At 38.5% G+C, this 57,671-nt stretch carries 57 protein-coding genes, 1 other RNA gene, 1 pseudogene and 1 riboswitch (2 of these 60 cut by a window edge); of the genes and pseudogenes, 25 read left to right on the forward strand and 34 right to left on the reverse strand.

Features of this window, described 5'->3' with window-relative positions:
* Nucleotides 1-461, forward strand: the 3' portion of a protein-coding gene (ycfP, locus tag L5B83_RS07765) for an alpha/beta hydrolase YcfP (protein ID WP_265778064.1). The gene continues 79 nt to the left of window position 1, outside the view; the window shows 461 of its 540 coding nt (coding positions 80-540); its start codon lies off the left edge, out of view; the stop codon is at nt 459-461.
* A 94-nt stretch (nt 462-555) separates the two neighbouring features.
* On the opposite strand, the gene L5B83_RS07770 is transcribed toward ycfP, so the two are convergent.
* Both L5B83_RS07770 and L5B83_RS07775 read right to left on the reverse strand, forming a co-directional pair.
* Complete coding sequence (locus tag L5B83_RS07770) at nt 556-831, reverse strand: YcgL domain-containing protein (protein WP_265778065.1); 276 nt, start codon at nt 829-831, stop codon at nt 556-558.
* Between the two features lie 9 nt (nt 832-840).
* On the reverse strand, nt 841-1,452 hold the full coding sequence (locus L5B83_RS07775; protein ID WP_265778066.1) for a DedA family protein: 612 nt from the start codon (nt 1,450-1,452) through the stop codon (nt 841-843).
* Nucleotides 1,453-1,684: 232 nt separating this feature from the next.
* On the opposite strand from L5B83_RS07775, the gene rplY reads away from it, so the two are divergent.
* A complete protein-coding gene (rplY, locus tag L5B83_RS07780; RefSeq protein WP_265778067.1) occupies nt 1,685-1,972 on the forward strand; it encodes a 50S ribosomal protein L25 in 288 nt (95 codons plus the stop codon).
* A gap of 90 nt (nt 1,973-2,062) precedes the next feature.
* On the opposite strand, the gene L5B83_RS07785 is transcribed toward rplY, so the two are convergent.
* Nucleotides 2,063-3,109, reverse strand: coding sequence for a Gfo/Idh/MocA family oxidoreductase (locus tag L5B83_RS07785; RefSeq protein WP_265778068.1), 1,047 nt, complete (start codon nt 3,107-3,109; stop codon nt 2,063-2,065).
* A 9-nt stretch (nt 3,110-3,118) separates the two neighbouring features.
* On the reverse strand, nt 3,119-4,513 hold the full coding sequence (locus tag L5B83_RS07790) for an MATE family efflux transporter (RefSeq protein ID WP_265778069.1): 1,395 nt from the start codon (nt 4,511-4,513) through the stop codon (nt 3,119-3,121).
* Between the two features lie 80 nt (nt 4,514-4,593).
* On the opposite strand from L5B83_RS07790, the gene L5B83_RS07795 reads away from it, so the two are divergent.
* Both L5B83_RS07795 and L5B83_RS07800 read left to right on the forward strand, forming a co-directional pair.
* Nucleotides 4,594-5,208, forward strand: a complete 615-nt coding sequence (locus L5B83_RS07795) for a riboflavin synthase subunit alpha (RefSeq protein ID WP_265778070.1) — start codon at nt 4,594-4,596, stop codon at nt 5,206-5,208.
* A 114-nt stretch (nt 5,209-5,322) separates the two neighbouring features.
* Entirely contained in the window at nt 5,323-6,282 is a 960-nt protein-coding gene (locus tag L5B83_RS07800; RefSeq protein ID WP_265778403.1) for an AEC family transporter, read from the forward strand.
* Between the two features lie 82 nt (nt 6,283-6,364).
* On the opposite strand, the gene L5B83_RS07805 is transcribed toward L5B83_RS07800, so the two are convergent.
* The 7 genes from L5B83_RS07805 to L5B83_RS07835 form a co-directional block, all read right to left on the reverse strand.
* Nucleotides 6,365-7,183 carry a D-hexose-6-phosphate mutarotase gene (locus L5B83_RS07805; RefSeq protein ID WP_265778071.1) on the reverse strand — a complete coding sequence of 273 codons (819 nt, stop codon included), beginning with the start codon at nt 7,181-7,183 and terminating at the stop codon, nt 6,365-6,367.
* A gap of 23 nt (nt 7,184-7,206) precedes the next feature.
* Nucleotides 7,207-7,875, reverse strand: coding sequence for an ABC transporter ATP-binding protein (locus L5B83_RS07810; RefSeq protein WP_250363175.1), 669 nt, complete (start codon nt 7,873-7,875; stop codon nt 7,207-7,209).
* A 1-nt stretch (nt 7,876) separates the two neighbouring features.
* Nucleotides 7,877-9,028: an ABC transporter permease gene (locus tag L5B83_RS07815; protein ID WP_395897424.1), complete on the reverse strand. Its 1,152-nt coding sequence runs from the start codon at nt 9,026-9,028 to the stop codon at nt 7,877-7,879.
* Entirely contained in the window at nt 9,015-10,337 is a 1,323-nt protein-coding gene (locus L5B83_RS07820) for an ABC transporter permease (RefSeq protein ID WP_265778072.1), read from the reverse strand. The genes L5B83_RS07815 and L5B83_RS07820 overlap by 14 nt, the downstream gene beginning before the upstream one ends.
* Nucleotides 10,337-11,734 (reverse strand): Fe-S-containing protein, encoded by a 1,398-nt coding sequence (locus L5B83_RS07825; RefSeq protein ID WP_265778073.1) that lies wholly within the window; start codon nt 11,732-11,734, stop codon nt 10,337-10,339. Before L5B83_RS07825 ends, L5B83_RS07820 begins: the two co-directional genes overlap by 1 nt.
* Nucleotides 11,735-11,889: 155 nt before the next feature.
* The gene (locus L5B83_RS07830; RefSeq protein WP_017805905.1) at nt 11,890-12,411 is read right to left on the reverse strand and encodes an iron transporter; all 522 of its coding nucleotides are present in this window, start codon (nt 12,409-12,411) and stop codon (nt 11,890-11,892) included.
* Between the two features lie 35 nt (nt 12,412-12,446).
* The gene (locus L5B83_RS07835; RefSeq protein WP_265778075.1) at nt 12,447-14,357 is read right to left on the reverse strand and encodes an FTR1 family iron permease; all 1,911 of its coding nucleotides are present in this window, start codon (nt 14,355-14,357) and stop codon (nt 12,447-12,449) included.
* A gap of 167 nt (nt 14,358-14,524) precedes the next feature.
* Nucleotides 14,525-14,615, forward strand: a riboswitch (TPP riboswitch).
* A gap of 72 nt (nt 14,616-14,687) precedes the next feature.
* Between L5B83_RS07835 and L5B83_RS07840 the strand changes: the two genes are divergently transcribed.
* The 3 genes from L5B83_RS07840 to L5B83_RS07850 are packed head-to-tail and all read left to right on the forward strand — an operon-like array spanning nt 14,688 to nt 17,109.
* A complete protein-coding gene (locus L5B83_RS07840) occupies nt 14,688-15,401 on the forward strand; it encodes an ABC transporter ATP-binding protein (RefSeq protein ID WP_250363170.1) in 714 nt (237 codons plus the stop codon).
* Entirely contained in the window at nt 15,401-16,156 is a 756-nt protein-coding gene (locus L5B83_RS07845) for an ABC transporter permease (RefSeq protein WP_442778751.1), read from the forward strand. Before L5B83_RS07840 ends, L5B83_RS07845 begins: the two co-directional genes overlap by 1 nt.
* Nucleotides 16,157-16,164: 8 nt before the next feature.
* Nucleotides 16,165-17,109 carry an ABC transporter substrate-binding protein gene (locus L5B83_RS07850; RefSeq protein WP_250363169.1) on the forward strand — a complete coding sequence of 315 codons (945 nt, stop codon included), beginning with the start codon at nt 16,165-16,167 and terminating at the stop codon, nt 17,107-17,109.
* Nucleotides 17,110-17,146: 37 nt separating this feature from the next.
* Here the strand turns inward: L5B83_RS07850 and hxpB are convergent, their stop codons facing one another.
* Nucleotides 17,147-17,794 (reverse strand): hexitol phosphatase HxpB, encoded by a 648-nt coding sequence (gene hxpB / locus L5B83_RS07855; protein ID WP_265778076.1) that lies wholly within the window; start codon nt 17,792-17,794, stop codon nt 17,147-17,149.
* On the reverse strand, nt 17,791-18,660 hold the full coding sequence (locus tag L5B83_RS07860) for a fructosamine kinase family protein (protein ID WP_265778077.1): 870 nt from the start codon (nt 18,658-18,660) through the stop codon (nt 17,791-17,793). Before L5B83_RS07860 ends, hxpB begins: the two co-directional genes overlap by 4 nt.
* Nucleotides 18,661-18,811: 151 nt before the next feature.
* Here L5B83_RS07860 and grxB point away from each other — a divergent pair, with 151 nt between their 5' ends.
* Together grxB and thrS are read left to right on the forward strand one after the other, a co-directional pair.
* Nucleotides 18,812-19,462 carry a glutaredoxin 2 gene (gene grxB / locus L5B83_RS07865; protein WP_265778078.1) on the forward strand — a complete coding sequence of 217 codons (651 nt, stop codon included), beginning with the start codon at nt 18,812-18,814 and terminating at the stop codon, nt 19,460-19,462.
* A 228-nt stretch (nt 19,463-19,690) separates the two neighbouring features.
* Entirely contained in the window at nt 19,691-21,631 is a 1,941-nt protein-coding gene (gene thrS, locus L5B83_RS07870; protein WP_265778079.1) for a threonine--tRNA ligase, read from the forward strand.
* A 111-nt stretch (nt 21,632-21,742) separates the two neighbouring features.
* Here the strand turns inward: thrS and L5B83_RS07875 are convergent, their stop codons facing one another.
* The 3 genes from L5B83_RS07875 to L5B83_RS07885 form a co-directional block, all read right to left on the reverse strand.
* Entirely contained in the window at nt 21,743-22,249 is a 507-nt protein-coding gene (locus L5B83_RS07875) for a hypothetical protein (protein WP_265778080.1), read from the reverse strand.
* 1 nt (nt 22,250) lies between these two features.
* Nucleotides 22,251-23,318, reverse strand: a complete 1,068-nt coding sequence (locus tag L5B83_RS07880; RefSeq protein ID WP_265778081.1) for an AAA family ATPase — start codon at nt 23,316-23,318, stop codon at nt 22,251-22,253.
* 70 nt (nt 23,319-23,388) lie between these two features.
* On the reverse strand, nt 23,389-23,739 hold the full coding sequence (locus L5B83_RS07885) for a winged helix-turn-helix transcriptional regulator (RefSeq protein WP_265778082.1): 351 nt from the start codon (nt 23,737-23,739) through the stop codon (nt 23,389-23,391).
* A 150-nt stretch (nt 23,740-23,889) separates the two neighbouring features.
* On the opposite strand from L5B83_RS07885, the gene L5B83_RS07890 reads away from it, so the two are divergent.
* Nucleotides 23,890-24,516, forward strand: a complete 627-nt coding sequence (locus L5B83_RS07890; RefSeq protein ID WP_250350489.1) for an NAD(P)-dependent oxidoreductase — start codon at nt 23,890-23,892, stop codon at nt 24,514-24,516.
* A gap of 208 nt (nt 24,517-24,724) precedes the next feature.
* Here the strand turns inward: L5B83_RS07890 and L5B83_RS07895 are convergent, their stop codons facing one another.
* Nucleotides 24,725-26,959, reverse strand: a complete 2,235-nt coding sequence (locus L5B83_RS07895; RefSeq protein ID WP_265778083.1) for a nitric-oxide reductase large subunit — start codon at nt 26,957-26,959, stop codon at nt 24,725-24,727.
* Nucleotides 26,960-27,322: 363 nt separating this feature from the next.
* On the opposite strand from L5B83_RS07895, the gene L5B83_RS07900 reads away from it, so the two are divergent.
* Nucleotides 27,323-27,544, forward strand: coding sequence for a hypothetical protein (locus L5B83_RS07900; RefSeq protein WP_250350488.1), 222 nt, complete (start codon nt 27,323-27,325; stop codon nt 27,542-27,544).
* Between the two features lie 382 nt (nt 27,545-27,926).
* Here L5B83_RS07900 and L5B83_RS12475 read toward each other — a convergent pair whose 3' ends face one another.
* From L5B83_RS12475 to L5B83_RS07920, 4 genes are all read right to left on the reverse strand, one after another.
* Nucleotides 27,927-28,178 (reverse strand): IS630 transposase-related protein, encoded by a 252-nt coding sequence (locus L5B83_RS12475; RefSeq protein WP_442780629.1) that lies wholly within the window; start codon nt 28,176-28,178, stop codon nt 27,927-27,929.
* Between the two features lie 43 nt (nt 28,179-28,221).
* The gene (gene tdeA / locus L5B83_RS07910; protein WP_265778405.1) at nt 28,222-29,610 is read right to left on the reverse strand and encodes a toxin/drug exporter TdeA; all 1,389 of its coding nucleotides are present in this window, start codon (nt 29,608-29,610) and stop codon (nt 28,222-28,224) included.
* Between the two features lie 107 nt (nt 29,611-29,717).
* The gene (locus L5B83_RS07915; RefSeq protein ID WP_265778084.1) at nt 29,718-31,652 is read right to left on the reverse strand and encodes a MacB family efflux pump subunit; all 1,935 of its coding nucleotides are present in this window, start codon (nt 31,650-31,652) and stop codon (nt 29,718-29,720) included.
* A gap of 17 nt (nt 31,653-31,669) precedes the next feature.
* Nucleotides 31,670-32,836 (reverse strand): efflux RND transporter periplasmic adaptor subunit, encoded by a 1,167-nt coding sequence (locus L5B83_RS07920; protein ID WP_265778085.1) that lies wholly within the window; start codon nt 32,834-32,836, stop codon nt 31,670-31,672.
* Nucleotides 32,837-33,068: 232 nt separating this feature from the next.
* Between L5B83_RS07920 and glnS the strand changes: the two genes are divergently transcribed.
* Nucleotides 33,069-34,727 carry a glutamine--tRNA ligase gene (glnS, locus tag L5B83_RS07925; protein WP_265778086.1) on the forward strand — a complete coding sequence of 553 codons (1,659 nt, stop codon included), beginning with the start codon at nt 33,069-33,071 and terminating at the stop codon, nt 34,725-34,727.
* A gap of 67 nt (nt 34,728-34,794) precedes the next feature.
* Here glnS and ppnN read toward each other — a convergent pair whose 3' ends face one another.
* Genes ppnN through L5B83_RS07945 form a run of 4 tightly spaced genes read right to left on the reverse strand, consistent with a single transcriptional unit; the run spans nt 34,795 to nt 38,285 of the window.
* Nucleotides 34,795-36,159: a nucleotide 5'-monophosphate nucleosidase PpnN gene (ppnN, locus tag L5B83_RS07930; RefSeq protein WP_265778087.1), complete on the reverse strand. Its 1,365-nt coding sequence runs from the start codon at nt 36,157-36,159 to the stop codon at nt 34,795-34,797.
* A 9-nt stretch (nt 36,160-36,168) separates the two neighbouring features.
* A complete protein-coding gene (gene queF / locus L5B83_RS07935; RefSeq protein WP_265753887.1) occupies nt 36,169-37,011 on the reverse strand; it encodes an NADPH-dependent 7-cyano-7-deazaguanine reductase QueF in 843 nt (280 codons plus the stop codon).
* Nucleotides 37,012-37,028: 17 nt separating this feature from the next.
* Nucleotides 37,029-37,454, reverse strand: a complete 426-nt coding sequence (locus tag L5B83_RS07940) for a VapD (RefSeq protein ID WP_250350243.1) — start codon at nt 37,452-37,454, stop codon at nt 37,029-37,031.
* A 54-nt stretch (nt 37,455-37,508) separates the two neighbouring features.
* Complete coding sequence (locus L5B83_RS07945) at nt 37,509-38,285, reverse strand: Zn-ribbon-containing protein (RefSeq protein WP_265753886.1); 777 nt, start codon at nt 38,283-38,285, stop codon at nt 37,509-37,511.
* 140 nt (nt 38,286-38,425) lie between these two features.
* Here L5B83_RS07945 and L5B83_RS07950 point away from each other — a divergent pair, with 140 nt between their 5' ends.
* The 10 genes and pseudogenes from L5B83_RS07950 to L5B83_RS07995 all read left to right on the forward strand — a co-directional run bounded on the left by L5B83_RS07950 (nt 38,426) and on the right by L5B83_RS07995 (nt 44,000).
* Nucleotides 38,426-38,758, forward strand: coding sequence for a YqcC family protein (locus L5B83_RS07950; protein WP_265753885.1), 333 nt, complete (start codon nt 38,426-38,428; stop codon nt 38,756-38,758).
* On the forward strand, nt 38,745-39,473 hold the full coding sequence (gene truC / locus L5B83_RS07955; protein WP_265778088.1) for a tRNA pseudouridine(65) synthase TruC: 729 nt from the start codon (nt 38,745-38,747) through the stop codon (nt 39,471-39,473). Before L5B83_RS07950 ends, truC begins: the two co-directional genes overlap by 14 nt.
* A 257-nt stretch (nt 39,474-39,730) precedes the next feature.
* The gene (gene rplM, locus L5B83_RS07960; protein WP_017806616.1) at nt 39,731-40,159 is read left to right on the forward strand and encodes a 50S ribosomal protein L13; all 429 of its coding nucleotides are present in this window, start codon (nt 39,731-39,733) and stop codon (nt 40,157-40,159) included.
* Nucleotides 40,160-40,175: 16 nt separating this feature from the next.
* Entirely contained in the window at nt 40,176-40,568 is a 393-nt protein-coding gene (gene rpsI / locus L5B83_RS07965; protein WP_017806615.1) for a 30S ribosomal protein S9, read from the forward strand.
* 217 nt (nt 40,569-40,785) lie between these two features.
* Nucleotides 40,786-41,424 (forward strand): stringent starvation protein SspA, encoded by a 639-nt coding sequence (gene sspA, locus L5B83_RS07970; protein WP_250350247.1) that lies wholly within the window; start codon nt 40,786-40,788, stop codon nt 41,422-41,424.
* A gap of 12 nt (nt 41,425-41,436) precedes the next feature.
* Nucleotides 41,437-41,895 (forward strand): ClpXP protease specificity-enhancing factor, encoded by a 459-nt coding sequence (locus L5B83_RS07975; RefSeq protein ID WP_265778089.1) that lies wholly within the window; start codon nt 41,437-41,439, stop codon nt 41,893-41,895.
* Between the two features lie 840 nt (nt 41,896-42,735).
* Nucleotides 42,736-42,906, forward strand: coding sequence for a YodC family protein (locus L5B83_RS07980; RefSeq protein ID WP_265778090.1), 171 nt, complete (start codon nt 42,736-42,738; stop codon nt 42,904-42,906).
* Between the two features lie 48 nt (nt 42,907-42,954).
* Nucleotides 42,955-43,194: a DUF1496 domain-containing protein gene (locus L5B83_RS07985; RefSeq protein WP_265778091.1), complete on the forward strand. Its 240-nt coding sequence runs from the start codon at nt 42,955-42,957 to the stop codon at nt 43,192-43,194.
* Between the two features lie 104 nt (nt 43,195-43,298).
* Nucleotides 43,299-43,405, forward strand: a pseudogene (locus L5B83_RS07990) (IS1595 family transposase); the annotation flags it as partial.
* 112 nt (nt 43,406-43,517) lie between these two features.
* A complete protein-coding gene (locus L5B83_RS07995; protein ID WP_265778092.1) occupies nt 43,518-44,000 on the forward strand; it encodes a DUF2726 domain-containing protein in 483 nt (160 codons plus the stop codon).
* 151 nt (nt 44,001-44,151) lie between these two features.
* Here L5B83_RS07995 and ssrA read toward each other — a convergent pair.
* The 9 genes from ssrA to mukF all read right to left on the reverse strand — a co-directional run bounded on the left by ssrA (nt 44,152) and on the right by mukF (nt 55,909).
* Nucleotides 44,152-44,517, reverse strand: a transfer-messenger RNA (tmRNA) gene (gene ssrA, locus L5B83_RS08000).
* A 110-nt stretch (nt 44,518-44,627) separates the two neighbouring features.
* Complete coding sequence (locus tag L5B83_RS08005; RefSeq protein ID WP_265778094.1) at nt 44,628-45,056, reverse strand: hypothetical protein; 429 nt, start codon at nt 45,054-45,056, stop codon at nt 44,628-44,630.
* 50 nt (nt 45,057-45,106) lie between these two features.
* The gene (locus tag L5B83_RS08010) at nt 45,107-45,748 is read right to left on the reverse strand and encodes an MFS transporter (protein ID WP_265778095.1); all 642 of its coding nucleotides are present in this window, start codon (nt 45,746-45,748) and stop codon (nt 45,107-45,109) included.
* The gene (locus L5B83_RS08015) at nt 45,730-46,656 is read right to left on the reverse strand and encodes an aKG-HExxH-type peptide beta-hydroxylase (RefSeq protein ID WP_265778096.1); all 927 of its coding nucleotides are present in this window, start codon (nt 46,654-46,656) and stop codon (nt 45,730-45,732) included. The genes L5B83_RS08010 and L5B83_RS08015 overlap by 19 nt, the downstream gene beginning before the upstream one ends.
* 266 nt (nt 46,657-46,922) lie before the next feature.
* On the reverse strand, nt 46,923-48,341 hold the full coding sequence (sbcB, locus tag L5B83_RS08020; protein WP_265778097.1) for an exodeoxyribonuclease I: 1,419 nt from the start codon (nt 48,339-48,341) through the stop codon (nt 46,923-46,925).
* Nucleotides 48,342-48,345: 4 nt separating this feature from the next.
* Nucleotides 48,346-49,218 carry a DMT family transporter gene (locus L5B83_RS08025; RefSeq protein ID WP_265778098.1) on the reverse strand — a complete coding sequence of 291 codons (873 nt, stop codon included), beginning with the start codon at nt 49,216-49,218 and terminating at the stop codon, nt 48,346-48,348.
* A gap of 78 nt (nt 49,219-49,296) precedes the next feature.
* Complete coding sequence (gene mukB, locus L5B83_RS08030; protein WP_265778099.1) at nt 49,297-53,844, reverse strand: chromosome partition protein MukB; 4,548 nt, start codon at nt 53,842-53,844, stop codon at nt 49,297-49,299.
* Complete coding sequence (gene mukE / locus L5B83_RS08035) at nt 53,844-54,572, reverse strand: chromosome partition protein MukE (protein ID WP_265778406.1); 729 nt, start codon at nt 54,570-54,572, stop codon at nt 53,844-53,846. The genes mukB and mukE overlap by 1 nt, the downstream gene beginning before the upstream one ends.
* 11 nt (nt 54,573-54,583) lie before the next feature.
* Nucleotides 54,584-55,909 (reverse strand): chromosome partition protein MukF, encoded by a 1,326-nt coding sequence (mukF, locus tag L5B83_RS08040; RefSeq protein ID WP_250350252.1) that lies wholly within the window; start codon nt 55,907-55,909, stop codon nt 54,584-54,586.
* A gap of 167 nt (nt 55,910-56,076) precedes the next feature.
* On the opposite strand from mukF, the gene L5B83_RS08045 reads away from it, so the two are divergent.
* The 3 genes from L5B83_RS08045 to ttcA all read left to right on the forward strand — a co-directional run.
* Nucleotides 56,077-56,367: a BrnT family toxin gene (locus L5B83_RS08045; protein ID WP_265778100.1), complete on the forward strand. Its 291-nt coding sequence runs from the start codon at nt 56,077-56,079 to the stop codon at nt 56,365-56,367.
* Nucleotides 56,336-56,653 (forward strand): BrnA antitoxin family protein, encoded by a 318-nt coding sequence (locus L5B83_RS08050; protein WP_250350254.1) that lies wholly within the window; start codon nt 56,336-56,338, stop codon nt 56,651-56,653. The genes L5B83_RS08045 and L5B83_RS08050 overlap by 32 nt, the downstream gene beginning before the upstream one ends.
* A 162-nt stretch (nt 56,654-56,815) precedes the next feature.
* On the forward strand, nt 56,816-57,671 hold the 5' portion of the coding sequence (gene ttcA, locus L5B83_RS08055; protein WP_265778101.1) for a tRNA 2-thiocytidine(32) synthetase TtcA. Its footprint extends 95 nt past the window's final position; the window shows 856 of its 951 coding nt (coding positions 1-856); the start codon lies at nt 56,816-56,818; its stop codon lies beyond the right edge, outside the window.

Here is a 57,671-nt window from a genome sequence, read left to right on the forward strand (position 1 = left end):
ACGATGTTCGATTCATCAATTACAGCACCTTACATCCGCGTTATGATATGCAATTTTTGCTCAATGAAGTGCATAAATTCGTGTCAGAAAGCAATGATAAAACCCCGCTCATTTGCGGTGTTGGGCTTGGTGGCTATTGGGCGGAACGCATAGGCTTTTTATGTGGTATTAAGCAGGTAATCTTTAATCCGAATTTGTTTCCCTATGAAAATATGCAAGGCAGAATTGATCGCCCCGAAGAATATCAAGATATTGCAACAAAATACGTTGAAAATTTCCGTTTAAAAAATAAAGGAAAATGCTTAGTATTTCTTGCTACGCAAGATGATGTGCTAGATGCGCAGCGTAGCGCGGAAACCCTTTCCCCTTTTTATGAAATAGTTTGGGATAAAAACGAAGGGCATAAATTCAAAAAAATTTCGCAACATTTACAACAAATTAAAGCCTTTAAAGCAGGATAAAAAATCGGGCGGGTTGGAATTATCCGTCTGATTTTATGATAGTTAGGTTGTCTCGCTACCATAAAACTCAGCGATAGGCTGAGTTTTATGGCGATTAATGAAGTGCGGTACTTTTTTTATGAAGTTCCAACAAATTTTCTTCTTGCTTAGGCATTTGTAGATAAAAACCTTGTTGTTGGATTTTTTCGAGAACTTCTAGATTATCGGCATTGATCAAAGATTTATCGCCTTTAAGATTAAATAACATCACAAAAATAGGTGTGCCGAAATTATTGCGTAGCGTTTCAGGAATGGCGGAAAACTCATCACGTTTCGCGATGTATAAATACATTCCTGCTTTTTTCTTACTTTTGTAAATCGCACAAATCATAAGCGTTTCCTAGTCTTCTGCTTGTTGTTTGTTTTGGCGAGATTGTTTCCATTTCCAAAAGACAATCAGCGCAACGACTGCAATAATCACATAAATAACAAATTGTCCTTTCTTGATTTGCTCATTGAGCCAATCTAAATTACTTGCCCCAAAATGACCTAAATAGACCCAAATTGGCACAGAAATAATCGCAGCAAAAAAATCAATCAGGACAAAGCGGATAAAACTAACGCGGCGGGTAATACCTGAAACCATATAAATTGGCGCTCTTAGTCCGGGCAGAAAACGGGCGGTAAAGAGGACGCGGTTGCCGTATTTATCAAATTGGGTGCGTACCATTTGTAAGCGTTTTAAGGTAAGCATTTTGCGAATTGGGCGAAAACGTAGGATTTTTACGCCATAAAGGCGTCCTAGCCAATACATTGTGCTGTCGCCAAGCAGCACACCCAATATACTGACTACCAGCATAATATGTGGATTGGTATAGCCTAAGCCAGAAATCACCCCACCTGACACAAGGGTGATGTCTTCAGGAATTGGCACACCAAAACCACAGATAATTAAAACAAACAGTACCGCGAAATAGCCATAGTCAGTAAAGAAGTTGATTAAAAATTCCATATCAAACCCGCATTTAATTTGCCACAATGGTGAAATTCAAGATGCTGATTATTGTAACTTTTTTTGTGAAAATAGCCATTAAAAATGTGGAAATAAGTGGATTTCTATTTGCCTTAAGGGCGGGCATTGATTATAATTTGTGACCTCAAAGATTCCTTTGAGCTTGATTTTATGAAATCGCTGGGTCGCCTGCGATTTTTTCGATTAACTTTTTATTAAAGAGAATACAATTATGTCATTCAAATTTAACGCTGAAGTGCGTACAGCGCAAGGTAAGGGTGCGAGCCGCCGCCTGCGTCATAATGGTCAAATTCCTGCAATCGTTTATGGTGGGAATGCAGAACCTGTTTCAATCATTTTAAGCCACGATGAATTAAACAATGCTCAGGTACACGATGCTTTCTATTCAGACGTGATTACCTTAGTGATTGATGGTAAAGACGTGGCAGTAAAAGTGCAAGCAATGCAACGCCACCCATTCAAACCAAAATTAGTTCATATCGACTTTAAACGCGTTTAATTCCGTATTGAATGAAAAAGCACCTTTTTTAAGGTGCTTTTTTGTTGTTCAAAGATTGAAGTTTTGAATTAAGAATATTCAGTATTTGTTTTATAACTTAACTGCGCGTTTCATTCCTTTATCCGCACTTTCATAGACCAATGCAATCAATTTCAGTACGTCAATGGCTTGTTGCGCCGTAACCTGTAATGGGGCTTGTTCGGTGAGAACGGCGTAAATGTTGTCATAATAGGCTTGGTAGTTGCCACGTTCGCTCTCTATTAGGCTACGAATAACAATGCCGTTGATTTCGGTATGGAGTAAACCCCAGTTTGTTTCTGGTTCAGCATTCCAATCGCCTTGCGGTTTTATGCCTTTGAGTAATAGGGCTTCTTGGTTATCCATTGTGGCTTTGATGTAACTGCCTTTGGTGCCTTGCAACATAATATAAGGTGCGGGTTCGCGTGCGCATTTGGTGGAAGAAAGTACCACTTTTTTATCAGCATAGTAGAAAATAATTTCAAAATTATCTTCAGATTTTGCCCCTGCGCGTTGTGCTTTCATATCCGCATAAAGTGCGGTGGGAATTCCGAATAAATCCACACAATGATCGATTAAATGAACGCCCAAATCATAAACTAATCCAGCGCCAAATTCGCCCGTTTCTTTCCACGCTTTACTATTTGGTTTTTGGCTAAAACGTTCGTAACGCATTTCATAATGCACAATGTCACCCAATATTTTCTGGTCGAGTAGTTTTTTCACCATTAAAGCACCGTTATCCCAACGGCGATTTTGGTAAACGGAAAGCATTACATTATGCTGTTTGGCAAGTTTATCTAGTTCTTCTGCTTGCGCAGGGTAAACCGCAAGAGGTTTTTCTACGATGACATTTTTTCCCGCTAAAATAGCTTGTTTGGCCATTTCATAATGCGTGAGATTAGGCGTGGTGATAATCACCAAGTCAATTTCAGGGCTGAGTAATTGTTTAAATTGATGTACCACTTGAATATAAGGATACGCGTATTTTGCATTTTCACTGTTACGTTCAAACACTTTACGCACTTGAAAACGTGGATCGAGATCTAAAAAAGGCATATGAAAGGTTTTGGCAGACATTCCAAAGCCTGCAATGGCTACATTAATAATTTTTTCCATTTGATTTTCCTATTGAATTGCTTTTAATTTTTGCAAAATCGCCTGTTCGGGTAAGGCTTGAATTTTACGAATACGTTGAATAAGTAAGAATGCTGCCACGGTTAGGCTTACCACAAAACCTACCCAAAATCCTGCAGCACCGATGCTTGGCATTAGCCAATCGGTTCGCGATAACAGATAGCCCAGCGGCATTCCGATGCCCCAATAACAAAACATTGTGATGTATAAAATAGATTTGGTGTCTTTGTAGCCACGCAATGCCCCTGCGGTGATTACCTGAATGCTGTCGGAAAACTGGTATAACGCAGAAATCAACAATAAATGGCTAGCGATTAAAATCACGTCTTGATCTGAAACGTAAATTTTAGGAATTTGTTGATTAAATAAAACCATAATGAGTGCAGTAAAACAGGCGAGGCTCAGCCCCACAGCAAGCGCTGAATAGAATACTGCTTTTGCTTGTTGCAATAATCCTTCGCCCAAACGTTGCCCCACTAAAATGGTGGTTGCCATACCTAAGGACATTGGCAACATAAAAATAAAGGAACTGGTCGTCAGGGCAATTTGATGGCTAGCCACCACATCTGTTCCAAGGGGGGAGAGCAAAAGGGAAGAAAGGGCAAATAATGCCACTTCACAGAATAAAGCAATACCAATAGGGAAGCCTAAGCCTAGCACTTTTTTTAATGTCGTCAGATTGGGTTTTTCGATCAATCCGTTAAACACGTTCAAATCACGCTGGCTTCTTGCGTAGCGAGAATAAGCAATCATCATTATACACATTGCCCAATTGACTATTGTTGTCGCGATCCCACAACCTACCGCACCGAAAGCAGGCACGCCAAATTTACCATAAATAAATAGGTAATTGAGCGGAATATTGAGTAACAAACCGGCAAAAGTAATCACCATTGCTGGTTTTGTTTTTGCAATGCCATCATTCAGGCAGCGGAAATTTATCATCAGTAAATAGCCGGGTAAGCCCCATAGCATAATATGCAAGTAATCAATCGTGATATGGGCAAGTTTAGGATCCATTCCCATATGGCTGACAACATAATCGCTAAAATAAATGATAAGACCAATAGGAATGCAACTTAATGCCACCACCCATAAGCCTTGATGCACATAATGCGCAATGCGATGACGTTGCCCTGAACCATTAAGATAAGAAATAATTGGCGGTAAAGCGAGCAGTAAACCGTGTCCGAGCAAGACAAGTGGAAACCAAATTGAACCAGCGACAGAAATTGCTGCCATATCTGTGGCACTTACTCGCCCAGCCATAATGGTATCGACAATGCCCATTGAGTTTTGGGCAAATTGTGCCAGTAAAATAGGAAAAGCGATGGCGATTAACTTTTCCATTTCTTGGCGATGACGTTGAATGAAGTTAAATAACATAAAAATATCCGAATTTGTTATATACTATTGCAAGTTTTACCGAATTAGCGGTGATGATTATTAAGATAAGAGAGTTAATTATGTTTACAGGAATCGTGCAGGGTGTTGCCCAAATTCATTCTATTGATGAAAAACCACATTTTAGAACACAGGTGGTGAAAATGCCACAGGAATTAACGGAAAATTTGGAAATTGGTGCGTCTGTGGCAAATAATGGCGTATGCTTAACGGTCACCAAAATCGAAGGCGATTTAGTCAGCTTTGATTTGATGACCGAAACCCTACGCATTACCAATTTAGGCGAATTGCAACAAGGCGATTGGGTGAATATTGAGCGTGCGATGAAAATGGGGGACGAAATTGGCGGTCATATTTTATCTGGCCACGTTTACACCACTGCAAAGGTATCGCAACGCATTGTGTCAGAAAATAATTTACAAATTTGGTTTATGTTGCCTGATCCTAGCTTGATGAAATATATTCTCACCAAAGGATTTATCGCCATAGACGGGATAAGCCTGACGATTGGTGAAGTAAAAGGCGATGAATTTTGTGTGAATCTTATCCCTGAAACACTTCATCGCACCTTGATTGGCAAACGTGAAGTGGGGGATTTCGTGAATATTGAAATTGATCCGCAAACCCAAGCCATTGTAGATACCGTAGAACGCTATTTAGCCAGCCGAGGTGAATAAAACATAACAAACCTAAAGTGCGGTGGAAAATCGTGAAATTTTTCACCGCACTTTGATCGGCGGCATTATATGCTAGGATATGAGCGGCTTGCAGCGGCAATAGATGGGGGCAATATGCAAAACGATTTTTGGCATTCCGCGCTTTTTTCCATAAGCGTGACTTTACCGACACTATTATTGTTAATACTTGGTATCGGATTACGAAAACGCAAAGTCATTGACGATAAATTTAGCCAGCAAGCCACTAGCGTGGTATTCAAAATCACCTTGCCCGCCTTACTTTTTCTTAATGTATTTAAAAATCCCATTGCGCAGTTGAATGAACAGCTCGTTATGATTTTGGCGTGTGTGTTCGGAACCTTATTGCTATTCCTTTGTGCGGAGATTTTTGCGGCCAAATATGTGCCAGAAAAACGCGAACGTGGCACCTTTGTGCAAGGGGTCTATCGTGGAAATTGTAGCATTTTAGGGCTGGCGTTTTGCCTAAATGCTTATGGTGATGCAGCACTAGTGCCAGCCACCATTTATGCAGCGACTACCGCGATTATTTACAATGTGTTAGGTGTGATTACTTTAAGCCGCTCCCTTTCAGATGGGAAAGTGCATATTCCACGAATGATCTTAAACGTGGTAAAAAATCCCTTAATTATCAGCATATTATTAGGCTTTTTAGCCAGTTATTTAAAACTGGCTATTCCTAAATTTATGCTCACCACAATTCAATACCTCGCCACGATGACGTTACCGCTCGCGTTAATTTGTGCGGGGAGCAATATTGAATTAAAAGCCTTGTATAAAATTTCTGGGATTTCTTTATGGGCAAGCGTTGGGCGTGTGATTATTGCACCGATCTTTATGGTGTTACTGGGCAAATTATTTGGTTTTAGCGGGGTAAATTTAGGGGTGATTTTTTTGATGAATGCGACACCAATGGCGGCTGCGGCTTATGCAATGGTGCGTGGAATGGGCGGCAATGCTAACACAGCAGCCAATATTATTGGCATTACGACCTTTGCATCAATGTTTATTTCCGCCTTGGGTTTAACCATTTTGCATCAAATGGGCTGGGTGTAAGAATAAAGCGAGATGAAAAGCAAAATGAAAGTAAAAAGGACGAAAATCTTCGCCCTAAAATTTATTAAAAAATCACCGCACTTTATGGATTAAGCGAAATCTTCACCGAACAACATTCCCCTTGCTGGAGCGGTTGGATAATTCTTGCGGTTTCCAAGCAAACCATTGTTTTATAACCTGTTTCACTAATGCCACTGGTGGATTTATGCCAAGGATTCCATAGCACGACATTACTTGCATTATGATGTGCAACATTAATGGTGCGTGCGTCCCCTTTATCTATAATTTGATGAGAAACAGGGGATTGCACTTTATAAATGCAATCAATGTGCTGATTAATTAAACGTGGAGAAGGCACGTTTTCTTGTTGTTGGGTTAAGGTATTGAAACATTCGGTAGGCAAGTTTTTCACTTCCACATTAGCCACATCGCTCAAATTAAAATAACTGTGTAAGGCTAATTGAGCAGGCTGTTGAGCATAATGTTGAAAGATAATTTCACAATCTTGGCTGAAGATCATTGTGGTTTTTGCTTCGATCAAATGATCAGATGAAAATAAGCAAAATTCTAACCGCACTTTATTTTCCTCAATTTTATAATCGCTGAGTTGCCACAAACTGATACGGGCGTAACCGTGTGCAGGCGATTTTGCTCCGCCGAACCAAGGGTAGCAAATTGGCACGCCACCGCGAATAGCGTTGCCTAAGGTAAAGGGTTCAATTTCACTGAGCCAAAGCACTTCTTTTGACGTTCCTTTCGGCTGCCAGCTAAATAAATGTGCGCCTTGCAAGGCAATTAACGCTTTTCCTACGCGGTGTTCTAAAGCGATCACAGGGATTTCATTATATTGTTGTAAACGTAATTCTGGGGTCAGTTGTTTAATAGTGGTTATTGTTGTCATTCAATGCTTCTCCTTTAATCAGTTTAATGGTTTACTTCTTCCCGCAAAAATTTCCCGTGTTGTAGGAAAAGGGTGCGGTGGGTGAGTTTACCCAGCTCAGGATTATGCGTAACCATAACGATAGTTCTACCTTGCTGATTGAGTTCTGTGAGCAAATTCAGCACCAGTTTTTCATTTTTCTCATCAAGGTTTCCTGTGGGTTCATCGGCAAAAATAACGGGGGGCTGATTCACCAATGCTCTAGCAATACACACCCGTTGTTGTTCACCGCCAGAAAGTTGGCTTGGGCGGTGATTCATACGGTGTGCTAAGCCCACTTGTGTTAAAACCGCTTTTGCTGCCTCTTCATCAATCACACTATGATAATGCTGTGCGAGCATCACATTTTCTAAGGCGGTGAGATAGGGAATAAGGTGAAATTGTTGGAATACTAAACCTATCTTTTCCGCACGGAAGCGTTGACGTCCTATTTCGTCTAGTTCTGCGGCGTCTACACCATCAAGAATCACCTTGCCTTCTGTTGCTGTATCTAGCCCAGTAAGAATGTTCATTAACGTTGTTTTACCTGAGCCTGATGCGCCCATTATGGCGACAAATTCCCCTTGAGCAATATGAATATTAATGTCTTCAAGGGCGGTAACTTGCCCAAAGCGTTTATATAAATGTTGGGTTTCTATCACATATTTTTTCATTTTATTCGCCTTTTAAAACGTTGGCTGTTTGAATTTCTAAAGCTCGGCGTGTTGGCACAATCACGGCAATAAACGCCACCGTGAGCGAGAGCAAAATCGTGATCGGAATCACAGGCAAGCGTAAATCAATATAAGCTTTAAATACGGTGATACCAAGAATTTGGGCAAGCAAATAACCTAAGATTAGCCCTACCACGATGGCACAAAATGCAATGAGCAAAATTTCTGTGCCAATTTGTTTAATAATATCTTGCTGTCTTGCGCCTAAGGCTTTTTGTAGTGCAAATTCTTTTGCTCGTTCACCTACAATGGCAATTAAGGTAGTGTTCACGCAAAGGGTGGCGAGAATCAGAATGACCACAGAAATCAAGCCCATTAATCCTTTGATTTTATCTAAAATCTGTCCTTCTGAAGCGGATACTTTAAGAATAGGGCGAATGGCAAGATCAGGATAGCGTTGTTGTAATTGGTGAGCAAATTGACTGACTTGTCCTTGATCGTTTTTCACATTTAGCAAGGCATTGGTGATCAAGCCTGTTTTATCCAGCCATTGTTGTGCAAATTCCAAGTTTACAATCAACATATTATCTGTGGCATCTCCACTTTCTACAATGGCTTTAATGGTGAACTGATGCTTTTCCGCCCCTTTATTTAAGGTAATTTTATCGCCAAGATTAAGGTTTAACCGTTGTGCAAGCGATTTACCGATCATCGCATTGCGATTATCAAAATTGACGCCAATGGCTGATCCTGTGATTTGCCAATAAGGCGAAAGCGTGTGCATTGCATCAAACCATACGCCCATTATTACCACTTTTTCTAAATCAGCCCGTGCCACGCCATAAAGATAAGGGCTGGCAGCGGTAATTAATCCTTGTGGAGCTTGACGAAGAATTTGATCAAGGTCTTTTTCGTTCATTAAGCCACTGCTGTTTGAACCAATGTAAAAATTCGCACCAAAGGTGCGTAATTCTTGGCTCATTTTGGTGTTGATGTCAAAATACACCGCTGCCATTGCCGTAACAATACTTGCGCCTACGGTGAGTGCCGCAAAAATGATCATCACCCGTTGTAAACGTAACCGCAGTGCATTGATAATTAAACGCCAAAACATGGTACGTTTATGGATTAAATGGGCATTATTGGCGACCATATAGCACCTCCACAGGATAGAGTTGCGCAATACGATGTGCAGGGAACCACGTACCAATTAGGGCAATAATAACGGACAGGACTAACACGCAAGGCACTACAATCCAAGCAAAGTCTAATGGTGCGCCAAATAGGGTGATACCGATAAATTTAGCTAACCCCCAACCTGCCACGCAACCTAATGCACCACCAAGCAGGGCGCTGATAATGGCTTCACAGTAAAACAGTAAGACAATTTGCCATTGGTAAGCCCCAAGTGCTTTCATTAAACCAATTTCTTTGCTACGCTCAATAATAGTGGTGGTCATCAGTGAGGCTATCCCCATTGCAGCAGCAACGAGTGCGGCGACCGTAACCACTGCAAGTAAGAGCTGGATTTTTTCAATGACCACGCCTTCTGAGGCGGCAACTTGCCAGATTGGGCGAACTACTGCGCCAGAAATGGCTTCTTCTAATTGATGCGAAATAGAAGAAACATAAGCGGTGCAATACCAGCGATCATATTCTTCCGCCGCTAACGCATCAGGGTTATCGCGTGCTTTACGTGAAAGTTTATTTTCAGGTACGGTCAGGGCGGAAACCTTAATGCCTTGTACCTTGCCAGATAAATTTAATAAATTTTGCACCGCGCTTAGGGGTAACACGATTTGTTGTTCTTCCGCGCCACCTGTGGTTAAAATGCCGACAATATGAATGCTAAGGGTTCGTTGGGTTTCTCCTTCGTGATAACTTAGCTGAATTTGATCACCGATTTTCCATTTTGTGCTGTGCGCTAATTGATTTCCCAAAAGTGCGGGAATATTTTCAGCAAAATTATTCTGACTATCGTCCACCCATTGTCCTTCAACTTTCCAATAAGGGCTAATAATGCGTTGCCCTGTGTGGTAATCTTCTTCATCAGGAATGGCGATTTGATGGTCAAAAAAAGTGCCTAAAATGCCTATATTATGGGTATTGTTTTGCGTTAAATTGTTACCCTCAACTTCCGCACTGAGCAGAGGGGCAAAGCCCACAATATTATTACGCCAGAAAATATCTTTCACATTGGGCAATTCTTTCTCATCTAAAAAATCCTGTGTGGAAAGGCTATTGCCCCCATTAATTTCAGCCGAAAGCACCGCACTGCTGGCAGGTTCAATCAAAATATTTGCTCCATAAGATTTCAGCTCACGCGCCATCTTATCGCCAATATCAATAGATACCGCAAGCAATGCAGAAACAAGACCTGCGGCGAGAAAAATAGTCATAATAGCGAGCAGTTTACGTTTTAACCCGTGTCGCCAAGATTGTAATAACATTCGACTGAGCATTATGGATTTTCCTCTTTCGCCACATAATTTTCAGGGTGATCACGGAACGCATTGAGATTTTGCTCGTTAGCAAAAAAGTAAGTTTTGCCTGCGTAATTATATTTATGTTCCGCCGTGGTATTTTTCAATGTTGTGCCATCCACAGGATCTTTTACGTCTAATTCCACAATGGTAGAAAAATAGTTCAAGCCATCTTCAAGACTTTTTTTGCTGATGATGACATCCGTATCCGTTTGTTGCCAATCTTCAATTGGCACAGGATTACACCCACCGGGTTTACCGATGGAAGGAATAAACATTCGTACGCCACAACCGACACAAACCACTTGATCGCCTTCCATTACGTAGCCTTGATCGCCACACAAAATACAAGCATCAAACACTGCCGCCAAGCTGAGAGTTTTCGTTGAGCGATTGATAATGAAAAAACGTACCGCTTTACCATCGCTTGCAATCCACACAAAACGGTGCAGTTTTCCATCTTTCACCTGTTCGATAGGAATGTGGATCCTGTTTTGTTTATCCAGTGTTACCACTTTAGCTTCAGAAAGTTGCGGTGGGCGAGAGGCAATTTGATCCCAATAAAGTTGCGCAGATAACATCGTACATAAGGCAATGCCTCCCCATAACAAAGTGCGTTGGCTCGTTTGCAATATCGCCAATTTTTTACGTTTTTCAATAGGCTGATGTGTCTGTTTTACCACAGCTTTATTGGCAAAATGTATTTTAATGGTAAATAAAATCAGGCTTAATGCGGTAAGTACCGCGATAAAATAATTGGTATAGCTGATTAAATTGCTGGATTTTGCTACAAAACTTAACCGCGCTTTGGTCAGATCAATCACTTGCAATTTCATTAAGCCAAGTAACACTTCGCCTGTTAAAGGCAAGAGTAAAAAGAGGGTAGTGAGAGAAATGAGCAAAAAGGGAAGTGCGGTGCATTTTTTTGCTGTTTTCGTTTGTTTTAATAAAAGGTAGAGCCAAAATGCAAATAAAAAGCAAAAAATAAGGGCAAAAATCACCGCACTTAGATGTAGGATAAAATCCGTATTAATCACGTCTGTATTGGTAATCGCAGAAATATTGGGATCTCTTGCCCACAGCATTCCAGCGGCAAGACAAAGCATAAATTGGCAAAAATAAGCGAATTTACTTGAATGGAAAAAATGGACAAGATAGAACAGCACAAAGAGGATCATTAAGAAAAGGTTTAGTCCCAATTTGACGGACTGATAAGCAGGCAGTTGCAAATAACCTACTGCTCCACAACCTAACCCTAATAGGGAAAGCCAAAGGAGCGGTTTGATATGAATATTGTTATATTTCAGCCAATTTACGCCTAGTATCAAGGAAATTGGCAAGACAGATTGAAGTAAAAAAACGAAGTAGTAGTTCATAATAATCTCAATCAAAAATCTCAATTTTTCTAATTATTCTGGTGGCAAAATAATGAGAAAAATCTTATTTTTAATTACGTTTGTTTTAGTAACAACGAAACCTAGCACTGAAGTGCTAGGTTAATCTTTGCTTATTTTACTTAATTGAAATCTGATTATTTCAATCCAGTAAATTTAAACTCATAGCTTACATCAAAAGGTTTCCACCAGCGACCTACCCCTGTTTCGCTGTCAGTATGGCGGTGCATACCTGCTTTTGATGGCGGATCGATATGATAGGTTACTTTGTAGTTACCCACGCCCATCATTTTCACGTTTGCGCCATAATGTGGACCATCGCCAGCTACCATTGGCATAAATGTACCTTCTTGTTTTTCACCCGTATCAGTGTTTACAAGGGTGTATGCAATGGTTAAATATGGCATCCATTCACCTTCACCAAAGCCATTGTCGTTGCCTTTAGTGGCGTGAATATCCGCTTCAAGGTGAATATCTGAATCTTTAGCAGATAATCCCATTCCACGTGGTTCCATATCAATAGGTTGTAAATAAACGGCAGCAATTTCCATACCGTTCATTGTTACCGCTTCACCAATTGGGTATTCTTTGAAGGCAAGGGCGGAAGGTGCGGTTAAAATTCCCGCTAATAAAGTGGCTGCAACAAATGTTTTTTTCATAGGGACTCCTATCTGTTAAGGGTTTAAAATCAACATTAAGCCTGTTTTTTGCTTTGATATTTCATATAGAATAAAGCAAAAACGGCGGCGATAAGTAAAATAGCCTGAGGCGTTAGGGTTTCAACATAAGGATAAATGCCGAGCCACGAAATTTCTGGCACATTGGCAACCAGCGTTGGCTCAAACAGTTTTCCTTCAATCAGTTCTAGTACCGATTTTCCTGCGAAAATAAATGCCATTAAATACATAAAAGATCCCGTAAACATAAAGAACGGTTTAAGCGGTAATTTAACGACAGAATAACGCATAATGACATAGCAAATAGCAAGCACCACAATGCCTGCGAGAATGCCTGCAAATAAATAGACATAGCTCATTGCGTTAGTGGCATCCCCCGCCAACGCATAATAAAACAATACGGTCTCCGCACCTTCGCGATAAACCGCAAGAAAACTGGTGATCCATAAACCGATAAGTGATCCCGTGGTGAGAGCGGCGGAGAGTTTCCCTTCTAAATAGCGTTTCCAATTTTGCGCTTCAACTTTGGAAAGTAGCCAATAACTCATCATAAATAGCATTATTACTGCAATCATCATCGTAAAGCCTTCGAGTAATTCTCGACTTGCACCCGAATTAGAAAAGACCAATTGGAAAATCGCAGCGGTGATGACACTTGCAGTTAAGGCAACGTAAACGGATTGTTTAATCACAGGTAATTTATCTTGATGATTATTTTTCACTAAATAAGCCACAATGGCGGCGACAATCAATAAGGCTTCTAAGCCCTCACGGAGCATAATCAAGAAACTGTAAAGAAACATTGTCCAATCGCTTTGCTGATTACCTTGCAACATTTCCACAGCTTTAGTTAAGTTTTGCGCTAAACCTTCTGCTTGTTGATGAAGCTGTTGTGCAGGCTGGTTGGCTTTCATCAAGCTGACTAAACGGGTAAAATAGCCCTCAATTTCTGTTTTGAAATGGCTATCACGAGAGCCTATTTTATTTTCCATTCCACTGTTTTCAAAAATATCAAAATAAGTGTCTTGCACAGCAAGAATGGCTTTTTTACTTTCTCCCTTTTCAAATAAGGCAATGGCATTAGTAATACCTTGATTAACTTGGCTTGCCACGTCCGCCCAATTTTGATTATCAGAAAGATCTTGCGAATTTTGCACCGCACTTTGATTTGTAGCTTGCGCTGTTTTCGTGGTTGGAAGTTGAGGAAGTTGTTCTTCGATATCTTGTAATAAGGCGGTGATTTGGTAACCCAAGGCATTAATTTGTTCAGGCTGTTCACTTAATTTGATGAGATCGTAAAATTGCTGATTAATACTCGCAGAAATAGCGGCAGAACGGTTTTTACGAATGGACATTTCCATTTCGCTGTTTTTATAGCCATCGTATTGGGCTTGCTGAATAAGTTTTTTCGCTTGGGCAAGATCACCTTTTTGGTACGTGCTGATGGCTTGTGCGAGCAGATCATCAATGGTTCTAAAACTTTCCTGCCAATAAGGATCAATCTCATTATGCTGATAAACATCGTGCTGATTAGAGGCGTTGAGCTGATGACCTTGTTCTAAAACAGGCAAGACGAATTGCAGATCTTGTTTTAGTTGGCTGATTTTATTCTGCACTTCAGACAAGGGTTTACCTTCACCGATCATTTTACGGATTTCACCAAAAGTGGCTTCCATTTGGTAACTTTTTTGCGCAGAAAAGTTAATGCGAATTGGCCCTTCTAAATTTTCAAACACTTCAAAATAAGCCATTTGCACTTCACTACGTGCATCATCAATTTGCTTTTCTTGGTAAAGCTGAGCGGTTTTATCAAGACGATTTTCGATGTCTTGAATCCATTGTTGATAGTTTTCAGATGCCGAGGAGAAAGAAGTGAAAAAGATCAAAGCTAAACATAATAGATAACGATAGTAACGCAAAAGCCCCATTTTTATTCTCTAATCTAAATAAAAGTTATTCTTATTTCCATAATATTATGCCTCTATTGAAATATTTATCAAGTAGAAAAAAAGAGCATTTTGTCTTTCTTGATAAAGATCAAGTAATTCTTGCGGATTAATCCTTTGATTTTTAATTGAACTTCCGTTAGACTGTTTTCCATTAGTCGGGGTGCTTATTTAAGCTGAGATGATACCCGTGAACCTGATACAGCTAACACTGACGTAGGAAACTAATTATGAACGCTCTTCTTTTTTTATTAAATTCTTACCGCTCTTCTATTATTGCTTTTTTCAATCACGTTGATTTGTGAGTGAACGATGAAAGCGATCGACATTTCCGATCTTCAACTTAACTTTGCTGAGCAACCTTTATTTTCGCATTTTCATTTTACGGTATCGCAAGGGGAATGGGTGGCATTGCTTGGTGCATCAGGCGTGGGAAAATCCACTTTATTGCGTGCTATTGCAGGGTTAGAACATCAGGCGATTACACAGGGTAACATTAAATGTTCAGGGAAAATTGCTTGGCTTGCACAACAGGATAGTTTGTATCCTTGGCTTTCGATTTTAGATAATGTTCAGCTTTATCAACATCTTACTCATAGCAAAACGAAAAAAACGGAAGAAAAAGCGCGGGCATTATTAAGTGCGGTGAAAATGGAACAACATTTGCACAAACCTTGCTATCAACTTTCTGGTGGACAACGTCAGCGCGTTGCCCTGGCTCGCACATTAATGCAGGAGGCGGAGATTATTTTAATGGATGAGCCATTTTCTGCTTTAGATGCGGTAACCCGTTTGCAATTACAGCAACTTTCACATCGTTTATTAAAGGATAAAACCGTACTGCTAATCACCCACGATCCGCAAGAAGCCTTATTGTTAGCAGATAAAATTTATATTTTACGCCAGCAACCTGTTCAGCTTTCTGAACCTATTTGCCCACAAGGTAATGCACCACGAGATTTTTCACAAGAAAAATTATGGCAATTGCAGCAATATTTGTTTGCGCAATTAATGGAGGAACAATAATGTTGGCGTGGCAAAGTTTATTCCGAGCATTAATGATGACGTTATTTTTTGCCTTATGTTGGCAAGGGGCAATTTTCGTCTTTTCGATCCCTCACTATTTATTGCCTGAACCCGTTTCCGTACTTAATGAAATCTCTTCACAATGGGGATTATTGTTTATGCACGGCAAAATTACCTTATGGGAAATTTTGTTAGGATTGGTGCTAGGTTTTTTATTTGGTTTGCTTTCTGCCTTATTGCTTGCTTCTTCACAAACACTTTCTGCTTTTTTATTACCCATTTTAATTGCTTCGCAGGCGATTCCTGTTTTTGCGATTGCCCCTTTATTGGTTCTTTGGTTTGGTTACGGTATTGCATCAAAAATCGCAATGACGATTTTGATTATTTATTTTCCTGTTACTGCTGCCTGTTATGACGGCTTGCGTAACACCCCAAAGCAATGGTTGGAGCTGGCTCGAACAATGGGGATCTCATCGCAGCAATTATTATTTAAAGTCCGTTTGCCCGCTGCCTTACCCGCGTTAGCTTCAGGGTTACGAATTGCCGTATCGGTTGCCCCCATTGGTGCGATTGTGGGCGAATGGGTGGGTTCATCGCAAGGACTTGGTTATTTGATGTTGCAAGCCAATGCACGAATCCAAATTAGTTTAATGTTTGCGGCGTTGTTTATTTTGGTTGTTATCGCACTCTTGTTGTATTTTGTGATAGATAGATTGCTTCACCGCATTATTCCTTGGGTCTGTCATTTACGTTAGGAGAAAAAATGAAAAAACAATGGTATTTATGCAGTTTAATTTTAACTTTAGGGGTGAGCGTTAGCGTGCAAGCCAAAGAAAAATTAACCTTATTATTAGATTGGTTTGTGAACCCTGATCACGCCGCCATTATTGTGGCGCAACAAAAAGGCTTTTTTGCAGAAAATGGCTTGCAGGTTGAGATTGTGGAGCCAGCCGACCCTTCAATGCCCCCTAAATTAGTGGCAGCAGGGCAGGCGGATTTGGCCGTGGATTACCAACCTCAGTTGCAAATGCAAGTGGCGGAAGGCTTGCCACTGGTGCGTGTCGGCACATTAATTTCAACCCCCTTGAATAGCCTTGTAGTATTAAAAGACAGTGGTATTGAACAAATTGCCGATTTAAAAGGGAAAAAGATCGGCTATTCAGTCAGTGGTTTTGAAGATGCCTTGCTTGGTGAAATGCTGAAATCTGCAAGTCTTTCTTTAAATGATGTGGAATTGGTGAACGTGAACTGGTCGCTTTCCCCTGCGTTATTCAGTGGACAAGTGGATGCCGTTATTGGCGCATTTCGCAATTTTGAGCTAAATCAGATGGATATAGAAAAGAAACCCGGTAAGGCGTTTTATCCAGAAGAACAAGGCGTACCCATGTACGATGAATTGATTTTAGTCGCCAATAGAAATCAGCTTTCTAGGCAAAAAATCCGTGCATTTTTGACCGCACTTGAACAAGCAAGTGTTTATATCTTAAATCACCCACAACAAAGTTGGCAGTCATTTGTCAGTTATAAACCACAAGATTTAGACAATGAACTTAATCGTTTGGCTTGGCGTGATACTTTACCACGCTTGAGCTTACGCCCGAGCGCATTAGATAATGCACGTTACGAAAAAATGGCAAAATTTATGCAGCAACAAGGGTTGATTAAGCAGGTGCCTAAATTGTCTGATTATGCTATTCAAGTTGAATAACATCGAATAGAAAGGGCGGTGATTTTCCGCCCGTTTTTTATGCAAAAAGTTCAGGGATTTGGGTTAGCTGTTCGAGTTTATAATCGGCTAATGACCAACGAGGATCATTGCGTTCCATTCGGGCTGGGATAACGGCACAGTGCATTGAGGCAGCTTTCACCGCCGTCATTCCTAGCACGGAATCTTCAATGCCTAAACAGGCTTGAGGGTCGATCTCTAATTGATGTGCAGCGTGTAAATACACCTGTGGATGGGGTTTGTTATAATCCAATTCTGTGGCTGAGGAAAGATATTGGAAATAGCGCGCAATCCCACAGCGTTCGGTGATTTGTTCTAATAAATAACGGGGTGAAGCAGAGGCAACCGCCAGTTTACAACCAAGTGCGGTGAGTTTTTCAAGGGTTTCTGGCACATTGGGCATTAACGGTTTATTTTCCAAAATCATTGAAATGGCGCAGTCATTCATTCGCTTTACCATCTCTTCAACAGGAACAGGCATTTGTTGATAGCGTTGATAAACAGTTTTGATAATGCCCGCCGCAGGCATTCCTGTTAGCGCTTGCATTTCTTGTTGGCTGACTGCAATGCCAATTTGATCAAATACGTCTATGCCAGCTTGTTTCCAAAAGGGTTCTGAATCAATTAATACACCATCCATATCGAAGATAACTGCTTGAAATTTCATAGATTCTCCTTGAATAATTTGTCAATAACGGCATTCGTGAGTGCCACATAGTGGGCTGAAAAACGATGGCTAAAATTTAATAAATAATAAAGCTGATAAAGCGGTTTACGTTGTGCATAGCCCTCATCAATAGGTAAAGTACGGTGATAATTTTGGTAGAATTTTTCTGGGAATGGTTGGAATAATTCGCTAAATGCGAGATCGCATTCGTGATCGCCCCAGTAACAGGCGGGATCATAAGTAAAAGGCTTGCCAGTTACTGCTGCACAATTTTCAATCCAAAGATTGCCGTGTAATAGCGCAGGCTTTGGTTGATGTTTGGCTAAACGTTTGGCAACAAGGGCAACCAACTTATCAATATCCGCAAAGTCTAAACCTTTTTCTTTACAGATCTGTAATTGCCAGCCAATACGCTGTTCGCTAAAAAAGGTTGCCCAATTATCTGACCACCCATTTGGCTGATAAACCGGCCCTAGCCAAGTATCGAAATCAAATCCGTAATGCTCAACGTTTCCCCATTGGTGAAGTTGAGCTAATTGGGGCGCGAATTGTGCCATACTTTGTTCAGTAGGGGAGGTGAAAGGAAGGGCTTCTAACAGTAAAAAACTGTGGTTTGGCGAACAGCCTACACCGTAAACTTGCGGTACTTGAACACAGCCCGTTTTGGCTAGCAACGCCAATTGATCCGCTTCGGCGCGAAACATAGAGCGGTAGGATTTTGTATTGATTTTGACAAAAACAGGCTGGATGCCATCATCAATAATCCAAGCTTCGTGCATTTCGCCCGTATGCACTTTACGTTTTTGCTTGATAAAATAATACGCACCAAGATGTTCGGCTAAAACTTGAGAAATTGATTTCCACATAAGTCCCCCTATATTCAACTTGTACCACGTCTTGATCGTAAAGAAAATTGGCAAAATAATCTGTGATGAACATCAAGTTTTTTATTTGCGGATCAAAAAATTTGCGGTAAGGTAGCCCAGATTTACATAAATAATTTATTAAGGAGCAAAAATGAAGTTATACGTCTATGATCATTGTCCATTCTGCGTGCGTGCCAGAATGATTTTTGGCTTAAAGAATTTGCCTGTGGTAGAGCTAATGCTATTAAGTGATGATGAAGCAACGCCAGTTTCCTTGATTGGAAAGAAAATGGCGCCAATCTTGATTAAAGAAGATGGCACAGCAATGCCAGAAAGTTTAGATATTGTGCATTATGTGGATCAAAACTATGGCAATCGCTTGTTACCCGATGATGAGGTGCGTAGCGATCTGCAAGCGTGGATGAAAGCAGTCGGCAGTTATTATAATCATCTGTTATTGCCGCGTTTTGTGCAGTTAGGCTTGCCTGAATTTGCTACCCAAAGTGCGGTGGATTATTTCGTGAAAAAGAAAACAGAAAGTATTGGTGATTTTGCTGAAAATCTTGCGAATTCTGCGCAATATATTGAAAAATTACAGCAAGATTTTACCGCTCTTGAACCATTGATTTTGTCAGAAAATGGGGTAAATAATCAGCTTTCGATGGAAGATATTTTGCTTTTCCCAATGTTACGCAACCTCACTTGTGTGAAAGGGCTTGTTTTCCCGCCAAAAGTGAAAGCCTATGTGGAAACGATGGCGAGCTTATCGCAAGTTGAATTATATTTCGATAAAGCCGTTTAGCGTTGTAAAACGCCGAGGAAAATCGGCGAGAAAGTTGGTTTTCAACGCAAAATAGCGTATGATCACTCGCTTAAATCGAAAGCCATACCAAAAGCGATTCGATAATAGAGAAAGCACAGTGCGGAAAATACATTGTAGGTATAACAAAGTGCGGTGCTTTTTTAGTTTATTTTTAATTTAATCAACAAGTTACCTCTCGTATGGGTAACCACTGTATAAGGATTTAATATGCCAATTATTACTTTACCCGATGGCTCACAACGCCAATTTGATAAACCCGTTACAGTGCTTGACGTTGCACAAGATATTGGTGCAGGTTTAGCCAAAGCAACTATCGCAGGGCGTGTGAACGGTGAACGCCGTGATGCGTGTGATCTGATTGATCAAGATGCCAAGCTAGAAATTATTACCGCCAAAGATGAAGACGGACTAGAAATTATTCGCCACTCTTGCGCGCATTTATTAGGACACGCGATTAAACAGCTTTTCCCTGATGTAAAAATGGCTATCGGGCCAACCATTGAAAACGGTTTTTATTATGATGTGGATTTAGACCGCTCTTTAACGCAAGAAGATCTTGACGCCATTGAAAAAAGAATGCTTGAACTAGCAAAAACCAATTATGATGTGGTGAAAAAACGCGTAACTTGGCAAGAAGCAAGAGATACTTTTGAACAACGTGGTGAGCCATATAAAATGGCGATTTTAGATGAAAATATCGAAAAAACAGCCACCCCAGCGCTGTATCACCACGAAGAATATATTGATATGTGTCGTGGCCCACACGTACCAAATATGCGTTTCTGTCATCATTTCAAATTACAAAAAGTGGCTGGTGCATATTGGCGTGGTGATAGCAAAAACAAGATGTTACAGCGTATTTACGGCACAGCGTGGGCGGATAAAAAACAACTTGCCGCCTATTTGCAACGTTTAGAAGAAGCAGCAAAACGCGATCATCGTAAAATTGGTAAAGCGCTTGATCTTTATCATATGCAAGAAGAAGCACCGGGTATGGTGTTCTGGCACAATGACGGTTGGACGATTTTCCGTGAGCTTGAAACTTTCGTGCGTACTAAATTAAAAGAGTACGATTATCAAGAAGTGAAAGGGCCATTTATGATGGATCGTGTTTTATGGGAAAAAACAGGGCATTGGCAAAACTATGGTGATTTAATGTTCACCACCTCATCAGAAAACCGTGAATATGCCATTAAACCAATGAACTGCCCCGGACACGTGCAAATCTTCAATCAAGGCTTAAAATCTTACCGTGATCTGCCAATTCGTATGGCAGAATTTGGTTCTTGTCATCGTAACGAACCGTCAGGTTCATTGCATGGATTAATGCGTGTGCGTGGTTTTACCCAAGATGATGCACATATTTTCTGTACGGAAGATCAAATTGAAAGCGAAGTAACCAGTTGTATCCGTATGGTTTATGATATTTACAGTACGTTTGGTTTCAATAATATCCAAGTGAAACTTTCTACGCGTCCAGAGAAACGCATTGGTTCTGATGAAATGTGGGATCAAGCAGAGCAAGGTCTAGCAAATGCCTTAAAACACAATGGCTTAGAATACGAAATTCAAGAAGGTGAGGGCGCATTTTACGGGCCTAAAATTGAATTTGCTCTGCGTGATAGCCTTGATCGTGAATGGCAATGTGGCACAATCCAGCTTGATTTTGCTTTACCGGGTCGTTTAAATGCGTCTTATGTTGCGGAAGACAATGATCGCCGAACTCCAGTGATGATTCACCGTGCGATTCTAGGTTCGTTAGAGCGTTTTATCGGCATTATCACCGAAGATTACGCGGGTTTCTTCCCACCTTGGCTTGCTCCAACTCAGGCTGTGGTGATGAATATTACCGATAGCCAAGCGGATTATGTAAAAGAGGTGGTGAAAGCCCTTTCTGATGCGGGCTTGCGTGCTAAAGCAGATTTACGCAACGAGAAAATTGGCTTTAAAATCCGTGAACATACCTTAAAACGCGTACCTTATATGTTAGTTTGTGGCGATAAAGAAATTGCCGAAGGCAAAATCGCCGTGCGTACTCGTAAAGGGGCTGATTTAGGTACATTCACCATCGCAGAATTTACTGAAATGCTGAAACATCAAGTGAAAAACCGAGAATTGAAATTGCTTGGTGAGCTTAGACAAGATTAATTCACAATAAAGAAAGCGAGCTAAATGCTCGCTTTTATTTGCAATAAAAAACAACCGCACTTTTAAGCGTTTTTAATAAGTACGGTGATTTTTTCCATATTTTATCTTGGATTAGGTATGAGTATATTCAACTGACCAAGGTACGTTATAAACTTTTTTCTTACTCATTACTTTAACATGCGGATCAATCGCTTTTAAAAGTTGACAGAGTTTATCTTTTAAATCAGATAAGTTGTAATAAGGAGTTTCTGGCTGTTCTATATGGAGAATTATATTTATTTTTCTACATCGAAGAACCTTTTTAGCAAATTCTTTTTCTTTACGATCATTTGCTAGCAATTTTGCAGAAATGAGACCTGCGAGAGTATCCCTTATTTTTATCGCTATTTCATCATATAGAGGTATTTTTTCTGGATTTCTATCGGCTATCCTGAAATCTTTTATTTCACAAAGCCAAGCTGTATCTCTATCACAAGCAATAAAATCAACGGCTTTATTATTTTTATAACATCTATCTTTGAATTGATTTCGATAATGTATCCAGTTATCATATTTAACTGCAGTAACTTGGTTTTGAAATATAAATTTAAGTGAGCCTTCTTCTATTGAAAAAGACATATTAGTCTCCTAAATAACGGTCAGATTGCTTTAAGCTTTCATCTAAAGAAACAATGTTCTTCAAATCATGCATATGATTTGCTTGTTCGAGTGCGACATCAGCAGTGTTTTCTTTAAAATCATCAGCAGTGTTTTCTTTAAAATATAGAGAGAAATAACGAGTTTTTAATTTTTCCTTAATATTTAATAACTCTAATTCTCTTAATAAAAATAAGGAATGTGTAGAAATAAAAACTTGGATTTTCTGTTTAACGAGAGAATAGATGATTTTTGCTGCAACTTTTATTAATTTAGGATTTAAATTGGCTTCAGGTTCATCCCAGAATAAATATCCTTTATTCAGTAAGGCTCCTGTAGCAACTAGTCTAGCAATCATTACAAATTTCCTAAGACCTTCAGCTACTAAAGGAGCTTCAATTTTTCCGGTCTGAGTCGTTTGCTTTAGATAAAATCTTCCATTTTCTTCAATAACAGTTCCTTCTAATGCGCTTTCTATTGGCTCTAATAATTCTTTTATTTTCTTAGTTCTTGGTCCTTTCGCTAATGGATGGTTTAATAATAGACAAGTATCAAGCCAGATTTCTTCAAAGGGAATATCTTGATTTTGATATAAGGAAATAAACCAAGGGCATAAGGTAATTAATTCTCTTGTTGGAATAAATACGGGCATTGATATTTTAGTATATTCCAAATTATCAATATTTACCTGAGTAGATGAATTACTAGAAAATGAGAATTTATTTTTCTCCCCTCCATTTAATGCCCAAGTAACCTCAGTACGGCTTCTTCCTTGCTGACGTTTAACCAAACGACCTAAGGAATCAGGTCTAAATACAGATAATAATTTATCGGCGATAACTTTTTGAGATTCACTTTTTATAGGCTTATTTTTCTCATTAGCTCCTGTTTCTAATAGCGTGTATAATATCTTCAATAAATGACTCTTCCCACAACCATTTTCAGCAATGATAATATTTAAATGTTTTGAGAAGTTAAATGTTTCATTTGGTAAACAACTAAAATTATCCAATTGTAAATATTTAACATATTGATATTGAGTAGTTGGCATATTTATACCTAGAATTAATAAATGAGCTGACTATTTTACAGGGAATTAATGTAAATTCAAGTCATCATTTCTATCGTTCTTTTTGTTTGTCTTGATATTTTTGCCGATAACTCTCTCCCCATATAGCCATTGCATCAAGCACGCTTTTTAGGCTTATTCCGTCTTCTGTAAGAGTATATTCCACCCGTGGTGGCACTTCCGCATAGACTTTTCGCGTTAATAACCCTTGGCTTTCCATTGCCCTTAAATTAGCCGTTAGCACTTTTTGTGAGATGCCGTTTAAGGTTTTTTTCAATTCACCAAAACGCTTTGTGCCAGATAATAATTCGCGAATAATCAATACACGCCAACGTTCACTCATCATCATTAATGTGATTTCCACTTCACAATCGGGTAATTTTTTATCTGTTTCTTTCAACATTTTTCCTTATTTTTCAATATGAGTTTCCTTTAAGTAACTACCGCACTTTTGGGTGCTTACTTTCTTTTTGTTTGCTAAAGAGATATTATCACGCTCAACAAAAACGTAACAGAACTATTTTTAGTTATCATTAAACAAGGAGAAAGAAAAATGAAACTAGCAGTAATTGGCGCAAATGGTAAAGCAGGGCGTTTGATTGTCGCAGAAGCGGTAGCACGCGGTTTTGATGTAACTGCGGTGGTTCGCAATGAAAATCACAGCAGCGCACAAAATATACTGAAAAAAGATTTGTTTGATTTAACCAACGCAGATCTTGCAGGATTTGATGTGGTTATTGATGCCTTTGCCGCGTGGACACCTGAAACATTGCCACAGCATAGCAGCTCTTTAGCCCATTTATGTAATATTTTGGCAGGAACAAATGTTCGCTTACTCGTTGTGGGTGGTGCAGGTAGCCTTTATATTGATGATAGCTTAACGGTGCAACTTGTGGATACGCCAGATTTCCCCGTTGAATATAAATCGTTAGCCCAAGCAATGGCAAAAGCGTTAATGGAATTGCGTAAACGTGATGATGTGAAATGGACATACATTAGCCCAGCGGCGGTTTTCGATCCTGAAGGCAAGAAAACGGGGCATTATCGTTTAGCGGGTGAAATTTTTACGCTAAATGAACAAGGTGAAAGCTATGTGAGCTATGCTGATTATGCCATTGCGATGATTGATGAAGCAGTAAAAGGAGAGCATATCCGTCAGCGTATTTCTATTTTTTCATAACTCATAAGTCAATCATCTTGTCATTTGAGTTTAGAATAAGATAACAGCGCCGTTATAAAAAGCAGTGCAGGAGATAGCCTTTTAACATCAGACGATGGATATAATGAAAGTGCGGTCAAAAAAATGAAAATTTTTGACCGCACTTGATTTTTTGATGAAGTCTCATCATTCCTCTTTATAAGCAGAGGAATAGCAAGAGGTTAGCGACTTATTTTTGTTTTGCAAACACCATTTTCACCATTTGCCAGAAGAAAGCTAATGCCCCTAAGCCGAAGATAACATCGCCTACCATACGCACCCAGCGTAAGGTAACAAAAAGTTCTTGTTGCATAAAGGCTTCGCCACGCGCATACCATAACCCGTGTACCATATTAGCGTGAGCTTGAATAACACCAATTGGTAGTAGACTTGAGATAATCATTACAACTAAACCCAGATTTAAACTCCAGAAACCAAATTTCATCAATTTATCATCAAATTGGTGGGTTGGGCGTAAGTAACGTACGATTAAGAATACAAATCCTAAGGCAAGGAAACCATAAACGCCAAATAAGGCGGCGTGTGCGTGTACTGCTGTGGTGTTTAACCCTTGAACATAGTAAAGCGAGATAGGTGGATTGATTAAGAAGCCAAACACACCCGCTCCTAACATATTCCAGAATGCAACAGCCACGAAGCAATAGATTGGCCATTTTAAACGTTCCATCCAAGGAGCTTTTTGTTGCATAGACCAATGTTCCCAAGCCTCATAACCGAGCAAAACTAAGGGAACAACTTCTAATGCAGAGAATGAAGCGCCTACCGCAATAATAGGGGTGGTCGCACCAGCAAAGTAAAGATGATGGAAAGTGCCGGGGATACCACCAATAAGGAAAATCGAGGCAGATGCAATTGTGGAAACAGTTGCTGTGCGGCGTGAAACAAGCCCTAAACTGACAAAAATAAAGGATAGTGCAGCAACCGAGAATACTTCAAAGAAGCCTTCCACCCAAAGATGCACAACCCACCAACGCCAATATTCCATTACAGATAAGTGAGTATGTTCTCCGTAAAAGAGGGCTGGCCCATAGAATAGCCCGATTGCAATGACAGAAGCAAAGAACAACGCGAGTAAATTTTTATCTCCCGGCTGTTTAAACGCATTGATTGTGCCACGTAGCATTAGCACTAGCCAGAACAAAATACCGGCATATTTTACCGCTTGCCAGAAACGTCCTAGGTCAATAAATTCATACCCTTGATGACCGAACATAAAGCTTAATTCTTTTGGAATTTGATGTGCAATGGCTAAATAACTTCCGGTAAAGGAACCGACAACCAACACCACTAATGCCCAAAAGAGGATATCTACGCCTAATTTTTGATATTTTGGATCTTTACCGCCATTGATAATTGGGGCTAGGAATAATCCGCCCGCTAAAAATGCCATAGCAATCCAGAACAACGCACTTTGTACGTGCCAAGTACGAATGAGGGAATAGGGAAGGTAATCTGATAATGGAATACCATAAAAATCCTGACCTTCAACCGTATAGTGTGCGACGATAGTCCCAAACGTAACCTGTGCAATAAATAACGCCACAACCGTAAATAAATATTTACCAAGCGCTTTTTGTGAAGGGGTGAGTTGAATTTTAGTTATCGGATCAACGGCATCAGGAATTGGATCTTTCTCATCTTCTTTTTTCTTAAATGCCCACACCCAAACCATCATACCAATGCCTAAAATCAGGAAGACAACACTGGCAATAGACCACATAATATTTTCTGCGGTTGGCACATTATTAATGAGTGGTTCGTGTGGCCAGTTATTGGTATAAGTTGCCTCTGTATTTGGACGATTCGCCGAGGCAGTCCAAGCTGTCCAGAAGAAAAATTTCGTTAAATCTTGACGATCTGCTAATGCGGGCAAGGTGTTATCTTTCATCGCAAAATGATCGCGAGTGAGTTTGAACTGCGGATCATCACCATATAGCGAAATATAATATTGTGCTGTTTTTTCAATGGCTTGCTGACGTGTATCAGATAATTGTACAACACCATTTTCGACTTTGCTGCCTCGATATTCACGAGTAAGACGCGCTTGTAAAATGGCTTTTTGATCGTCATTTAATTGATCAAAATTTTTACCAAATTCTTTTTGTGCTGTAATATCTAACCAGTTGGTCAATTCACGGTGTAACCAGTCAGCTGTCCAATCAGGTGCTTGATATGCACCGTGTCCCCAGATTGAGCCAAGTTGCATTCCGCCAGTCGTTTGCCAAGCAGTTTGACCTTGCAAAATATCATTTTTGGTAATCAGGGTCTCACCATTTTCATTGATGTATTTTTCAGGAATAGGCGGTGCTTCCCGATAAATATCTACCCCAAAATAACCCAGAATAGAAAATGCCCCGATAAGCACAACGATCAACGTGTACCAGAGCTTTTTATATTGCCCCATAATCAATTCTCCATACATAAAAATAGAATAAACCATAGCAATCGCATTGCTATTGTGTGCTAAGGATAAATGGTTATTTCTTTACAAAAAATAATACTTAACCTTAAATATCGTATTAATACCCGACTAATTTTATCAACTATTTTATGTGTGCGTGATCTAAATGCGATTTTCTTGTCTTAGATCAAAATTTATTAGCCACTTTTTGACAGCAGGCTTCCATTATGGCAAGTTTGACATTTATTGAGATAAGAAAGATTTTGCATCGCATTTTTTCAGAATAGTGCTAAAATTTTCTGCGTTACAGCAATCTTTAGGCTAGTACACCATTATTTTGATATTGATTTATAGAAGGAAAAGTTTATGAGTACATTAACGATTACATTTACAACAACCCGCATTTTCGCTCACGATTTAGTTTCTGAACTATTAAATATCGGTGCGGTATCGGCAGAAGAAACGAAACAAAAAGGCGAAGATGTAGCAGAAGTTGTTGCCGTTTTCGGTGAGAATGTTGAGGCACAAGATGTTATCGCGGCTTTAGCAGAATCAGGCATCACCAACATTCCTTATGTGGTGAGCTAATTCGCTTTCTGTAAACTAAGGTATTCTCTCTTAGCAAATTTTTTCAATTTTATTTAAACACTAAATGAGATTTTTAGCCTAAGAAAATCTCATTTTTTGTAACTATAGTTAAAACCACTCATTAGTGTAATCATAAAATTACCTATTTTATGCCGCACTTTTCGTAGATGTTTTTTAATATTCGCCCACACTTTTTCAATTGGATTAAGCTAGGGAGAATAAAGCGCAAGCGCTGGTATTTTGTCCCTCTTTTTCTGCAGTCTCTGCTAAAACAGACATCCGATGAAAGCGAGCATTATCCACCACGATAACAGATTGTTCAGTTAATTCAGGCAGCAATACTCGCCAAATAAACGGCTATCCATCGTGCCTGAATAAATTATTAAATCAAATTTCTGCCCGCTATTTTGAGTTTTTTTATGCTTTTCTGAAAAGTGTCTCTCATCTTGGGGCAGACTTTGAGGGGCTTCAGCATCTTTTTATAAGTGATACCTAAGTGCCATAAAGTAAAGAAGATACCACTTGTAGAACAGCCTAGACATTTTGCACGCTCATATTGATAAGCATCTGGATAAAGACGCACATCTTCTAATAACTCGGTATCATCAATTTTTTGTTGTTTGCTGTGGTGCAAGAATCAGACCGAGTTTATTGATATTCGCAGCTTGTTACCTGCCTTATTGACGATAATATCCCCCCATTGCACTATAAACCGCATTTTCACTTTGAATAAGATTATATTTAGCGTTCAAAATAGAAAGCTCAGAATTACGCTCGGTGCTCGCGGCGTTTAGCCATTCTCTTAATTCAGAAATGCCTGCATCATAGCGATTTTTATAATATTGCGTGATACGTTTATTGTAATCATAAGTTTGTTTTAAGTTCGCAAAGTTTTGACGTGCTTGGCTGTAAGCAAAATAATTAGTATCAATATCGTTTAATGCTTTTGTAATACTTTGCTCAAAATTCACTAATGCTAAATCATAGGCTGATTCTGAAATTTTTACGTTCCATTTCACAACATTCCAGTTCAAGAATGGCAAGCTAATTCCGACCGTCCCACCTGCAATTGGTGTATTGAATGCATTATCAATTTTGTTTCCACTAGAACCTAAGCTACCGCCTAAAGTAATGCTTGGGAACCAGCTTTTTTGCATTGCTTTAGCGTCTTTGAACGCACTGTTCAAGCGGTATTGATAACCTTTTACATCTGGACGATTTGCAATCGCTGATAGGGGGACATTCAGGTTTACGCCCACATTCTTCACGTTAAGAATATGTGGATAGTTCACTTTTAATGGATCGCTTGGTTTTAAATTCAATAAGTTACGCAATGTCGCTTCCGCTGTTTTCTTTTGCGTTTGATAATTGATTAAGCTATTACGCGCTGTTAAAACCGCTTGTTGTGCTTGATCCGAACTTGCACGATCGGCAACCCCTTGGCGGAATTTATTTTGCATAATACGATTAATTTCGGAATAGTAATTAATGGTTTTATTCACGGTGCTGATGGCATCATTTAAGTAACCAAGCTGATAATAGGTTAAGATGACGGAATTGATTAATGAAATACGTGCCGCCTCAAGATCTTGCTCTGTCGCAGCGTGTCGCCATTCTGCTGCAGAAGCCGAATCAGCTAAACGACGCCATAAATCTAGCGTATAGCTGACGTTTAATGAGCCACCGTGAGAGATTGTTGAAACAGAACCGGTTTGTGGATTTGGGGCGCCCGTATTAATATTACGACTAGCAGAAGAAGAAACAGAACCGCTGAAATTCGGTACTAAATTCGCCCCAATTAAATTTGCATTATAAAGTGCGGTATTTACCGCAATGGCGGCTTTGGCTAAATCTTTATTATTGACCAGTGCTTGTTCAACTAGTTGATTGAGTTGCGGATCTTTGTACAGTGTCCACCAATTCTCTTGGATATGGTATTGTTTGGTTAATTCTTCATATTGTTGGAAATCTTGTTGTGAAGCGTTGTAAGAATCATCAAGATTCGCACAGCCAGCTAACAACACAGACAAGCCAATAGCAAGTGAGAGTTTGGATTGTTTTAACATCATTTTTTCCTTATTAAATAAATTCGTAATAAAATGTTAAGCAAATAAAGTGCGGTGTTATTTTACCGAGTTTTTATTTGCTTGATTGTTGAAATTTTATCAAAAAACTATTCCTGAGCTAAAGCGGTAATTGGATTTAATTGCGAAGCATTTTTCGCCGGCATATAACCAAAAATTACACCAATTAAGCTTGAACAGAGTAGGGCAGCAATAATTGAGAAGGTGGAAAAAATCATCGTAAAGTCTTTCACCAACCAATTAAATACGGTGCCTAATACCATTGATAGTATGACACCCGTAATGCCACCAATTAAACAAATCAATACCGCTTCAATTAAAAATTGTTGCAAGATGTTAAATTGTCTTGCGCCAATTGCCATTCGCACACCAATTTCTTTGGTGCGTTCGGTAACTGAAACCAGCATAATATTCATCACCCCAATGCCACCCACTACAAGGGAAATAATGGCAATGGAAGAAATCAACAATGTCATTGTATTTGTTGTTTTTTCAATAGTTTGTTTAATCGTATCGGTATTGAATACAAAAAAATCTTTTTTACCGTGACGCACAGTTAATAAGCGAGTGAGATCTTTTTCCGCCACTTTTGAACTAATTTCATCACGAATTTTCACTGTGATTGAGCTAATTTTTTTATTGCCTGAAATTTTGTTCATCGCCGTTGTGTAAGGGATATAAATATTCAAGCTAGAATTGTTTGTTCCTATATTATTGTTAGTTGCTATCCCAATGATACGCAATGGTTTTTTATTAATCATCAAAATTTTACCTAGTGGATTTTGATCGTTGAACACTTCGCGTAACGTGTTCTCATCAATGACAGCCACTTGCTCGCTGTGTTTTACCGCATCCGCTGTAAAGAATACCCCTTCTGCTTTGCTTAACCCTCGCACATTAAAATATTGTTCTCCTACACCGCGTACTTGAGCGGTAAAACTTTGATTGCCATAAGTTAAGGTGCCATTCACGGAACTGTTTGGTGTTACACTGGCAATATAACTTTGCTTGGCGAGCATATTCGCGTCTGCCACAGTGAGATTTTGATTTTTCACCGCGCGCCGATCGCCAAAGCCCGTTCCGTTATAAATATCCATGGTATTCGTCCCTATTGCATTGATATTGCTTAGGATTTTTTGTTGTGAACCGTTCCCTAAGGCGACCACACAAACCACCGAAGTAATGCCAATAATAATCCCTAACATAGTGAGTAAGGAACGTAGTTTATGTGCTACAATGGCTTTAATAGACATTTTGAAAGATTCAATAAACTGATCTTTATAAAATTGTAATCGGCTTTTATTGCTTTGCGGTGCGATGTCTTGCTTTTGGCTAATTTGCTCCGATTTGCGTTGATCTTCAATAATTTTGCCGTCTTTGATCTCAATAATGCGATTTGCAAAATTTGCCACGTTTTTATCGTGTGTTACCAAAATAATGGTGTGACCTTCGCTGTGTAGCTGGGTGAGAATATCCATCACCGTTTCGCCACTTTTGCTGTCTAATGCACCAGTGGGTTCATCAGCCAGAATAATTTCTCCCCCGTTCATCAAGGCACGTGCAATACTCACACGTTGTTGTTGACCACCCGAAAGCTGATTTGGCTTGTTTTCTAAGCGATCACCCAATCCTAATTTTTCTAATAAGAGCTTGGCTCGTTGTAGGCGAGTAGGTTGATCAATACCTGCATAAATCGCAGGAAGCGCCACATTTTCCACCGCACTTAATGTTGAAAGTAGGTTATAGCGTTGAAAAATAAAGCCGAATTTTTTCTGGCGTAAATCAGAAAGTTGATCACGATTTAGCTGGCTTACTTCTAACCCCTCCACTTTATAAGAACCTGATGTTGCGGTATCCAGACAGCCAATAATGTTCATTAAGGTGGATTTGCCAGAACCTGATTGCCCAATAATGGCAATAAAATCCCCTTTTTTAATATCCAAATTAATATCTTTCAACACCTGCGTGCGGTTTTCACCTTCACCAAAAAATTTGTTAATGTGGCTTAATTCAATAATATTCATAAAAAAACCACCGCACTTTATAAAATTCGAGGGCCACGGAATGAATTACCTACTTTTTCATCGCGGGTTACTTGTGAGGAAATCACTTTTTCGCCTTCTGATAAGCCACTTAGAATTTGCGTATTCATATCATCACTTAACCCTGTAACAACTTTGCGTTTTTCTACTTTATTATTATCTATTAATAGATTAACAAAGGTTTCTTTTCCTTCTTTGTGTAACGTAATTGTCGGAATAAGCAAGGCATTTTGTTCATCGGCAATGATGATCGTATTTTGTGTGGTCATTCCAATGCGTAGCTGGTTATCAGGATTATCTACCAATACATTCGCGTAGTAATAAACAGCGCTGGTATCTGACGCACTTTCTTTATATTCATTATCCGTGAGCGTGGTGATGGCAGGATCAACAGAATGAATGGTGGATTGATACACTTTATCTGGATCGGAAAGGGTAGTGAACTCCACTTTCATTCCTGCTTTTACTTTTGTAATATCCCCTTCAGAAATTTCGGGTTTAATTAAAATTTTAGTTAAATCAGCGACTTGTACAATAGTTGGGGTGGTTTGATTCGCATTGACTGTTTGACCTTCAGAGACCGGAATGGAAATGACTGTGCCATCAAGAGGTGAAAGAATTTTTGTGTATGCCAAGTTTGTTTTAGCCGTATCCACCTGAATTTCAGCACGTTGAATGGAGGCTTCCACTTCAGAAATTGCCGCCTTAGTGGCAGATAAATTATTCTTTGCCGCATTCAGTTCATCTAAGGAGGTTGATTTACTTGCATATAATTTCGCAAGACGATCATAGGCCGATTTGGCCACATTGTAAGCCACTTGCTTGGCGTTAAGTTGAGCTTGATAAGCCTTTAATTCCGCTTGTGCTGAATTTAACGCATTCACTTGATTTTTTGAGTCAATTTCTGCGATTAAATCGCCTTGCTTGATGTGCTGTCCTAGTACAACGTGAATTTTTTCAATTTTACCTGAGGCTTGCGCACCGACTTCTACACGATTATAGGCTCGTACCGTGCCAGCAGTAATGACAGATTTTTTTATCTCACCACGATGAACCTGTTCGGTTAAATAGGTGGTTTCTTGTTGATTAGAATGAGTGAAATAACTATAAGCACCAAATACCATTAGCCCAATGGCAAGCAGGGAAAAAATCGTTTTTTTACGCATAAAAACTCCGAGAAAAATAACAACGGTTTTATTTGATGATTATAGTAGAAAATCTTTCTTAAGAAGATCTTAAGAACAATTAATTTACACTGAATGAACGTTCGTTCATTTTTAGGGCGTGAATTGTATCATTTATGCAAGGAAAATCAACCGCACTTTTGAATTCTGCCTGTAAACATAGTAGAATGGACGGCAATTTTTTTACAAAAATCGAGAATATTTTGAGGTCAAAATGAGCCATATTACAGAGAATGAACATCAACCTACCAATTTTATTCGTCATATTATTGATGAAGATTTGGAAGCAGGAAAAGTAAACCACGTTTATACCCGTTTCCCACCGGAACCAAATGGCTATTTACATATTGGTCACGCAAAATCTATCTGTTTAAATTTTGGTATTGCAGAAGATTACAAAGGTTTGTGTAACCTGCGTTTTGACGATACCAACCCGGTTAAAGAAGATGTGGAATATGTGGATTCGATTAAACAGGATGTAGAATGGCTTGGCTTTCACTGGGAAGGTAAAGCACGTTATGCCTCCGATTATTTTGATGCGCTTTATGGTTATGCCATTGAACTGATCGAAAAGGGACTTGCTTACGTTGATGAACTTTCACCAGAGCAAATGCGTGAATATCGTGGCACACTGACCGAACCGGGTAAAAACAGTCCTTATCGTGATCGTAGCGTGGAAGAAAATTTAGCGTTATTTGAGAAAATGAAAAATGGCGAATTTGCTGAAGGAAAAGCAAGTTTGCGAGCTAAAATTGATATGGCATCGCCATTTATGGTAATGCGTGATCCCGTGTTATATCGCATTAAATTTGCTGAACATCACAACACTGGAAATAAATGGTGCATTTACCCAATGTATGACTTCACTCATTGTATTTCAGATGCGATTGAAGGCATTACGCATTCATTATGTACATTGGAATTCCAAGATAATCGCCGTTTATACGATTGGGTGCTTGAGCATATTTCTATTAAACGCCCATTGCCACATCAATATGAATTTTCTCGTTTAAATTTAGAATACACGCTGACATCTAAACGTAAATTATTAAAATTAGTAGAAGATGAAGTGGTTGATGGTTGGAACGATCCGCGTATGCCAACTATTTCAGGTTTACGTCGCCGTGGCTACACTCCTGCTTCAATCCGTGAATTTTGCCGTCGTATTGGGGTAACTAAGCAAGATAACGTGGTAGAATTTAGTGCGTTAGAATCTTGTATTCGTGATGATCTCAACCAAAATGCGCCGCGTGCAATGGCAGTGATTAATCCATTAAAACTTGTCATTGAGAACTTTGACGGGCAAGAAATGCTTTCCGCACCAAATCACCCAAATCGTGAAGAATTAGGCCATCGCCAACTGCCATTTACCAAAGAAATTTATATTGATCAAGCGGATTTCCGTGAAGAAGCAAATAAACAATATAAACGTTTAGTATTAGGCAAAGAAGTGCGTTTGCGTAATGCTTATGTGATTAAGGCTGAGCGTGTAGAAAAAGATGCGGAAGGTAATATCACTACCGTGTATTGTACTTATGATCCTGAAACTTTAGGCAAAAATCCAGCCGATGGACGTAAAGTAAAAGGCGTAATTCACTGGGTTTCTGCCACCGACAATGTACCAGCTGAATTTCGTTTATACGACAAATTATTCACCGTGCCAAACCCAAGCGCAGCGGAAGAACTTTATGAAGTGCTAAATCCAAATTCTTTAGTCGTAAAACACGGTTTTGTGGAAAAAAGTTTAGCTAACGCAAAAGAAGAAAAAGCGTATCAATTTGAACGTGAAGGCTATTTCTGTGCTGATAGCAAAGACAGCCACCCTGAACACCTGATTTTCAACTTAACCGTAAGTTTGAAAGAAGGGTTCTAGTTTTTCCTTGAAAAAAATAAGTGCGGTAGAAATTTGAGCAGAATTTCTACCGTTTTTTTATGGTAGATTATTTAATAATCTCATAACAAGGCTCATAAGCCTCGCCGTCTGGGAGTTTCATTCGATGCTGGGTAATGAAATCTTGTAGTACATTGTCCACTTTCTCCATTAAATCTTTATCGCCTTTGAGCTGAAATTTACCTAATTCCGCAATGCGATCTTGCGTATCAGGCTTAATGTTACCCGCTACAATTCCTGAGAATACACGGCGAAGATTAGCGGTAAGGCTAACTTTGCTTTGGTTCATATGCAAATCTAAATTTGCCATATTTTCGTGAGTAGGGATAAATGGTTGTTGAAATTCAGGATCAATTTTTAATGACCAATTGAACCCATAAGAATCGTTATTTTCATAGCGTAAATGACGAATATCTTCAACAGCCGATTTTATATGACGCGCTACAGCCACCGGATCATCAATGATGATTTTATACAAAGATTGTGCTTCTTTTCCTAAGGTTTCGCCAATAAAACGATCAATCGTAGCAAAATAATCCGCGCTTTCTTTTGGCCCCGTTAAGATTAATGGAATAGATTGCGCTTGATTTTCTGGATTGAGTTTGATGCCAAGAATGTAAAGTAATTCTTCAAATGTTCCCGGCCCACCGGGAAAAATAATAATACCGTGTCCCATACGCACAAAAGCTTCAAGGCGTTTTTCGATGTCCGGCATAATAATTAATTCATTAACGATAGGATTAGGTGGCTCAGACGCGATGATTGAAGGCTCTGTAATGCCGATAAAACGACTATGTTTATAGCGTTGATTTGCGTGGCCAATCGCAGCCCCTTTCATTGGGGCTTCCATTACACCCGGTCCGCAGCCTGTGATGATATTTAATTCGCGATGCCCCAATTCTAGCCCTACTGCACGACAATATTGGTATTCAATTTGATTGATGGAATGGCCACCCCAGCACACGACCAAATTAGGTAATTCACCCACGATCAAGGCTTTGGCATTACGCAGAATAGAAAAGACTTGATTGGTGATGTGTACGCTATCTTGGATATCACAAGGATTAATCCGTTGGCTTAGCACATTTACGAAGACAATATCACGCAATACAGCAAAAAGATGATATTGAATATTGCGGATAATATGTTGATCTACAAAGGCACTTTCTGGCGGATTATGTAGCTTCAGGGTGATACCACGCTCTGTCGCCACCAATTCAATATCAAAATCAGGATATTGATTTAATAATTTACGGCTGTCATCGGTTACCGCACCAGAATTTAGCACGGCAAGAGAGCAGTTGCGATACAGTTGATACAGTTCGCTTTTCGCTTGCTTGGTGAGTAATTCCACTTCAAGATGTGAGAGCTGTTCCATACTCCCTCGTGGATTAACATAATGAATATTTGCCACTGCAACCTCCTATTGTCTGGCTAAGCGTGTATTGTGCGGCACGCTTTGAAAATTCGAGCGGAACGGATTAATATCCAGCCCACCACGGCGTGTATAACGGGCATAAACTGTGAGTTTTTCTGGCTGAGCAAAGCGCATTAAATCACAATAAATTCGTTCAACGCATTGCTCGTGAAATTCATTATGCTGACGGAATGAAATCAAATAACGTAACAATTTTTCCCGATCAATCTGCTTGCCTACATAATGAATTTGCAAGGATCCCCAGTCAGGTTGTTGGGTGATTAAACAATTTGATTTGAGCAAATGGCTCACTAACTGTTCTTCCACCTGTTTCGCCTCTTGTGTGCAATTTGCTAAATAATTAGGGTTGAATTGGTAATCACGAATTTCAATATCCTGATCATCAATACAGTCGCCTTGTAATTCGTCAATAAAAGTGCGGTGGTAATTTTGTAAAGAATTTAACTGCACCTTGACTTGCCCATTCGCACAATTTGCTAGATCTTGCTGTAAGTGTTGTTGCACTTGCTCAGCCGTCTCGAAATGACTTTGATTAAAACTGTTGAGATAAAGTTTAAAACTTTTTGATTCGATTAAATTTTCACTGCGGAAATCAATTTCCACATCAGCAATGGCAACTTGTGGCACACCTTTGGCATTAAGCCAAGAGATTTCATAAGCCGTCCAAATATCAGCCCCAAAAGTAAAAGGTTGATTTTCCACAATCCCAAGCTGCTCACGGTTTAATTGGCGAGGTACGGCTTGCAGTAAAGTGCGGTCATAATTTTGTGCATATTTTGTTTCTTGCCCAAGTTTTAAGGCGTGTAAACTTTCGTGATTGTAATTCATTGTTTTTCCTTGTTTGATTATTTCATATCTTCTAAAGCAAAAACTTCTTTACTTAATATTTCTGTAATTTGCTTTTGCGTTAATCCAGCGTCAATGAGATTTTTTTCTAGCATTGCTAATCTTTGATTAAATCGTTGTTTTGCTTGATGAATTTGATAAGCAATGAAGTCAGCATTGAGATCACTTTCAATACGATAAAATTTAATATTTGAAATGCAAGGATAAAACCAATCAAATTTAGCGGTAAGTTCTTGAATTGCGATAGTTCCGTGAGCCTCACTAATTCCTTCTCTGCCTAAATATACGCTCCCTTGTAAATTATCAAAGCCGTGTTGGTCTAATACATTCCTAATATCATAATACGCATTATTATAGTTATTTCCGTGATAATTCTCTTTAAGGCAATTCGTGTCCATATCAAAAGTGATTAAATAACGACTCATTGTACAATTCCTGTGGTTATATCATTTTCTAAGTAATATATTCTTTTAGTGTGCCTATTGCCAGTGCCAAGAAAGGTTGGATACCAATCGGCACTGATCACATTTAAAATCAAACAAACCAAAGAGCGGTGTTTTTAATGCCCAATTTTGATTACAGCTTGGACAGCGGCGTCGTTGTTCGGCTTGTAAACTTTCGCCACCAATGCGGTATAAATAATAATAGGTAGGAATCCCCGTGTGTTGCTCTATTTCTTGGCATAAGGCATAGCCGTGTTTAGATAAATGACTATGTAGATCGGAAATTTCCGCAAGGGCGTGCTGTTCTAATGCTGTGCCGTTCATTTGTAATTGATCACAAGCCTGCCAATTTTCTTGCCATTTAATGAGATCTAAACTCAAGTGCGGGGCATTTTTAAAATATTTATATAGTGGGATAGGCAAGTTATCCTCCCCACTGTGTAATGGCGAGCAAGATTGTAAATAAGTAGTATAAAGCACTTGCCAGCTAGGGCGTTTACCTTGATAGGTGAGATCCGAATTTAAATCATCAGCAATAACTTGGAAACTATCGAAATTTATTCCTGCACGTTGTGCTTTCTCTAACGCTGTTTGTACCGCCACATTATTAAATTCGGGTAACAAACTTTGCTGTTCAGGACAAACGACACGCACTGCAATCCCTTGCTGGTTTTCTAGTTCAGCGTGGAAAAGGGGGATTTCTCGCCCAAGAATTTGCCCATTATAGCGCCATTGTTCAATCACTTGATTAATCAATGGGTAAGCCACATTATTAGGTTGGGTAAGGGTAAAAAAAGCCTCAATTAAATACATTTTCTGCCTTAATTTATCAAGAAAGCGATTGCGTTTTTTCGCATTTGGCTTTGTGGTATCATAACGCCTTCAGTTTTGCACTAAGGCGAATGCCACATTTTAGGCAGAATGAGATGAGAAAGCAAATTAAGGAAACCACAATGCGTGAACAAACAAAATACCAGTTACAACAATTACAAAAAGCGATGGAAGAATTAGCGATTTGGCAAGCCGTTCCCCCTGAAGCTGCCGCCTTTGACAGCGTTGAGCCATTTTGTATTGATACAATGAATGCACACGAATGGCTACAATGGGTGTTTATTCCAAGAATGTATGCCGTTATCGAAAGCAGTGAACCATTACCGCATAAAATGGCTATCGTACCTTACATTGAAGAAGCCTTGAAAGAGCAAGATATTATTGCCGTGCAACGCTTAATTGAGCCGTTGAAAGCCATCGAAGAAATTTGTAACGCACAAAATGACCGCACTTGATATTCTTTACCAAGATGAATATTTGATCGCGGTGAACAAGCCAGCTGGAATGTTGGTGCATCGTAGTTGGCTTGATCGTCACGAAACCCAATTTGTAATGCAAACCTTGCGCGATCAAATTGGGCAGCACGTTTTTCCTATTCATCGTTTAGATCGCCCAACCTCTGGGGTGTTGCTTTTTGCCTTAAATGCTGAAATAGCCAAATTGCTGTGCGAACAATTTGAGCAGAAGCAGGTTGAAAAAAGCTATTTAGCGGTGGTACGCGGTTATCTCAAAGAGCCGGGAAGGATTGATTATCCGCTGAAAGTGCAATTGGATAAAATTGCCGATAAATTTGCTCAGCAAGATAAAGCACCACAAGAGGCTATCACCGATTATGAAGGATTGAAGGTAGTAGAGATGCCTTATGGGGTAGGGCGCTATCAAACGAGTCGTTATTCTTTAGTGAGGTTAATTCCACACACAGGAAGAAAACATCAGTTACGTCGTCACTTAAAGCATATTTTCCACCCCATTTTAGGGGATACTCAATATGGCGATTTACATCAAAATCGCGCTTTAACTGAACATACAGGCGTGCATCGGTTAATGCTACACGCAGAAACACTTACCTTTATTCACCCTATAGCAAAAAATTGGCTAAAAATCACCGCACCTTTAGATGAACAATGGCAACGCTTGTTCGATGCTTTTTCTTGGAATGGGGTAGGGTAACCCCTTAACTAGAACATTCTAAAACATTAAGTGAACGAACTTGCTAAGAAAAAGGACTAAGAATTTCAAAGTGCGGTGCTTTTTTCATTTGTTTTTTCCTTAAAGCTCTTGTATAATCGCCCGACCCTGTGAATGTGTTGGCTTTCCCACCGCACATTATTTTATCGAGATCCACTCGAAGGGGTGCAGATTGAGATTAATGGTTGTGTTCAATGTTGAACACTGGGTATTAATATTATTTTATTGGTAATTAATTAATGAAAACTTTTGTAGCAAAACCAGAAACAGTTAAACGTGACTGGTATGTAGTAGATGCGACAGGTAAAACGTTAGGTCGTTTAGCGACTGAATTAGCACGTCGTCTTCGTGGTAAACATAAAGCTGAATACACTCCACACGTTGATACAGGTGACTATATCATCGTTATCAATGCGGACAAAGTTGCCGTAACAGGTAAAAAAGAAAGCGATAAAATTTACTACTGGCACACTGGCTATGTAGGTGGTATCAAACAAGCGACATTTAAAGAAATGATTGCTCGCCGTCCTGAAGCAGTGATTGAAATTGCGGTTAAAGGTATGTTGCCAAAAGGTCCATTAGGCCGTGCAATGTATCGTAAATTAAAAGTGTACGCTGGTCCTAACCACGAACACGCAGCACAACAACCACAAGTTTTAGATATTTAATCACGAGGTGAGAAAAATGGCAGAGAATCAAAACTACGGCACAGGTCGCCGCAAAAGCTCTTCAGCTCGTGTATTTATCAAACCGGGCAGTGGTAAAATTACTATCAACCAACGTGAATTAGACGTATATTTTGGTCGCGAAACTTCTCGTATGATCGTACGTCAGCCATTAGAATTGGTTGAATTAACTGATAAATTAGACCTATACATCACAGTTAAAGGTGGTGGTATTTCAGGTCAAGCGGGTGCAATACGTCACGGTATCACTCGTGCATTAATTGAATATGATGAAACATTACGTCCAGCATTACGCGCAGCAGGCTTTGTTACTCGTGATGCACGTCGCGTTGAACGTAAAAAAGTGGGTTTACACAAAGCACGTCGTCGCCCACAATACTCAAAACGTTAATCGTTTCTTATTCAAATATTGTTCAAATGGCAAGTTTTCACTTGCCATTTTTCTTTTCTAAATTTATTAAACCAATCATTACAAGAAAATTCAATTTGTTATCAATAAGATAGAGTAGTATTGAATAAATTTACTTAGCTATTTCCCTATAATTTATGGTAAAATATTGCCCTTAATTTAAAATGACAGATAAGCAAAAGGTTAGCAGAGGAATAAAATGAGTAGTGCATCAAGTAAACGTTCAATAATGACCCTTTTTTCCAATCAAGAAGATATTTATTGCCATCAGGTTCGCATTGTATTAGCGGAAAAAGGCGTGCCTTATGAAATGGAAGAAATGGCTCTAGGTTCTGTATCTGAAGATTTAATGGAATTAAACCCTTATGGAACATTACCAACCTTGGTAGATCGTGATTTAGTGCTATTTAATTCTCGTATTATTATGGAATACCTTGATGAGCGTTTTCCGCATCCGCCATTAATGCCTGTTTATCCTGTATCTCGTGGTAAAAGCCGTTTATTAATGTTAAGAATTGAGCAAGATTGGTATTCTTTACTAAACCAAATTGAGCAAGGCGATGAGTCTGAGAAAGAGCAGGCTACAAAGCAATTAAAAGAAGAATTATTGGCTATTGCACCAATTTTCAATCAAACACCTTATTTTATGAGTGAAGAATTTAGCTTGGTCGATTGCTATATTGCCCCTTTATTATGGCGTATGCAGAAGCTAGGTATTCAATTTGCAGGAGCGGGAAGTAAAGCAATCAAAAATTATATGGAACGCGTGTATCAAAGAGATTCTTTCAAGCAATCCGTTGGTGAAGTTGCACCTAAAAATCTAATGGATGACAAATAAAAGAGAGGAGTTATGGAGCGTAAATTCTCACCGAAACGTCCTTATATCTTAAGAGCTTATTATGATTGGCTTATAGATAATGATTGTACGCCTTATTTGGCGGTTGATGCAACGTATGCTGGGGTAAAAGTACCAGCTGAATACGTCAAAGATGGGCAAATCGTATTAAATATCTCAATGAATGCAACGGGAAACTTGCAATTAACCAATGATTTTGTGCAATTTAATGCGCGTTTTCAAGGCATACCGCAAGAAATTTTTATTCCTATGGGGGCGCTTATTGCTCTTTATGCAAGAGAAAGTGGTGATGGCATTATGTTTGAACCAGAGGAATTTGAAGGTGATCTTGCCCAACAAGATGAAATTCAAGATGAGCAGCCGTTAAGTTTCGTTGAAGCTGTTGATAAAACCAAACCAATAGAAAAATCATCTAGCAATAAATCCTCTCCAAAATTACGTTTTATTGATTAATTATTATTGCCCCTAATGTCTTTTAAGTGCCTGTATTAAACAAATCGTGCAGGCACTTTTTTATATCCCTAATTTATAAAACCCTTATTTTTTTCATTTCTATCGACCTTGTTTAATTATTTTGTAACCCTGTAACAAAAACATCAATCGAATTTTTCTCTTTCTTTAATAAGTTTCACAATTTATCTATTGTAGAAATCAAGGGTAAATTACCACATCACCATAACAGCACAGCAATTTAAAAAATAAGATAATGCTGCAATAAATAAAGCGTAACATAAAATATTAGCGATGCAATAAGCTCAACAAAAGAGAGTAATAAAAGTTACTTTTATACTTCCATTATTTAACATAATATACATTATGCGAAATCAGTTATCGGGTTAGTGAAAGCTACGGGTTAAGGGAATCACAGACTTATACACAGACCACTTTTACTAGTTAAACAAGATAAAATCAAGGAAGTTTACAGCGTTGTAACGCATTGTTTTAATGCTTTACCCACTGAGCGAGATAAAATGTAAAGGAAAATTAAAGATGAACGGGTTTAATTAAGATGAGGTGATGGCATTAAGATCGCAATCTCTCGACAGAGCACATATAACCTATTATGTCCGCTAAAAATTGTAACGTAATCTGAAAAGCCATTATGCAAAGTTAGTTATTGGGTTAGTGAAAGCTACAGATTAATAAAATCACTGAGTTATACATAAATCACTTTTACTAGTTGAACAAGAAACGATCTTGTGCCAAAATGATACGAGGATATATTCGTATCATTGGGCTATGCAAATTTTTGCATAAGCTTTTCTTTCAACGTTCTTTCTAAGGAGAAATGCAATGGAAAATAAAATTAAACTTGGTGACACTGTTCAACTTAAGTCAGGTGGACCTTTGATGACTGTTATATCAGAAAAAGATAACGAAGAAGTAGTATGTATGTGGTTCGATAGTAATAATCGCCAATTTAAGGAAAGTTTTCCTAAAACTGCGTTATTTATTTACGAATAAGTCTGAGCTACCTGCTTAAGATTAAAAATAATAAAATGTGAGGTTATAATGCAAAAATTATTAATAATTTCTATCACAGCTTTACTATTGGTAGCTTGTCAGCAGCCTTCTTTTGAAAGAAAAGTCTATAAATCACTCCCAGAAACAAAGCCAGATAGTGCAAAATTTTGTATCTATGGCGGCAAACAGTACTCTAAAGGTAGTATTATCAAAGCTGAAGGAATGACGCTAAAATGTGGTACATATAACATAGATGTATTTGATAAAACACTGTCTTGGGGTAAATAAATTCTTAAATTAACGTCTAAAAAATTTGGGGGCTGTTGTACTAGATAACTACTAAAAACTCCATTTAGGTTAGAATGAACCAATGAGAAAAGTCGCGTAAGGTTCGTAGTTATGATGCACTTGATATGAGTGAGTTTAGTCATTTTCATATCAATTACAGTACGTTTTTGCTGAAAATCATAAGCACATAAACGGAATTAAGAATTTATATAGATATAGGAACTGACGAATTTGTTAGTTCCTTTAAATTTAATGGGGGTTACTTAAATAAAAGTCAAATAAGGACGTAATGTTAAAAATATAATTAATGGGATAAATGACAAATGAAGATAACCACTTTGCAAATATTGATTGCGTGCTTAGTTGCTTTGGCTCTCTTTTTTATTGCCGTATTTAGACAAAGAAAACCTCGCCCATTAGACGGACGTTTATATAAAAGAACAAGGTTAATGAATCATTCTGAACAGCAATTATTTCAAAAATTAAAAATGACGTTTCCTGATTACTATATTTTCCCTCAAATCCCCTTTTCTTGTATTGCAACACCGAAACAATACAACCAGAAATTATTTTGGAAGATTAATCAAAAACGCGTTGATTTTCTCCTTTGCAATCAACAATTAGAAGCCTTACTGATTATTGAGCTTGACGGACCTATTCATAAGAGCAAAAAACAATCGGATAAAGAAAGAGATAAATTTTTCAAATATATTGGACTTAATACATTAAGAATTGATGTTGAAGCACTAAAAGCATTAGATTTAGAAACGTTGAAAAAGCGGGTTTGGGAGAAAATAAAAAACTGAAACTGCCCCTTGTTTTCTGCAAAATAAAGCGTGGGAAGTTTACAGAAAAAATGAAAGAACCATTACTAAAACGAGGTTAAACAAGGAAACAATAAAACAACTAAGTGATTGATTTTATTGAACTGTTAAAACAGAAAAGATACAAAAGAATTGGTGGAGCTGGGGGGAGTTGACCCCCCGTCCGAAACTACTCTACCTTCAGCACTACACGTTTAGTCTATCTTTAATTTCACTTAACCACTGCGGACAGACACGCGATAGTTAAGCTAGCTTGATTCAATTTAACGTTTCGATCCTCAAGCGGAGGCGTCCACGCGATCTCGTTTGGGTTTGACTCCTCTTTATCCCCGTCTTACGAGCGGAAGCTGGGGAGAGAAGGCTATGAGCAGGTTATTAAGCTGCTAAAGCGTATTGTTCGTCGTTTGCGAATATTTTTTTGCGGTTTATTTACGAGGCCTACCGCACCTCGACGTGCACCTTGGGCTTCGCTAATCCCGTCGAATCCAGAATCAGCCCCAAAATTTAAGCCAATTCTACCAAAATAATTATGCTATTAAAAGTAAATTTAACAAAATTTCAATAAAAAAGAAGAAATATAAAATTTAGATATCTTTACACATCATAAAATTATGAATAATTTTTCCTCTTAGAAGATAATCTGTACAGAGAAATAGAGAGTAGAATAAGTAATGTGGATAAGCTAGGTAACAGCCACTTTTCAGAGTGAATAATCCAAGATGAGAGGCTAATATCAATAGCAAACAGAAAATTAAATGCAATAAAATAATATTTTGATTGCTTATGACTATAACGAATAATGATACTATCCAATGCGGTAGTAAAGAACATTTCTAGATAAGTAATACCAATAACAAAAAGAAATATTGAGCCTGTACTTCCCTTTTCCCAATAAAGAGGAATGTAGAAAAGAAAACAGCTTATATACGCCAATAATAGTGCATTCATATCACCAATAAATTTTGTTACATAAGCATAAATAGGGATTTGTAGCATAATAATCAACATTGTATTCAATAATACGATGCTAGAATACATCTCTTTTTGATTATTTATACTCATCATTACGGGGATCTCTTTCTCATAAATTAAATAAAAACTGAAAACGCCATGCAGGCTAAAAATATTGCACTTAACAAAGTGAAATTCAATGCAAATTTATTTTCTTGGTGATTATTCTGTGCTGATTGCTGAATATCCCTAAGTTTAAAACTTAAACACATTGCCATTACAATAATAAATAAAGAGAAAATAACTAACCCATTAAAACACCCAAATAGATTGAGTAAGAATGGTGTTATCGCTACACCAATATTATTTAAAGTAAACCGTTGTGATAAACTTCTTGCAATATCGTGTGAAGTATTTTGTAAATAAATTTTAGATGCTGTCGAAAATAAGGCTGTTGCTAATGCAGTAACTGAAATTAGGATAACTGCCCCATAAAAGGTAGGGTTAAATAAAAAATAAAAGTAAGCGAGAAATCTTAGAAAAAAAGAACATATAATAATATGTTTAATTGTTAGCCTTCGGCAAAGGGGAAAATATAAGCAAGAGAAGATTGCAACTCCCCAGAATTTAATTGAAAATAGTAAAGAAATATCATTTTCTGTAATATTTTTATTTGATAAAAAGAAAATTACCAAAATAATGGGGAGTGTTGAAACAATAGAATTTAAAAAGAATAAAAGATCAATCCTATATTCTTTTTTTAGTAACGCAAATTCCATTTTGCCTCTATTTCATTTATTATATTTTTCCCTAGTTCTGTTAATTTTCCATATTGTTTTACTATTCTATATGTATTTTTTAATTTCATTAATCTATCATTATAAATTAATTTAACATCATCATAATAGATATAATCCAAATTTAATAGGATCTTTTCAAATGTACTACATATTCTATTTAGAATAAACAAAGCATGAAATAAACCGATCATTGGACGTTTATCTTTTCTTAGAGGAGCATCAAATAATTCGTCAGCCTCATTGTTAACTAACTCATCATTAGCATTTAAAATATTTAATGCCGTATGTCCACACTCATGAATGATGTGTTCTATATAATAAGGAATAGAATAATTTTCATTTATACATATAAATATTGCACCCCACATATAAAAATTAGTGCCTGAGCGCATAAATCTAGCACCATTATCTAGCTCTTTTGTTAGAAAAATAGTATCAATAAACTCATAAATTTCATTGAAAGAGTTTATATCATATTCTTTTATAGCTTCTAATGCATCATTTAACTTCATTATTTCATGATTAATAAACGCATCATCTTTTGCATTACAAAATTCAAATCTAATTTGATTATTATCCTTCATTATTTCGAGGATCATATCAAGTTCATAGGTAGTTTCTTGATATAAAGGAGATAAATTAACCCCTTGCTGAACACATATAGACTCAATAAAATGTAGATACTTTTTAGCTTCATCAAATTTATTATCTTCCACTCTCTTTATGGCTAGATAATGAGCGGCACTTATTTTCCAGTTGATAGATTTAATTTTGCTTGGAGGCATATCTAAAAACTCTCTCAGGTAGTTTATAGATGATATAAGAGCACCACAAAACTGTAGTTTAAAATTAGAGTGATTATAATTTGTATCCACTATATGACACATATTTTCTCCTTAGGAAACAAACTTAGATGAAAGCATAGATAATTACTATCTATGCTTTATTTCATTATTTGAAATTAATGGCTAAAAGACCAACCTGCTATAACAGATTTGATTTTTAGTAACTTCTTAGTGTTAAGTTTTTTCATTTTTTTCTCCTTTAATATGTTAATAATTTCTGCCTCTTTCAAGTAAGGAAGCAATTTAAATTTATCAACTGATCAAATTAAAAAAAACAAATAAATGTTAAAATACTTCAAAGCGACTCTTTAGAGTAAAAGAAGCACATACTCATAAACTTGCTGCAACAATGCCAATTTTTCAGGGTGATTTTGATTCTCTTCCACAAGGCTTTGTAATTCTTGCTCAAATTGCACCGCACTTTTTTCTAACTTGTTACGGCGGTATTTATCCCATCGTACCTGCTCTGCTCTGCTCAAGGTTTTATAGAAATGCCGCGCACGGTAATGGAATAACAACGCTTCTACTCGCTTATCTTGGAATGTTAGATTGTGTTCTGAGAGTTTTTCAGGCGGTAAATCACGCAAAATCGCCATATTATTTTTATCATTAATGCCAAAAAAGCCACTGTATAATTCAGTTTCCACATTATCGTTTGGCTCAAATGTCCGTTCATCGGTGAAAATTTGTAGCACTTTTTCACGGATATTGAGATCTGCACGTAATCTAGCAAGGTTTGCTAAGCAATCTTGACGATTAATGCCTAAACGTTGTGCATTTTCAGGTAATAGGGTTTTGGCTGGAGCTAAAATTGGGCATTTATTGATATGCACCAATTTTAATGGCACTGGCAAAATGCCTTGTTCTTCCAATTCTGCTTTTTTCGTGTATAAATTCTGGCGTAATTGATCTGCGCTTTTATTGAGCAGATCATCAATATTACTATCTAAATCACACACAATGACCGCATTTTTATTGGTTGGATGCCAGGCTAAAGGGGCAATCCAAGTAGTGTTGCCACGATAATTTCCTAACATTCCTGAAACGTGAACCAAGGGTGTCATTTCTGCGGTGTTAATCATTTTTTCAAGGGATTTTTTATCGCGATGTTCAAAGAAAAATTGGAATAATCTTGGCTGTTTTTCTTTGATTAATTTTGCCATTTCAATAGTTGCATACACATCAGCCATTGCATCGTGGGCATTGCTATGCTCTATCCCATTGGCTTTGGTTAAATTTTCTAAGCGGAACGAGGGCATTCCCTCATCATCATAAACCCAGTTTATGCCTTCTGGTCGCAAGGCATAACAGGCACGCACTAAATCCAGTAAATCCCAGCGAGAATTACCATTTTTCCAACTATATTCGTAAGGATCGATAAAATTCCGATAAAAGGTATAACGGGTCATTTCATCGTCATAACGGATATTATTAAACCCCATTACACAAGTATTTGGCTGTGAGAATTCTTGCAAAATTCGCTGGGCAAATTCTGGTTCAGATAAACCTTGTTCGTTGCATTGTTGTGGCGTAATACCCGTTACCATTACCGCAGTGGGTGAAGGTAAATAGTCATTAGTTTGCTTGCAATAAAACATCACAGGCTCACCAATAATATTAAAATCTTTATCAGTACGAATACCGGCAAATTGCGCAGGGCGATCCGTGGCGGGATTAACCCCAAAACTTTCGTAATCGTAAACAAAAAAACTAAAATTATCTTGCATTACCTTACCTTGTTAAAAAAGGTTCTAAATAAAATAGGCTGAGAATGGCAGAAATACCAAGTACTACGCCTACCCCATTAATTTTACTTATTTTTTCTTTGAATACTATTGCGCCTACAAGCGTACCAAGACAAATCACACCAATATTCATTCCAGCAAAAACGAGCGTTGGGTTTTGGCTGAAACTTTGATGGGCGCGAATATAAAATAGAATATTCATAAAATTTAGCCCACCGAGTACAATTCCAGCTAATAAGCTTGCGCCATTCCATTGGGTTCGTTTAATCAATAAATACATAAACATCACGCACATTGCTAAGGCAAACGCAATAAACAAGGTGGTTGGAAAGGCATTCCCCATTTTGGCCATTTGTTTGAATAAAATGTCAATGACACCATAGCCTAACCAAACAGCAAGCAAGCTCAATCCCGCTTTGACAGAAAGTTGCTGTTCGCACGGTTTATTGATTAAACAAAATAACGCAGAAAAAGCCAAAACTAAACTGATAATACGTGATTGACTGAGCTGTTCGCCAAATAATATAAAGGCAGCTAAAATAGGCAGAAATAAGGATAAACGTTGCGCTGCATCAGAGCGTACAATGCCAGCAAATTCAACCGCTTTAGACATAATAATGAATACACTCGGTAGCAATAAACCTAGAGCTAAGAAAATGGCACTATTTTCATTTTGTACAATAAACTCGGTGAAGCCTTGTCCTTGAAAATTAGGCTGTAATAAAAAATAACTTAATAACAGGGCAATAAGATAATTGAATGCGATTGCCTGTTCAATGATGATATTAAACTTCCGTGCGACTTTTAATAATACGGAGACAGCCACACTACAAGCAATAGCAAGAAATAAATAAGCCATTCGCTATCCTTAGTAAAAAGAAAGAAATTTAAAGTGCGGTAGAAATTACCCTTATTTTTTACCGCACTTTAATATAACTTAGTGTGTTGCACCAAACCCACGTAATCCCACTACGTGAACTTGTTCTTGATTACCTGAGATTTTACGTACCAGTTTATAAGTGGTTCCTTTTTCTGGGCTAATGTTTTCAGGTGCTGCAATTAATAATTGCATATCTAAACGAGAACATAGTTCAAATAAGGTAGAAATCGATTTCGCATCTAAACGTGCCGCTTCATCAAGGAATAATAAACGGCAAGGAACAATATCCTTACCTCGAATACGACGGCTTTCTTCTTCCCAACTTTGTACCACCATTAGTAAAATTGACATCCCAGTACCAATAGCTTCACCCGTTGATAATGCACCACTTTCTGCACGTAACCAACCATCTGCGCCACGATACACTTCAACTTCTAAATCAAGGTAATTGCGGTAATCCAATAACTCTTCACCAATAGTTTGAGCGGTACGCTGCCCCATATCGATATGCGGATTTAAGCGTTGATACAATTTCGCAATGGCTTCGGAGAAAGTAATGCGGTTATCTGAGAATAAATCTTGATAATCATTGTGGCGATCGGATAACGCATCTAACAACATTGCGTGAGTATCACGAATATTAACTACTAAACGCACCGATTTCACCTGACCAAAGGCAATATTTTGTAAGCCTTGATTGAGCATACGAATGCGATTTTGTTCGCGTTGAATGGTTTTACGCATAATATTCGCCACACTTTCGGAACTAATCGCGAGTTTTTTCTCACGATTTGTTAATTCTGCAGTTAGACGAGATAACTCGATCTCCATTTGTTCAATCGCATCAATCGGATCATCTGTTTTAATGATGTCTTGACGAATACGCTCACGTAAATGTTGATACACCGCAATAAAGAACCTCACTTTATTTTCTGGTTTACGATTATCCTCAGATAAACGCAACGCATCACGCAGGTATTCATTATCGGCTACGGCAGTACGCAGCGCACCAAGGGCTTTATCTGACATTGAACGTAATTCATCAGCAGAAAGATATGCTAACTCGCGGCGGTTTAAACGTTTTTCCACATCATTATTGCGTGATAATCGTAGCACCACACACCAGCTTGCTTTCATCGCCACCACTAATTCACGTTGTGTTTTGTAATCACGTTCTGCTTTACGAATACGGCGGTTAAGATTTTCACTTTCGCTTTCAATTAAGGTTAATTGTTTTTCCAAATAACGGCGACGATTACGCACGGTGGTAAGTTGTTGCGATAATTCATCACGGCGTGCTTGCGCCCGTTGCTCTGCCCCATCATCTGCGCGTACGCCAAGCTGACTGATTTCCTCAAGCAATTCATTCAGTACTTTATTTTTTTCTTCATAGGAACTACGCAGCTCAATATAAACTTGATTATATTGGGCAAAACGAATTTGTTTTTGACGAACTTGTTCGCGTTGTTGTTCACGTTGTTGCTGAATTTGCTCTAAACGATTGCGAAGCTGCTCATTTAATTCAGAGGTTTCAGATTGAACGCTTTCTTTGTAATCAAAATGGGCTTTACGTTGTACCACATCGGCTAAAGCAAAAACACGTAGTTGAATTTGTTTTTGTTGTTGTTTTGCTTGTTCATAGTCAGCTTTTAATCGCTCATAATTTTCTGGATCGCTTTGTAATGTATTGGCAATGGGTTCAAGCTGTGACAATGTCACGCCATATTGGCGAATAAAGCGTTCATCTTGTTCTGCTAAATCTAATTGCTCACGACATTCTTCGATACGATCTAATAAACTTTCATCACCAAGGACGCCAAGTTGCGGAATCAGTTTATTTAATAACTGTAATTTTTCTTTTGCATTGTCTAATTTAAGGCGAATTTGTTGTTCAGTGGTAGTAAACTGCCCTAATTCACGCTCGATTTCCCCTTGTTCACGGCGAATTTGTGCCATTAATTCTTCAGGATTTGGCTGGAATGCGAGGGCTAAATGCAAACCAACAAATTGGCTGAAATGTTCGTGTAAGCGTTGGCATTTTTGCACATCAAAAGCACATTCGGCATAGTGTTCCGATACTTCATCACGTTCAATTTGTAAGGCTTCTAAATGTTTTTCTCGTGCGGCACGGCCAAATAATGGAATTTCAGGGAATTTTGAATAACGTAATTCACGGTTAGACACCTGAACCACAACCCCTAGATCTAGCTCTTGGGCGGACAATACGCTGTCATCAAAAGAACTTGGATCACCTTCGATAAGGTATAAATCATCTGGGCAATCTTCAAGTTGCGCTAATTGCGCTTTCACAGCGTCTAAATCGCGTACCACAATCGCGTGACGAGCAGGGCCATATAATGCGGAGAAATAAGGTGCGTCTTCAATTGGCACATCATCATAAAGCTCAGAAAGTAACACACCGCCAAAGCGTTCTGCTAATACATTTAAACGCGGATCTTCAGAACCATCTGGCTGGCTTAAACGAGAAATTTGCTCATCAAGTTGCTGACGTTTTTGCTCTAACTGATCGCGTTTGATGGTTAATTCTCGTTCTTTAACTAAGAGTGATTGCATAAAATTCATCACGTCTTGGCTGTCAGCAAACTGACTATGACTTTGTTCTTGTAAACGTTCTAGCGCTGATTGCGCGGTAAGCCACGCAGGGGCTTTATTGGCATTTTCATTGTAACGGACATTCAACTGCTCACGTTTTTGACGCAGGGTTGAGCGCTGTTCCACCTGTTCTGCCAATTCTTCATTTAGCTCATCAACAAGGTTTTCTTGCTCCGCATAATAGTCTTCAATTTCATCGGCGGTTTCAAGTTCTAATGTGGCTCGCTGATTAAATTCTTTCAATAAACGCACCGCACTTTGCTGTTGTTGATAACGCTGTTTTAACTCGTGTAATTTGGCACGAAGTTGCGGTGTTTGTTGCGCTTGCACTTTTTGGCTTGGATATTCACGCAATAATGCTTTTGCACTTTCCCACGCAGCAGAACGTGGCATTTCGCCTGCGATTTGGCAAACAAGTTGATAGGCTTTATCAAACTGCGATTTCGCCATTTCGGAAATCGACATTTTTTGCTCTAAATCTAGAACGTTATTCGTCAAATCTTCCGCTTGCGCGACAAATTCAGCGTGATAATCCTCCACATTTTTAGTAGAAAGATCAGCCAATCCACAAAGGGTTTTGGCTTTTTCAAGTGCTTGAATAGCCTGTTGATATTGCAACGCACGGGTTTGCTGGGCATCTAGTGCTTGTTGATAATCCGCTAATTGGCTACGTAGTTGATCCACTTCTTGTTCATATTGTTCTAACTGCGCTTGGCTTTCTTCGTGCTGTTCTGATGCTTCTTCTACCGCAAATTTTTGTTCTTCTAATTTTTCTCGTAAACTTTCTACATCATCTTGATAACGCGAGATTTTTTCTTGATGACGTAACGCATTTAGCACCAAATTAAGATGATCGAGTGCGCTTTGGTGATCAACCTCAAGGGTTTGCTCATTTTCGTTAAGTTCCGCCAATTCACGGCTAAAATCCACTAAGCGATGTTGTGATAAATCGCGTTCTGATTTTGCTAAATACCATTCCTTACGATGTGTTAAGGCACTTTCTACATTGCCGCGACGTTCATTGGCATTACGCATATAATCTGACGCCACATAATTGGTGGTTTCTGTAATTAAATGCTTGAATAAATCACGATCCGATTGCGTAACTTTAATTGCCTCAAGGGTCATACGGTTTTCACGCAATGCACTTTCCATATCTTGAAAGGCTTTACGGACGCCTAAGTTTTCGGGTAATAAATAATCACGCAAGGAGCGAGTAATCACACTGGAAATTCCTCCGTAAAGCGAGGCTTCAATGAGTTTATAAAATTTGCTACGATCTGAAGAAGAACGCAGACGTTTAGGAATAATCCCTAAATCAAACATCATTCCGTGATAATCTGTAATGGAATGATATTGTTTAAATTGTGCGCCAAGGTTTTCTATTTTTTCTTTTAATTCATTAAGCGTTAGTACCCTTGCTTGACGTTCATTGACCGTTTCAGTTAAAACACTTGTTGGTGTTTGTGCAAGACTTAGCCCTTGAATAGAAAAGGTTTTAATATCAACTTTTTTATCTCGTCCAGCAACTTGTTGTAGACGCGCCCCGACTAAAACACGTTGATGACGAGAATTCACTGCATCTAATACTGCATAGCAGACACCCGGTTTGAGCTTGCCGTGCAATCCTTTGTCGCGTGACCCCGTAGTTGCCCCAGCTTCTGTGGTATTACGGAAGTGCAATAAGGTTAAATCAGGAATTAACGCGGTAACAAAACCAGCCATTGTGGTTGATTTCCCCGCACCATTCCCCCCTGATAAGGTCGTGACTAACTCATCTAAATCAAATGTACGGGCAAAAAAACCGTTCCAGTTAATGAGGGTCAGTGAGCGGAATTTTCCACGCTCGACATTTTGAGCAATGGGAGCAGGCGTATCTTGCTGTTCTGCTTGCACTGTTTCAATAATGTCTAATTCTTCAGGTTGATGATTTTCCATTTCTTCACTATCAAGGGTTAAATTATCACTTTCTAATTCAAATGCTTTGCTCATTATTCTTCCCCTTCCTCATCAATTTCTTCTATTTCATCTACATTTTCAGCGTCATTTTGTACCGCACTTTTCTCATCTTGTAAGGATTGCGGTGTTGCCGCTTCTCCATCACGAATTAAGCGTAATTGTGCTTCCATTGGATCATCACCTGCGCGCACTTCAGCACCAAAACGAAATACCGCTTCTGAAATCACAAATTTACCACTATGCTGATCCCCTACGGTAGCAATCATTCCTAGACGGCGTAAGCGGTTAAGTGCTGCTCGTACTTTTTCAGCTAATTTCTGTTTATCTAAATCAGATCCTGAAGAACGCTGATTGACGGTTTTTAACAGTTTGCTTTCATCAGCAAGATTTAATAATTCATCATAAACTTCTTGTGTGGTAAAAATACCTTGTTGAGCAAGACGTTCTGGACTTAAATACAAGTAACATAATACCTTTCCCACAAGCATTTCTAGCTCGGAAAGAACAGAACGCGCAATTAATGTTGTTGCTTTTGGACGTAAATAAAAGAAACCTTCTGGCGCGCGAATTAATTCTACGTTATAACGGCGATAAAATTGATCCAACTCATATTGAAAATCCATTAAAAAAGCGTGATTATCAAGCTGTTCAATACTAATATGTCTTCCCGCTCGTAATTGGCTGTCCACAACAGGAAAAAGAGGATTTGCAATGGCTTGAGCTTGTTTTACTGAAATTATATCTTGTAACTGATCTGTCATCATTCTTTCTCTTAATTATATTCATCAATAATATGGGCTTGTACTTCAGCCCCCGCCTGATTTATTTCTTCCCATTGTGGATATACGCCACTTAAATCACCACTCGCCATTCCTAGCCGTACAGCTTGATCGACAATAATTCTTGCTACATCAAAATGTCGTTCGACGGGATAATTATCTAACTGTTCTTTTAACACAAGGCTAAGATTAATAGGACGATGATTTTCGCGATAAGCAATTAATAGAGCTTGCATATGTTCAACAATTTGTTCGTGCAAATCAGCCAAACTTTCGTATTGTAATGCTTCTGGCAACTCCCCTAGCGCATCTTCTTCGCGTAATACAAGCTCTTCATCACGCAAATCTACTAAACGTTCTGCTTGTGCCGTCCATAAATACCAAGGATTTTCAAAATAATGTTGAATAGATTGGCGTAAACGTTGCGAAAACACACGATTTTTATCCATATCAATCGCTGTACGGATAAATTTATGTACGTGGCGGTCATAACCAATCCACAAATCAATAGATTGTTGCCCCCAGCTGATAATGCGGTCTAATTTTGCTTGTAAATCAATAATAAGTTGATCGATAAAATAGAGATTCTGCTGTCCGATCACACAATCTTGAATACGCAATAATTGTGCTTGCAGTTTATCTCCAGCGGAATTGAGAGTGTCTTGTAATTCACGTAAATTGCTTGAGGTTTCATCTAATAAACGTTCACAGCTTGAAATCGCTGCTTGCCAATCTTTGGTTAATAGCTCTGCAATTTCATCTTTAATGCTTTGCTGACTTTCATCCATCACACGTTGTGAGAAATCAATGCTGTCAAAAATCTCTGCCACAGAATATTTTAATGGCGCAAACACATTGCGTCGCCAATGATTTTCATCTCCACCCTCTTCTGCCGCTTCAGAAGCACGTTGAATTTCATCTGCCACAATAGAAAGCTGGACAGAAAGGCGTAACGCAGAAAATTCACGCTGGCGAATGTAATAGTCCGAAACCCCAACGCCCAATGGGGTTAAACGATAGATTGCCAAACCTTCGGTGAATTCGCTACTAAAACGATTGAGAAAACGCTGTTTCACTAATTCATTAATCGCATTATTGGCTCGGGTAGCAATATTATCGGGGGATTGCTCAAAGGCTGATGCGGTATGACGGAAAATATCCACTAAATCCGTTTCTAACATCTCACCGTCTAAACGTTCATTGTTATAAATCGCAATAGCCAATAAAAACGCCAAACGATCAGTCGGCAAATTAAGCGAGAATTCTCGCTCTCTTGCCCAAGAGACCAATTCAGGGATTGTTTGTGATGTTTCAAGCATTGTGTATTCTCACAAGCAAATAAAAATTAGACAAAAATTGTATTTGATTATACAGGATTTTTTACGGATCTTGTAGATCGATTTTTTACCAAAAATGTTTACAAAAACTTGTCATTTAGCAAAATGTATTTACAATAAAGAAATGGTTATTTGATTTAACATTCAAAATGGAAATTGAATTTGATCAAAAGAAAAATCAGCGCAATATTGAAGAGCGTCAACTCTCGTTTGAAATGGCGCGTTATTTTCATTGGGATAGCGCAATGATTATTGCTGATGAGAGAAAAGATTATCCCGAACCGCGTTTTTTAGCCGCGGGTTATGTGGGTACAACAGCGCGATTACATATTCTTGTATTTACGCCAATAAAAACAGGAATTCGAGTGATTAGCTTCCGTAAAGCAAATGCAAGGGAGGTCAAAAAATATGAAGACAGAAAAAAACATACCACTAATTAATGTTGAGGGGGAAGCCCGAGAATTACAGCAAAGTGACTTTACACAAATGAAATCGTTACAAGAAACAATGCCTGATTATTTTGTCAATATGGTGCTTGCACATCAAACTGAAATGGAAAAACAAGGGCATATAAAACCAAAAGTAAGAGGTAAACAAAAAGCGCCAACCAAACAAATTATCACTATTCGCTTATCACCAGAAGTCATTGAAGCCTTTAAAGCCACTGGAAAAGGTTGGCAATCACGCATCAATGAAGTACTTCTCCAGCATATTCACTCAGTATAATTATCAATGACCGCATCATCATAATAAAGTGCGGTCAAAAACGTTCATCTTTTTTTAGCTACCTAAAAAGACCTAAATCCTGCATATTCCTATTGGAAAAAATTCCATTACCCCTTACTATACGCAAGTTTTTTAAATTGATATAACTGAATAATAAATCCAATGAGTGAAAATTTAACTTCTCAAAACGAAAAAACAAAGAAACAAATCTACAATTTCAATAAGTTACAAAAACGCCTACGCCGTAATGTAGGGGCTGCCATTGCTGATTTTAATATGATTGAAGAGGGCGATAAGGTAATGGTGTGCTTGTCTGGTGGAAAAGATAGCTACACTTTGCTTGATATTTTGCTCAATTTACGCCTTAACGCACCGATTCATTTTGACATTGTGGCGGTAAATTTAGATCAAAAGCAACCCGGCTTCCCCGAACACGTCTTACCTGAATATTTAGAACGCATCGGCGTAGATTACAAAATTGTAGAAGAAAACACCTACGGCATTGTGAAAGAAAAAATTCCAGAAGGCAAAACCACTTGCTCTCTTTGCTCACGCTTAAGACGTGGGATTTTATACCGCACTGCCACAGAGCTTGGCGCAACCAAAATTGCTCTTGGTCATCATCGTGATGATATGTTGGAAACCCTATTTTTAAATATGTTCTATGGTGGCAAACTGAAGTCAATGCCACCCAAATTAATTAGCGATGATGGCAAACAAATTGTGATTCGTCCACTGGCCTATTGCAAAGAAAAGGATATTGAAAAATATGCTATCGCCAAACAATTCCCCATTATTCCTTGTAATCTTTGCGGCTCACAGCCCAACTTGCAACGCCAAGTGGTAAAAGAAATGTTACAGACTTGGGATCGCCAATATCCGGGGCGTATCGAAACGATGTTTAGTGCAATGCAAAATATCGTACCTTCTCACTTATGCGATAAAAATTTATTTAATTTCAAAGATATTCAACGTGGACAACAGTTAGACGGCGTGGAAGGCGATATTGCTTTTGATA

Origin of the sequence: Avibacterium sp. 21-599 (genome assembly GCF_026226765.1) — a bacterium.
GTDB lineage: Bacteria > Pseudomonadota > Gammaproteobacteria > Enterobacterales > Pasteurellaceae > Avibacterium.

Excerpts from the sequence above, each read along its gene's own strand:
- L5B83_RS07770 (WP_265778065.1), bottom strand. The coding sequence starts at position 831 with ATGATTTGTGCGATTTACAAAAGTAAGAAAAAAGCAGGAATGTATTTA.
- L5B83_RS07775 (WP_265778066.1), bottom strand. The coding sequence starts at position 1,452 with ATGGAATTTTTAATCAACTTCTTTACTGACTATGGCTATTTCGCGGTA.
- rplY (WP_265778067.1), top strand. The coding sequence starts at position 1,685 with ATGTCATTCAAATTTAACGCTGAAGTGCGTACAGCGCAAGGTAAGGGT.
- L5B83_RS07785 (WP_265778068.1), bottom strand. The coding sequence starts at position 3,109 with ATGGAAAAAATTATTAATGTAGCCATTGCAGGCTTTGGAATGTCTGCC.
- L5B83_RS07790 (WP_265778069.1), bottom strand. The coding sequence starts at position 4,513 with ATGTTATTTAACTTCATTCAACGTCATCGCCAAGAAATGGAAAAGTTA.
- L5B83_RS07795 (WP_265778070.1), top strand. The coding sequence starts at position 4,594 with ATGTTTACAGGAATCGTGCAGGGTGTTGCCCAAATTCATTCTATTGAT.
- L5B83_RS07800 (WP_265778403.1), top strand. The coding sequence starts at position 5,323 with ATGCAAAACGATTTTTGGCATTCCGCGCTTTTTTCCATAAGCGTGACT.
- L5B83_RS07805 (WP_265778071.1), bottom strand. The coding sequence starts at position 7,183 with ATGACAACAATAACCACTATTAAACAACTGACCCCAGAATTACGTTTA.
- L5B83_RS07810 (WP_250363175.1), bottom strand. The coding sequence starts at position 7,875 with ATGAAAAAATATGTGATAGAAACCCAACATTTATATAAACGCTTTGGG.
- L5B83_RS07815 (WP_395897424.1), bottom strand. The coding sequence starts at position 9,028 with ATGGTCGCCAATAATGCCCATTTAATCCATAAACGTACCATGTTTTGG.
- L5B83_RS07820 (WP_265778072.1), bottom strand. The coding sequence starts at position 10,337 with ATGCTCAGTCGAATGTTATTACAATCTTGGCGACACGGGTTAAAACGT.
- L5B83_RS07825 (WP_265778073.1), bottom strand. The coding sequence starts at position 11,734 with ATGAACTACTACTTCGTTTTTTTACTTCAATCTGTCTTGCCAATTTCC.
- L5B83_RS07830 (WP_017805905.1), bottom strand. The coding sequence starts at position 12,411 with ATGAAAAAAACATTTGTTGCAGCCACTTTATTAGCGGGAATTTTAACC.
- L5B83_RS07835 (WP_265778075.1), bottom strand. The coding sequence starts at position 14,357 with ATGGGGCTTTTGCGTTACTATCGTTATCTATTATGTTTAGCTTTGATC.
- L5B83_RS07840 (WP_250363170.1), top strand. The coding sequence starts at position 14,688 with ATGAAAGCGATCGACATTTCCGATCTTCAACTTAACTTTGCTGAGCAA.
- L5B83_RS07845 (WP_442778751.1), top strand. The coding sequence starts at position 15,401 with ATGTTGGCGTGGCAAAGTTTATTCCGAGCATTAATGATGACGTTATTT.
- L5B83_RS07850 (WP_250363169.1), top strand. The coding sequence starts at position 16,165 with ATGAAAAAACAATGGTATTTATGCAGTTTAATTTTAACTTTAGGGGTG.
- hxpB (WP_265778076.1), bottom strand. The coding sequence starts at position 17,794 with ATGAAATTTCAAGCAGTTATCTTCGATATGGATGGTGTATTAATTGAT.
- L5B83_RS07860 (WP_265778077.1), bottom strand. The coding sequence starts at position 18,660 with ATGTGGAAATCAATTTCTCAAGTTTTAGCCGAACATCTTGGTGCGTAT.
- grxB (WP_265778078.1), top strand. The coding sequence starts at position 18,812 with ATGAAGTTATACGTCTATGATCATTGTCCATTCTGCGTGCGTGCCAGA.
- thrS (WP_265778079.1), top strand. The coding sequence starts at position 19,691 with ATGCCAATTATTACTTTACCCGATGGCTCACAACGCCAATTTGATAAA.
- L5B83_RS07875 (WP_265778080.1), bottom strand. The coding sequence starts at position 22,249 with ATGTCTTTTTCAATAGAAGAAGGCTCACTTAAATTTATATTTCAAAAC.
- L5B83_RS07880 (WP_265778081.1), bottom strand. The coding sequence starts at position 23,318 with ATGCCAACTACTCAATATCAATATGTTAAATATTTACAATTGGATAAT.
- L5B83_RS07885 (WP_265778082.1), bottom strand. The coding sequence starts at position 23,739 with ATGTTGAAAGAAACAGATAAAAAATTACCCGATTGTGAAGTGGAAATC.
- L5B83_RS07890 (WP_250350489.1), top strand. The coding sequence starts at position 23,890 with ATGAAACTAGCAGTAATTGGCGCAAATGGTAAAGCAGGGCGTTTGATT.
- L5B83_RS07895 (WP_265778083.1), bottom strand. The coding sequence starts at position 26,959 with ATGGGGCAATATAAAAAGCTCTGGTACACGTTGATCGTTGTGCTTATC.
- L5B83_RS07900 (WP_250350488.1), top strand. The coding sequence starts at position 27,323 with ATGAGTACATTAACGATTACATTTACAACAACCCGCATTTTCGCTCAC.
- tdeA (WP_265778405.1), bottom strand. The coding sequence starts at position 29,610 with ATGTTAAAACAATCCAAACTCTCACTTGCTATTGGCTTGTCTGTGTTG.
- L5B83_RS07915 (WP_265778084.1), bottom strand. The coding sequence starts at position 31,652 with ATGAATATTATTGAATTAAGCCACATTAACAAATTTTTTGGTGAAGGT.
- L5B83_RS07920 (WP_265778085.1), bottom strand. The coding sequence starts at position 32,836 with ATGCGTAAAAAAACGATTTTTTCCCTGCTTGCCATTGGGCTAATGGTA.
- glnS (WP_265778086.1), top strand. The coding sequence starts at position 33,069 with ATGAGCCATATTACAGAGAATGAACATCAACCTACCAATTTTATTCGT.
- queF (WP_265753887.1), bottom strand. The coding sequence starts at position 37,011 with ATGAATTACAATCACGAAAGTTTACACGCCTTAAAACTTGGGCAAGAA.
- L5B83_RS07940 (WP_250350243.1), bottom strand. The coding sequence starts at position 37,454 with ATGAGTCGTTATTTAATCACTTTTGATATGGACACGAATTGCCTTAAA.
- L5B83_RS07945 (WP_265753886.1), bottom strand. The coding sequence starts at position 38,285 with ATGTATTTAATTGAGGCTTTTTTTACCCTTACCCAACCTAATAATGTG.
- L5B83_RS07950 (WP_265753885.1), top strand. The coding sequence starts at position 38,426 with ATGCGTGAACAAACAAAATACCAGTTACAACAATTACAAAAAGCGATG.
- truC (WP_265778088.1), top strand. The coding sequence starts at position 38,745 with ATGACCGCACTTGATATTCTTTACCAAGATGAATATTTGATCGCGGTG.
- rplM (WP_017806616.1), top strand. The coding sequence starts at position 39,731 with ATGAAAACTTTTGTAGCAAAACCAGAAACAGTTAAACGTGACTGGTAT.
- rpsI (WP_017806615.1), top strand. The coding sequence starts at position 40,176 with ATGGCAGAGAATCAAAACTACGGCACAGGTCGCCGCAAAAGCTCTTCA.
- sspA (WP_250350247.1), top strand. The coding sequence starts at position 40,786 with ATGAGTAGTGCATCAAGTAAACGTTCAATAATGACCCTTTTTTCCAAT.
- L5B83_RS07975 (WP_265778089.1), top strand. The coding sequence starts at position 41,437 with ATGGAGCGTAAATTCTCACCGAAACGTCCTTATATCTTAAGAGCTTAT.
- L5B83_RS07980 (WP_265778090.1), top strand. The coding sequence starts at position 42,736 with ATGGAAAATAAAATTAAACTTGGTGACACTGTTCAACTTAAGTCAGGT.
- L5B83_RS07985 (WP_265778091.1), top strand. The coding sequence starts at position 42,955 with ATGCAAAAATTATTAATAATTTCTATCACAGCTTTACTATTGGTAGCT.
- L5B83_RS07995 (WP_265778092.1), top strand. The coding sequence starts at position 43,518 with ATGAAGATAACCACTTTGCAAATATTGATTGCGTGCTTAGTTGCTTTG.
- L5B83_RS08005 (WP_265778094.1), bottom strand. The coding sequence starts at position 45,056 with ATGTATTCTAGCATCGTATTATTGAATACAATGTTGATTATTATGCTA.
- L5B83_RS08010 (WP_265778095.1), bottom strand. The coding sequence starts at position 45,748 with ATGGAATTTGCGTTACTAAAAAAAGAATATAGGATTGATCTTTTATTC.
- L5B83_RS08015 (WP_265778096.1), bottom strand. The coding sequence starts at position 46,656 with ATGTGTCATATAGTGGATACAAATTATAATCACTCTAATTTTAAACTA.
- sbcB (WP_265778097.1), bottom strand. The coding sequence starts at position 48,341 with ATGCAAGATAATTTTAGTTTTTTTGTTTACGATTACGAAAGTTTTGGG.
- L5B83_RS08025 (WP_265778098.1), bottom strand. The coding sequence starts at position 49,218 with ATGGCTTATTTATTTCTTGCTATTGCTTGTAGTGTGGCTGTCTCCGTA.
- mukB (WP_265778099.1), bottom strand. The coding sequence starts at position 53,844 with ATGAGCAAAGCATTTGAATTAGAAAGTGATAATTTAACCCTTGATAGT.
- mukE (WP_265778406.1), bottom strand. The coding sequence starts at position 54,572 with ATGACAGATCAGTTACAAGATATAATTTCAGTAAAACAAGCTCAAGCC.
- mukF (WP_250350252.1), bottom strand. The coding sequence starts at position 55,909 with ATGCTTGAAACATCACAAACAATCCCTGAATTGGTCTCTTGGGCAAGA.
- L5B83_RS08045 (WP_265778100.1), top strand. The coding sequence starts at position 56,077 with ATGGAAATTGAATTTGATCAAAAGAAAAATCAGCGCAATATTGAAGAG.
- L5B83_RS08050 (WP_250350254.1), top strand. The coding sequence starts at position 56,336 with ATGAAGACAGAAAAAAACATACCACTAATTAATGTTGAGGGGGAAGCC.